This is a genomic window from Streptomyces sp. NPDC007205 (assembly GCF_040634095.1).
In the GTDB taxonomy this organism is placed as follows: domain Bacteria; phylum Actinomycetota; class Actinomycetes; order Streptomycetales; family Streptomycetaceae; genus Streptomyces.
This window is the reverse complement of record NZ_JBEYEW010000007.1, coordinates 282,631-326,480: the sequence shown is the minus strand read 5'-3', so window position 1 is coordinate 326,480 and position 43,850 is coordinate 282,631. Positions and strand designations below refer to the sequence as shown.

Sequence of the window (43,850 nt, the reverse complement as noted above, 5' to 3'; positions counted from 1 at the left end):
GTGCGGTGAAGATTCGACACCTCCACCACACACGGGGGCCTTCGCCACGATCAAGACCGGCCCACGTTAACAACGCTCGTGATCAATACACCTAGCCGCCGTACGAAATCCCACCCGGCACACCATCGGCGACCCCTTCGCCGGCCCCGTCCCCATCGCCGTCCCCGTCGCTGTCCCCGTCACCGCCGCCACCCCGATGACCTCCGCCTCCTCCGCGCCCGTCTCCCCCGCTCCCGCGCTCGAGGAGCTGCTTGACGAGCCGTACGAGTTCGGCGGGCTCGAAGGGCTTGGCGAGGAAGGCGTCCACGCCGACGTCGAGACCGGTGTCGACCTCGTACTGCGTGCACGCGCTGATGATGGCGAGGGGCAGATGGTGGGTACGGGGATCGGCACGGAGCCGGGCGGCGGTGCGCAGTCCGTCCAGCCGGGGCATGACGACGTCGAGCGTCACGACATCGGGCCGCACCTGATGCACCACGTCCAGACACTCGGCACCATCGGCCGCGGTCACGACCTCGAGCCCTTCCAGTTCGAGGTTGACCCTGATCAGCTGCCGGATGACCTTGTTGTCGTCCACAACAAGCACCCGACCCGAGGCGCCTGGCACAAGTCGAGAGTAGGTCCGGACCGGCCACCGCGTCCGGGTTTTCCCCACTTCCGCCCCCTACAGGTGACCCGCCCCACCCCACCCGGGAAACGGATTCCTGATCACCCCGCCGGACCTGCTAGTGTTCTACCCGTCGCCGCGAGCGAACAGCTCCGCAGCCGACACGCCCCCGTAGCTCAGGGGATAGAGCAACGGCCTCCGGAGCCGTGTGCGCAGGTTCGAATCCTGCCGGGGGCACCCTGTATGAGGTGCCCAAAGACCCCGTCACCAGCGGAAACGCTGAGGCCGGGGTCTTCGCGTTTGTGCAGCCGTATGCGGCCCGAAGCGGCCGTATGTCGGGGTCTGTGGACTATTCGTGGACAGGATCTTGGAGCGTCCACCCAGGTCAGCCCCCACTTTGGGTGAGGGGGCCGTCACCCGGCATCCGGCCACTGCTCAGGGAGCTCCAGCGGCTCCGGGGCCTCCTGCCGCTCTACTCGTCGCGCGTTCTCACCGCGGAGCGTCGTCAACCACGGCCAGAGATCCGGTAGCGCCTGTGCCGAGCAAGCCAATCGATGCTCGATACGGCACCGCTGGTGTGGGTCCGGCGGACCTACGCCATAGACGGCCACTCGCCCATCTGATAGCTCAATCCACCGATGCTCCGCCGGCACCGTATGGGCCAGCGGATACATGTCCGGCTCCAGCAACACCCAATCCTGCTCAAGCGTCGCCACCCGGTCCTGTGGTAGGCCGCAGTACGGACAGCGGGAGCGACCGCTGTGCAGTCGGCGCGGCTCCTCTTCTTTAGACCCCATACCGTGAGAGTCGACAGCCCGACGGCATATGCGTAGAAGCGAATTGGACGGAACATCTGAGGTGTCCGCTCATTCCTGAGACCAGAAACGACGCGGCAGGTACATCCTGCATCTACTGGCCGCCAGCATGCGGCTGATATACGCCAAAGCCCTCCGCTCGTACAAGCGGAGGGCTTTGGCGTGCCTGCGTGATCACTCGTACTCGCGCAAGAGGTCCTCAATCTTGCGGTTGGCGATTTCCTGCCGCCCGTCGATGCACTTGGCGTAACGGCCCAGCAAGACCTCGACGCTATTGCCCGCGCGCTCGGCGACCTCGGTCGGGTCCACCCCGGAGTTGAGCCAGGTCGACAGCGCCGAGTGCCGAAGGTCGTACGGTCGGGCGGCAAGCGGCGAGGCGACCGCGGCCGGCGGGAGCGCCAGCGCACGGGCCTCCTGCCAGACGCGGTAGTACGTGGACGAGCCGACCACTCCCCCGCGCTCGTTGGTGAACAGCCGCCCGTCCTCGGCGGTGCCGAAGGTGTCGAGGTGCTGCCGGAGGATGGCGACGAGCTGGGGCGGGACCGGTACGAGCCGGACCTCTTCCGCTGGCCGATTCTTCAGGCCACGGTCGTCATGGGTCTCGCCAGAGTCCGTCCACTGCTTGCCGACGCTGGGACGAGTCCGATTCAGCAGGACCGTCCCCCAGCCGACCTCGGGCAGCTTCACGTCCGCACTGGTGAGGCCGACTGCCTCAGCCGGACGCAGGGCGCCGTAATACATGCAGGCAAACAGGCCGACGAGGCGACGGCCACGCGCACGGCCGTACCCACCGACGTACGACACCGCCGTCAGCAGGGAACGAGCCTGCTCAGGATTGGCGACCACCCGGGGGTCCACCTCTCCAGCGACCTTCGGCTTCTTCCAGCGGATGCCCGTGATTGGGTTCTCCTTGAACTCCCCCAGGTCCACCGCGTAGTGGAGCGCGTTGACGAGTGTCCGACGCTTGCGCCGGATGGTCTCCGCGGCTGCCGCCGTCCCGTCGAGCTTCAGCCTGAGCGAGTCCAGGACGGCCCTGCAAATCGCGGCGTCCCCGAGGTCCGAGAGTGGGCGCGACGCCTTGGCCAGCCAGTGCAAAGCGTTCGCGACCTCGGTCGGCAATTCACGCTCGTCCGGACCGGGAAGGACGAAGGCCCAGTTGCGAAGCGTCTTCCTGAGTAGTTCGTCGGACGGCTGCCCCGGACGCTCGTCGAGAAGGGCCATCGTCACGGCGGTCAACGCTTCATTGATTCCGTTGCGCGTGTTCGGGGCCGCGTGCGGCCACTTCATGGCGAGATACTTCAGAGCGAAGGCGTACCAGGTCATCGAGGCCCCCTTCTCGACCATCGATTCCGGCAGCCCCGTCACGGTGTCGAACTCTTCGCCGGCATGAGTAGCGCGGAGCAGCTTGGACCGGTAGTGGTCCGCCAGGCCTTTGGTGCGAAACTGCTCGGAGAAGACCTTTCCGGCGACCATCCATCGGACGTCATAGGACGGATTCTTGGTGTTCCGTTTTCGGACGCCCCACACCTTCGCGTCGAGAGACTTCACGCCGCCGTCTCCAACTGCCGCAGCCAGGTGGTGAAGTCACTCCGCCACACCCGAAGTTCCCCGTTGGGCAACTTGAATGCTGCCGGCCCGTGGCCCAGCTCGCGCCACCGGTAGAATGTGCGCCGAGAAACCCCGCCCAGTTCAGCAAGGATCTGCGGAACGGTCATCAACTCGTCCTTCACATCAGGCTCCTTCTAGTGCGGCGAGTTCTTCACGGGCGATCTCACGGTTGTGCTGGATGTCGCGGCGGATGTTGGCGGCGAGCCAGGATTCGCCGGGGGTGTGGCCGTGACCGGCATAGACCCAGTGAGCGAGGGTCAGGGTGGTTGCCTCTTCCTCGTCGGGATCGGGCAGGCCTAGGGCGGCGCGTTGCTGGGCGGCGCGGTAGTCGGCGCGGACCTGGCGCAGCGCGCCGAGGGTGGTGGAGTAGCGGCGGGACTTGGTGGAGAAGTGGCCGCGGAAGCCGAGCATGTGAGCCCAGTCACGCAACTTCCGGTCGGGGTAGAGCGGGTGGAGGTCGAGGCAGGCGGCGATGAGCCGGGCTGGGTGGTCGGGCACGTCGAGGAGGACCAGGGCTTCTTTATTGCCGATGCGGCGGTCCACGGTGCCGGTGGTCTCGGCGGCCTTGGTGGCGTACTTGGCGACGTAGGAGGCGACCGCCTGTTCGGTGATCTCCTCGCCCTGGCCGAAGGCGCCGATCGGCTGGACGTCGAGCTGGGTGCCCCAGCGCAGGGTGCGTGCGGGTTCGGTACGTGCCGGTTGCTCGGGGTCCGGCTGATACCGGGCCGGAGGGACGTCGACAGCGACGCGGGCGGCGGCGGCGTGGATGGCGTCGGTGAGCAGGTCGAGGGTGGCCCAGGCCGGTGGGGGGCTGTCGGGTCCTTCGGGGCCGTCGAAGCGGATCACGGCGTGGAAGTGGATGGCGCCGCGCTTCTGGTACTCGGCGACCTTACCGAAGGAGACCCGAGACTCTTCGTTCGCGGCTTTCTGGGTGAGCCCGGCCCGCTTGGCGATCTCGCGGCGCAGGTAGATCGTGAAGTAGCGCCAGAGGTCGGAGGCGTGGTTGTTCCACAGCACGGCGCCGGTGTAGTCGTACGTCGCCGGGTCGAGCGGGGTGCCCAGTTCGGGGGCGTCCTCGGCGTGATGGGTGCCGCAGCGGCAGGGCCGGTGGCCAGGCCGGTTGTGAACGGGACCGAACGAGGGCGCGGTGAGGGTGGCGAAGACGCGCGGGTGGTCGCGGATGGTGTGCGGGGTGCCCTTGGCGAGATCGCCGACGAGGCCGGCGCGAATGAGGTGGTAGGTGTCGCCGGCGTAGGTCCAGGCGCAGGACGGGCAGCGGGAGGCCCGCCGATTGCCGCAGGCCACACGGAGGACGCCGCCGGGTTCGGTGTCGGTCGAGTAGGCATGCAGGACGTGGCCGGTGATCGCATCGCGGGTGACGGTGGTGCCCTGCAGGCGGATGGGGTCGGTGCAGCCGCCGGTGCGGCGGATCTGGTCTTGGATGCGGTCGAAGCCGTCGGACGCGGCCAGCCTCAGCACGTCGGCGAGGGTGGCCGGGTCCAGGCCCGCCATGGTGGCGGTATCGGTCACGCGGGAGCTCCCGTCTGTGAGGGGAGCCCGGCCAGGACGCGGGTGCGCCAGGCAAGGGCGTAGTCCAGGCAGTTGGCGCAGTTCTTGTGGGTGTGCCCGGGCAGAGGCGGGCGACGGCGGGCGTGGTAGCTCCATGCCGCGCTGTCGGAGGAGGCCAACAGGTGGCCGACCTTGCCCAGGCCGAGGGTCTTGAAGCCGAAACCGTGGAGGTTGCTGAGGCCGTGAGCAGCGAGGGCGGTGACGATCTCGGCGCCCTCGCGGGTGGACTGGCGGCGGCAGACGGAGCCGAGGCCGACGACCGGTTCCACGGCGAGGTTGACCCCGGCGCGGTCGTACAGGGTCAGGCAGTGCTCGTAATCCGCAACCGTCTTGCCCTGCAGGACGGGGGCGATACGCAGGTCAGGGGCGAGCGAACGCAGTTCGAGGAAGTTCGCGACCGTACGCCGCTGGTGTTCGCGCACGCTGAGGTGGGTGCCGGCAAAGGTGAGCGGGCCTGCCGTTCCGCCGTGGATGATGAGGTCCTCGCACATCCAGTCCTGTGGGGCGGCCCAGTCGTAGGGGCCGACGCACTCCCAGATGCGCCGCAGGTCCTGCACGTACTGGCGTGGGGTGCGGGTCCAGCGGCCGTACCGCTGGAGCTCCGTGAAGCCGCCGGAATCGATCGCGTACCGGCCGAGTGCGGGGTGCAGGTTCGCGGCGCTGGTGAAGTGCTCGGACTTCAGGAACAGCGGCACCTGCGTGAGCCGGACCCAGTGACGCTTGTGGGTGGTCAGGTAGAACCTCACTGTTCCTCCCCCTTCGCCGGGTGGCGGTCGAGCCACTGTTCCGCGCACACCTTGTGGACGGGCTTGCCGCGGTCGGAGCGGAGCGGGGTGGGCTTGGTGCAGATCACGCAGGGCTTGTCGCCGCTGTGGTCGAAGTGCTCGGGTGAGCGCCAGTCGAGGAGGGCCACGGCGGTCACCGCCGGGCCCGGGACAGCGCGGTGGCGGGGGTGGTATGGCCGGTGCCCTTGCAGGTCGGGCAGACCACGGTGAGAGTGGCGCGGGTGCCGTCGGTGTTACGGGCGCCGGTGGCGATCGCGGCGGTGGCGAAGCCGTCGCAGTCACGGCAGACGGACGTGTTCTGGGCGCGCTGAGGCATGATGGGGCTTCCCTTTCGGGTCCGTTGGATCTGGAAGTGGTTGCAGGCGCCGGGGCGGCGGTTCTTTGGCGAGAGAGCCGCCCCGGGGCCGTTCAGCGGCGGCGGTTGCGTGTCCGCGGGATGGGCGGGAGGGAGTCGTAGGACTCCTGGCCGGCGCGGAAGTCGCTGAGGTCGGTGACGTCCTTGTCGTTTCCGACCTGTCGCATGATCCGGTTCATGGCCTTGGTGTCGCGGTGGCGGCGGGCGATGGCGTAATCGCGGCCCAGCTCGACCATTTCGTCGTTGCGGGCGGGCTCCGGGGCGTTGCTCTTGCGGTTGAAGATGCCCATCTCAGTGGCCCTTCTGGTGGTTGACGAGGGAACGCAGGACGACGGCGGTCACGGCGACGGACATGCCGGTGATGGCGACCGCGAGGAGCAGGGAGACCAGGACCGCTCCGACGACGAGGACCACTGCGGTGCCGCCGCCGACGAGGGCGAGGGCGGTGCCCGGCGTGAGGTGGATCGTGGGCCGGTTCGAGACCGGAGCCGGGGCCGGGGCGGGCGCGAGTGGGGCCGGGGCGGGGCTGGCGGCCAGAACCGGGGCCGTCTGCGACGGGACTCCGGCCGGGGGCGGTGCGGTGTGCTGGGGCGGGTACTTAGGGGTGAGCACGATGGGTGTCCTTTCGAAATGGTTCACTGGATGAAGGAGCCGACGACGGGGCCGAGGAAGCTGTGCGCGATGAGGTAGCCGCCGAGGAGGAGCAGGGCCACGAGCCACCACGAGGGGCGGGCGAGCTTGATGCCGAGGTAGGCGACGACGGCCACGGCGAGCCAGAGCGGAACGTCCATGACGGGATCTCCTTGTCAGGCCTTGCAGCGGTGGGTGCGGGCGGCCAGTTCGGCGCCGGCGCGGGTGGAGTAGTCGGCGTCGAAGCCGCAGCCGGGGGCGGTGCAGGCGGCGGTGTGCGTTTCGCGGCCACGGCCGTCGTATGAGGTGGCGACCTGGACGGGGCCGATACGGATCACGTTGCGGAAGCGGCGGTGAGCAGACACGGGCGAACCTCCTTCCCAATCAGGCAAGTTGCAGTTGAGCGGTGATGGCGCGGGTCATGTCGTCGGGCAGGCCGAGGCGGGCCGAGAGCGTGTCCGCGGGCATCGGGGAGCCGGTTGAGGCCTGATGGGCCTCGGTGAGCTTGCGGGCGTGATCCAGCAACGCGGCCGGAACAACCGGGCCGGGAGCCGCGGGTGGCGGGGCAGTCAGTTCGGGAGCAGCAGTGGCGGGTTCGTCGTCGCGCTGCACCTCGACCTGCGGCACCTCCGTCTGCCTGGTGACTGGTTCGGCGGGGGCCGGTTCCGGGCTGGTGGGTGAGTGGACGAGCAGGGTGCCGCCGAGGAAGGCCAGCGCGGGCCAGCCGGCGACGAGGATCCGCAGCCAGGCTGGGACTTGGCCCAGGTCGAGGAGTCCGGCGGTGGCGATGTTCGCGCCGAGGGATGCGCCCAGGGCGATGACGAACCAGGTCCAGGCCGAGTGGTCCCGCCGGGCGGTCCGCAGTCGGCGCCAGGCGGCGACGAGCAGCAGATCGACGGAGACCGGGTAGGCCCAGGCCTTCCACCCGGATTGGCCGGCTGCTTCGGCAAGGTCGTGCAGGTGCGCGAAGGACAACGCCCCGGCGATCACGGCCTGAATCAAGATGGCGTCCGGACGGATCGAGGAACGAGGCATCTACGGGACCTCCCTTCAAGGTGGTCAGTCGGGGGCGTGGCCGGTGCCCAGGCAGGTCACGCACAGGGCCTCCTGTCGGTCGTCACTCAGCCGCTTGCGACGGCCGCCGACCTGGAAGGACTCCGAGGTTTGACCTGCCTGGCAGTCGGGGCAGGGCTTCTTCGCCGGTTGGCGGGTGCTGGTCTTTCGTCGTGCGGCCATGGCGTCCTCCCTCGGGCATGGCTCGGGTAGGGACCTGGCGCGAGGAGCGGTCGCGCCGACCGTGGAACATGGGGGTGTTACTCGGTGACCGGTCGCGGCTTGACCAGCGACGGGACGTCCGCGGGCGCCGCAGCGGGCACGTAGGGGCGGAACGGTTCGAGGAAGGGAAGAGCCGGGATCTGGTGGGCGAAGTCGCGGCAGCTGGCGGCCACTTCGTCACGGGTAATGGCGGGAGTGCGGATCTTCGACCAGCCACCGGAGGCGTCCGCTGCTACAGCGGTTCCAGGGCGTTCCATCGGGATCAGGCTCGCGGCCGGCACGGCGTCCGGGGCGACGTCTCCGAGTCCCATTTCGGCGGTCTGCTTGTCGTTGACGCGGTGCACGACCCGGCCAGTGAGCTGGGCACGCAACATGGTGGCGCCCTTGCCTAGATCGGAGCCGAAGCGCTGCCCGCAGATCTCCAGGTAGATCCCGACCGCACGGGCCATCTGTCCCAGCCGGATCAGCGCGGTCACGATCCGCTCGCGACGCTCCTCATCCTTGCGAGAGGAGATCAGGAACAGTTCGGCGACCTCGTCTACCAAGACCACCACGGGCACCGGCCGCCTGGCGGCAGGCAGGTCCCAGATGTCCGAGGCCCCGAGCCTGCTGAGCAGGTCGAAGCGATCTTCCATCTCAGCGACCAGTACGCCGAGCAGCGAGGCAGCATCATCAGCGTTGGTCACCAGCGCTGACAGGCGCGGCGCGTAGGCGGACTGCTCGACCCCGCGCTTACAGTCGATGCCGACCAGGCCGACCGGCAGTTGAGCCAGGCCCTTGATCAGGTTCCGCTGGTACATCGACTTGCCGGAGCCGTTCGCGCCCAGCGTGAGCGCCATCGGTGCCTTGCGGTAGTCCCGCTCGAACGCGGTCCCGTCCTCACACAGGGCGACCGGCACGACCATGCCGTGGGGTGCGGCCTTGCGCGGCATGCGTACTCGGCGCAGCACGTCATAGCCGGTCATCCGTAGCTCGATGAAGCCCGGTTTTGTCTCAACCACGGTCACCGCGTGAGCGCCCCAGGCGTGACGGAGCCGCTCCGAGGATGCGGCCACATCGGCAGGTTCCAAGCCTGCCGGGAGACGTAAGGTCACCCGCAGCCCGGTCGACGTAACCCGCACCCGGCGGACCTTCGGCGGGACCGGCTGCACCTCACGCCGGGCGACATTGCGCGTCATGAACGCCCGCAGACCCGACGGCTGCACCGTCAGCCCGCACACATCCATCGTGGACCGGTAGGAGAACCCGAACCGGGCCAGCGAGGCCGGCAGACCGACCAGTGCCCAGTACGCACGAGGCGCCCGCACCTTCGCATAGCCGACACCGCCTACCGCGGATAAGCCGGCCGTGGCCTCCAGCCACATCGTCGCGTCGGCCATGGTCAGGCCATCGCGGTGATCGCGACCGCGCGGAACGAGATGCCGTGGCGCTTCTGACCGTTGAACTCGTTCTCCCAGTCACGGGCCTTGAGGCCGACGACTCGCACCGGCATGCCCGGCGCCAGACCCTCCGGGTAACCCGTCTCCGGGATGGTGACCTGGTAGAGGTTTCCCTCCCCGTCATCGGAGACCAGCAGGCCCACCGTCGACAGGGCCGCGCCGGTCTCCCGGTCCAGGGCCCGCTCACCGGTCTTCGCGTTGGCCAGCTTCGGTGTCGGCGCAGTCGCCACGAACACCACGGCGGTCTGAAGGTCGATCTTGAACGACGGCATGGATGTACTCCTCGCTGAGGCGGCAGGGAGTGGATTCGTCCTCCCTAGGGAGATTGAAGCAAAGCTCCCTAGGGAGGTCAAGCGTGTTTGATGAAGCGGTCTGCACCGTGGGGACGCAGAGGCAGCAAAAAGGCCCACCGAGGTGGGCCTTTGCGTGTAAACGTTTTTTGCGACTCGTCAGCTACCGAAGCTGTACCGCAGTGCATAAGCGCCGGCATCCAGTAGCATCCTGTTGATCTCAACGGCCTTGCCTTCTGCGGTGTACGCAGTCCGGCAGATCTCCATCACGGGCGTGCCGGGAAGGACGGCCAAGGCTGAGGATTCGTCGGAGCTGGGCATCCGGGCGCGCAGGTCCTCAGTGAAGTGCACCGGTTCCGCCCCTAGCTCGGCAAGACGGGCGTAGGTCCCACCCGGCCCCGAGTCTGGTTCGGCGATGAGTGAGTCGCGCACCAGCTCGGCCGGCAGGTACGAGACCGCCATTTGTACGGGCTCACCGTCCACCAGGAACCGACGGCTACGCACAATGATCCGGCCTTCGTCTCCGAGGTCGAGGGCGCGCGCCACCCATCGAGGGGCATCGTCCTCGTAGACCTCCAGGTCGGCGACAGTCATGGGTCGCTCACCAACATCGGCCGCCCAGATCGACTTACCCGCCGCCCACTGCTTCCGCGAGAGGCGCTTCGTAGCATCCCGCAAGATCGGCTTGAACTCTCGGACGTACGTTCCAGAGCCGGGGCGCGAGACCGCGACACCCTCTGCCACCAGCAGTTTTAGCGCACCACTCGCTGTCATCTTGGCTACGCCGTAGTCCCTGACGAGCGCGGGTTCCCCAGGCAGTCGAGCACCAGGCCCGAACTCGCCGTCATCGATCCGTGCCCGCAGGTCGTCGGCGATCTGCCGCGCCGTTTCGGGCATCGATCAGCCTCCAGGTCCCTAGGGTGGTTTCACGGTAGCGTGCACAGCTCCCGTGCGCTAACTCTGTGTCTCCCGCGAGGCGATCATCAGGCCCGGATGGATCGAACTGTTACAGGTTTCTCTACCTCATCAAGGCACCCGGCTGCGCTCGCGCTCCGCCGGGCGCGCTTCCCGGCTCCGCTGCGGGCGCCGCTCCTGCCTCCGGCCCGCTCCGCCCGCGCTGCGCCGACGCGCGCCCACGTGTGGACAGGGCCGACGGCCATGAGTCGATCACCGCATATCGCGGCCCCGGTCAGAACAATGCCTCCGGCGGGGGATCGGCCGGCACCGGGATGGAGGGGGCGCCGTCGCCGACTGCGGGTCCGATGGGGCGTGCGCGGGGAGCTCCCATCCCGTCCACCGTCGACCCAGGCAAAGCCGAGCAGACGCGGCCCATGGCGTCCAGGTCGTTCGTACAGTGGCGCGCTCCACCTGGACGCCATGGACCACGCCCGCTCCACGGTGTGTGGGTCGACGGCGGACGGGATGGGAGCTGAGGGGTAAAGGTGGGAGGCCAGTGACACCCGAGGAGCCACAGATGTGCGGTACCGCCGCGCTAGGGTGTATGCACCACTGTAAGGAGGGTGGCGGACCAACATGACGAACGATCCAAGTCCTCAGTCGCCCAACTGGCATGCAAACGAGCATCGACATTTCACTCCAAGGATTTCTGCGGCCCAGGAGTCGCAAGAAGAAGCTATGCAGGAGGTGTCGGAAACACTGTTGAACATTGAGCAGGCCATTAGGCGGGCAGAACGTGGGGTACGCCAGGCCACAAAGCTCCGGGAACTTGAAGCAGCTGACGCCCTAAAGCGCGCCCAGAGTGAACTGCAAGCGGTGAGGCAGGCACTATTTCAGCGCGCCTATTTCTCAGACGATCAGGCAAAGCTCTTTTAGCCCGTTAAGTCGCCGTCACTGACAAAGGATTAGCCAACCTTGACGACAGAAACTGCCAACAACAGGAAGATTCTAAGCGGCGCAGAGATCCAGGAAAATCTGCGCAAGTTCGTTAAACGTTGGCGCGACTTTGACGGCACCGAAAGGGCTGAAGCTCAGACGTTTATTAATGAGCTGTTCCTTTGCTACGGCAGTGACCGCCGGGATACCGGCGCCCTGTTTGAAGACTCGCGAACCGCCGATGGCATCATGGACCTGCACTGGCCCGGTAAGCTAATCATTGAGATGAAGCGGCCAGATCAGGCGGATCGCCTGGAGAATCACCGCGAGCAGGCGCTTAATTATTGGCAAACGTCAGCCGACGTCTTGACAGAGCGACCGGCACCTCAGTACGTAATTCTCTGCGCTTTCCAGAAATTTGAAGTTTGGGAGCCTGGTAAATACCCAAACGCTCCTCGCGCCACGTTCTCTCTAGCGGAACTGCCGGATAAGTACGAATCACTTCTCTATCTGACAGACTCGGGCGACGAAGCACTCTTTATACTCGGCGACCGCGAGCTGACCGGCAAGGCGGCTGACACGCTAGGAGCACTATACAAGCACCTGCTAAGGCGAAACGCGGCCCCTCCCGAAACAGCGCAGAGATTCGTCCTTCAACTCCTTTGGTGCCTCTTTGCAGAGGATCTGGGCCTTCTGGATGGAAAGCCGGTACAAAAGATAGTTAATGAGCTTTCGAGGAATCCCGAGCGTTCTTCGTTGGAGCTCTTTGGAACCCTATTCGAGGTCCTGAACGATCCGGAGGACTACAACCGTAAAGGTATCTATAGCGGAACAAGATACGTCAACGGGCAACTTTTTGCGAAACCGGCAAAGCTGCACATTGAACCAGAAGAACTCAGCCTGGTGCGCGAAGCTTCCTCATATCACTGGCGCAGCGTTGACCCAACGATCTTTGGTTCCCTCATGGAGAGCTGCTTTAGCGACTCTCAACGACACGACCTCGGCGCGCACTATACTCACGAGGTCGACATTATGAAAATTGTTCGGCCTACAATCATTGACCCCTGGAGGGACAGGATTGCGGCGGCCCGAACTCCTGCCGATGCGTTCCAGGTCCTGATTGACCTGTGCGGGTTCAAGGTACTAGATCCCGCATGCGGTTGCGGAAACTTCCTCTACGTGGCCTATCGAGAACTTCGAGCGCTTGAGGCCGATGCTAAAGAAAAAGTACGCCAACTCGCCAAGAGCACCGGACTGCCGCTGCCGGAGGCACCGTGGCCATACTTCCCATTGCGTAACCTCCACGGCCTCGAGCTTGAGCCTGTTTCTGTTCTCATCACTAGGGTCACCCTGTGGATGGGCCATAAGCAGATGACGGATAAGTACGGTCCAGCTGAGCCAGTTTTGCCACTGGAAGACCTTTCAACGATTCGACAGGGCGACGCTCTGTCTCTCCCGTGGCCCGACACAGACTGCATCATCGGCAACCCGCCGTTTCTTGGTTCTCAGTACATCCGTAGAGCTAAGGGAGACGCATACGCCGAGTGGCTCAAGAAGGCATTCGGCATCGGCGTTAAAGACTACTGCGTTTATTGGTTCCGTAAGACCCATGACCGTCTGCGCCCAGGGCAACGAGCAGGCCTCGTCGGAACAAACTCCATCTCGCAGAATCGCGGCAGAAAAGAGAGCCTCGATTACATCGCCGCTTCTAGTGGTGTAATCACCGATGCCGTGTCCACTCAGAAGTGGCCAGGCGAGGCAAAGGTGCATGTCTCCATCGTGAACTGGGTGAAGCGCCCTTCAGCACAACCCACAAATTACTCTCTGGACGGAGTGAGCGTAGCTGCAATCACAAGCGAGCTTAAGACTCCCGAAGCCTCGAGTCTTGGCGCTAAACCCTTGGCAGCGAACAAGCGACATTGCTTCCAAGGTGTGATTCCGGTCGGCGAGGGGTTTATCCTTACCGAAGAAGAGGCGCAGTCTCTACTTCGCCGCCGGGACGCGGACTATACACAGGTTGTGCGTCCGTATCTGATCGGTGATGACATTGCAGATGACATCTCACATGGACCACGTCGTTGGATTATTGACTTCAACACGATGCCACTCGAGCAGGCCATGAAGTACTCTGCCTGCATCAACATCGTGCGCGATCGAGTGAAAGCCAGCCGGGACTCGAATCCGCGGAAAGCGCGACGAGAGCAATGGTGGCTTTTCGGGGAAAAGGCCGTTGGCATGCGAGCCAGCCTTCAAGGATTGTCCCGTTACGTAGCTTGCGCTCACCTTGGTAAACGGCTCCTACTTGCATGGCAGAATCCTGAAACTTGCCCCAGCAATTTGGTCTTCGTCTTCCCGTTTGAAGATGACTACGCGATGGGCATTCTCATGTCCAGAGCCCATGGTGCATGGGCTTTCGGTAAGTCATCTTTTAAGGGAGACCTTCGATATACTCCGACCTCCACTTTTGATCCATTCCCGTGGCCGGCCGCCGTAACCGCCGAGAATCGCGCGCAAGTAGCTGAAGCAAGTAAGCAATTGGTGGAACGTCGCAGCCTCGTGTGCCGCGAAGAAGGTATCGGTCTCACCGACCTGTACAATCGCGTGGAAGACGGGGCCCATAGCGATATTCGCGCCCTGCACGAGGTGCTAGATAGAGCGGTCTTCACGGCATACGGATGGAAAGATGCCAAGCTGAGTGACTCCGAGATCGTCCAGCGATTGCTTCAGATGAATATGGACATCACTGCGGGCAGAATCCCATATGATCCGTTCGAATCCGCGTCTGGGAGCACGGTTCGTCTCTTCTGACTAGTTGGCAGCCAACAGCGCCAGCACTAGACATCAAGCCTTGGCTTCGTGGACTATCCGTGGACTTACCCCAGCCGACCGGGCGTCTACGAAGCCTTGACCAGGAGTGATGCCCTAACGGCAATGGGCCTCCGGAGCCGTGTGCGCAGGTTCGAATCCTGCCGGGGGCACTCGCCGGTCAGAGACCCAAAACCACGGTCTGACCAGGGCGGATGCCGACAGAAAAGGGCGGGAGTCAGTCTCACTGACTCCCGCCCTTTCTCACTGTCGATCACGGTTCGTGTGTGAGGAGCGTGTGAGAGGGCCGACGGCACTCACGTGCCGTGCCCACGACTCGGCACCGCTGAAGTACCCAGGAAGCACCGAACGGCATATTCGGAGGCGCCGCGTACCACCCGGTTGCCAGAATGGCCGCCATGGCACGACGGCAAGCCCCCGCATACGCCTGGCCCGATCACTTGGTTCGTCCGCAAACGGGACAGCGGCTCGTCTATCTAGATCTCAATCACTGGATCAGCCTGGCCAAGGCGGCCACCGGCCACCCCACCGGAGCTCAGTACGCCCCGGCCCTCGCTGCGGTACGAGGGGCAGTCGCCTCCGGCGGGTACGTCTTTCCACTGTCCCTGACCCACTACATGGAGATGGTAGGGATCCAAGATCCCCGCCAGCGCGGTGACATCGCCGATGTGATGGAAGAGGTCTCCGGGTTTTCGACACTTCTCAGCCGCACTGCCATCATGCGCCTGGAGATTGAGGCGGCACTGGACCGTGTCTTCGCTACCACATCGCCGCACGTAGCGGACGTCAACCTGCTGGGACATGGCATCGGTCACGCGATGGGCCAACGCGGCGGCCTGTACATCCGGTCAGAATCTGGTGACGTCACGCAAGAGGCGCGCGCTAAATGGCCGGGTGGCCCGGCAGCCTTCGACGCATTCCTTGCGAGTGCACGTCGGCAGCTTGAACGCGGCGTGTTGCGGGGCCCTACCGACGCCGAGGTGCCAGACCTGCAAGCAAGAGGGTGGGATCCGACTGCCGCACGGGCTATCGCTGAACAGCGCGCGGAATCAGAGCGCCAGCAGGCCAAGCGACTGGATCAGAACCCGGAATGGCGCAACCGCCTGCGCGACATAGTGCAGGCACGGTACTTGACGCTCGAAGTCATCAACTTCCTCAACCAGGCACTTATCGGTCGGGCCAGAGACATCAACGACGTCTTTACCGACAAAGAGTCAGGCAGAGCGTTCACGGAGTGCATGCCGAGCGCAGATGTCCATGTCGCCCTCGTGGAGGCGGCTCACCGTAACCGCGACAAGTCTTGGGAGCCGAACGACATATTCGATGTTGACGCATTGAGCATCGCAGTGCCGTACTGCGACCTGGTCGTCACTGAACGCCACGCCTGTCATGTCATTCGTACAGCGCGCCTTCCGCAGGGGATGCAAACCGAGGTAGTACCTAGGCTGAGCGATCTGACAGAGTGGCTGGATAGGCAGTGAGTGTGCGATCCGTTGACCGCACACTCAGACGAGTTTTCACTCCCCGTCCCAGCCCATAGTCTTTTCGATCTTCTTGTTGTTCTCCTCCTCGCTGTCGTCGATGACGCCCGCGTACCGGCGGTGGATGACCTCTGGGGAGTTGCCGGCGCGCCGGGCCACCTCGGCTACCGGGAGGCCTGCGCGGAGCCAGTTCGTGATGCACGTGGCCCGGAGGTGGTACGGCTTCCGGGCCAAGGGCGAGTTCACCTTGTCCGGCGGGAGCGCTAGCGGCCTGGCTTCCTGCCACACCCGCCAGTAGCTGGACGTGCCGAGCAGGTCCCCCCGTTCGTTGGGGAAGAGCCGCCCGTCTTTGGCGGTGCCGAACTCCCTCAGATGTGCTCGGAGCATCGCCACAAGCACGGGCGGAATCGGTACCGGCCGGTCTGTGCCAGGCTCCCGTGACTTCAGTCCCCGCTTGTCGTGCCGCTCACCCGAGTCGGTCCATTTCTTGCCTGAGATCGGGCGCGTCTCCCAGAGGGTGAGGGTCCCCCATCCTTTCTCAGGGAGATGACAGTCAGGCAATCGGAGTCCGACCACTTCGGCCGGGCGCATCGCCGCGTAGAGGATGCACGCGAAGAAGGCGACCAGGCGCCGCCCCCGATTGCGGTGCACCGAGCCGACGTACGAGACGGCCGTAAGGAGCTGCCTTCCCTGCAACTCATTGACCAGGACCCGCGGATCCACGACATCGCCCCCATTAGAGGTGGGCCGCTTCACCCCGGCCAGCGGGTTCCTTTCTAGGTATCCCTCCTGAATCGCGTAGTCCATGGCCGTGTTGAATCCGCGACGGCGACGCTTGTACGTATCCGCTGCCGCTGCTTTGCCGTCCAGCTTGAAGGACAGTCGGTAGTGGACGTCCCGCACCACCTTGGAGTCTTGGAGAGCGGACAGGGGAAGAGAGTGGCTCGCCAACCACGCACAGACCTTCTCCAGGTCCGGCGGAGGTTCTTCATCCTTGTGAGCCGGCACGACGGCCCACCGTACGGCGCGCCGTACGTCCTCAAGCTCCGGCGCCCCGGGGCTTTCCCCCATCATGCCGAGAGCTGCGGTGGCGAGACTGTCCGCCAGCCCCTCACGCGTCTTCGCCGCGGCAGTGCGCCAACGCATTGCCATGTACTCGCGAGAGAAGTCCCACCATGAGGGGTCCGGCTTGGTACTCGCCTTTTCTGCTGCTGCCCGAAGCTCCGATTCGGGCAGCCCGGTTTCTACGTCGAAGGCTTCTCCCTTGCGCATGACTCGCCAGAGCTCCGAACGGCGACTCTCGGCGAGCGCCGACGTCGTGAAACTCGCGTGACGGACTTTCCCAGCGACTACCCAACGGAGCTGGTAAGGCGCCGTCTTGCTGGAAATCTTGCTGACTTTCCAGATACGGACGTCGGTGGAAAGCGTGGGCTCTTCAGGCCCGGCCGGGCGCTCGCCTTCACGAGCGCCCGGTGTTGCGCCACTCTTGCGATTGGTCACGCGGCTTCCTCCAGAGCTGCAATCCAGCGCTCCAATTCCGAGCGGCGGATTCGTACGGCGCCGTTCGGGAGCTTGATTGCTTTCGGGCCTTTCCTCTGCTGTCGCCAGCGGTAGAAGGTCGACAGCGGTACGCCGATTTCCTCAATCACCTGAGGGATCGTGAGCATCTCGTCACGCGCCACGGTCAGTTCCCTCCGGGTTCTCGCCAGCGGGACGGGAGTCGGACAGCTGGGACAGTCCCGATTCCGGCTGTCCCACCTGTTCGTGCAGGTCAGAAGGGGTATTGGGACAGTCGGACAGCTGGGACACCCCGGGCGTGCCCTGTGTCCGGGTCTCGGTGTCCGGGTAGTACCGGCCCCCGGCGTCCTTGGTCAGCTGCCCGTCCGCGGCCATGCGCGAGCAGGTACGGCGGACGTTCTCGGCATCAAGCTGCGGCAGCGCGGCGACGATGTCCCGCGGTCGCGCGCCGGGGTACTCCCGGACGTAGCGGAGGATAGCCGCGCGGGTGTCGCCGATGGTGTGGTCCGTGACCGGTCCGTCGAGCATCTGCCAGGCCCCGGAGGCGGCTTGGAAGCTGAGCGCGTACTCGGCTTCGTCGACGTCGCGTCCGGTGACGTGCAGGATCCCGTCTGCCTGCCCGCGGGCGCGCTTCAGTACGAGCGTGGCGTCGGCGGCTCCGGCGATGCCGTTCGTGCCGGACACCTCGGTCAGGAAGTCGTCCGAACCTGCCTTGCGGACGTGGTGGACGAGGACGACGGCGATGCCGTAGTGGTCGGCGATCCGCTTGGCGTAGCCGACGGCGACATAGTCCGCGTCGTAGGCGGACACGCCCTGTGGGGCGGGGCCGCGCATCTTGGCGAACACGTCGATGACGACCATGCGGGCGTCCGGGTTGCGGTCCAGCCATCCGGCGATGGCGTCGCAGCCGCCCTGGGGAAAGGGTGGGCATTCGGTGACCAGGGTCAGCCCGGCCGGGGCCGCCTGCCCGCCCAGGATCTTGCCCATGCGGGTCTGGAGACGGCGCGGGGTGTCCTCCAGGGCGAGGTAGAGCACCGGGCCGCCCTGGACGGGGACGGAGTCGAAGGCGTGGCCGCCGGCCGCTACCGCGAGAGCCAGGCCGAGGGACAGCCACGACTTGCCCACCTTGGGTGGTCCGGCGAGCAGTGTGACGCCCTCGGCGAGGATGCCGGGCACTGCCCACTTCGGCTCCGGGAAGTCTGCGGCCATGAGCTGATCCGCGGTCCACGCCGTGCGGGGCCGCTCCCGCTTCGGCGGTGTCTCGGCGGCCGCCTGCGGGTCGGTGGGCACGGAGTACAGGTGCAGCGGGGGGATGGCCTTGCCGGTCATGCCGCGACCTGCCGGGGGCGGTTGGCTCCGGCGCGCATGCCGGAAGCGATGGTGCGGCGTGCCTCGCGCTCGCCCTGGCCGACGCTGAGCGCGGCCTCGGTGAGCTTCTCGGTCACCTCGTTGGCGTCCAGCTCTCCCCCGGCGACCAGCTGTCCGAGGGCCACGGAGGCGTGGTACAGCGCGTTGTTGTGCTCGTGCGGGCCGGAGCCGGTCACACGGGCCAACTCGCCGTTGAGCGCGGCGGTCAGGAACTTGCCGCGCCGGTCGCGGGTGGTCAGCGGGACCTTGACCGGTCGCTGCGGCGGCAGGGGCGCCGGGCGCAGCAGGGTGGCGAGCCAGCCGGGCAGGGGCGCCACTGAGGCGTCGTGCGCAGTGGTGTAGGGGCGTCCGGCGGCGGTGCTGCCCGCCGCGACGACGTAGCCGCCGGCTGCGCGGGTGTCGACCTTCCAGCCGAGCCCGTTGCCTTTGTCGCCCGCGGTGTTGCGCAGCGGTTCGCCGTCGGTGGGGGCGGTGAAGTACAGGTGCAGACCGCCGCGGCCGGTGCGCACGGTGTGGGTGTCGCAGGGGAAGGGCTGGCCGTGGCGCTCGCACAGCACAGCGAGCACGGACGCGCCGTCACTCACGCCGGGCAGGTTCCATGCGGCCGGCGGGGTGTCGTCCGGGGTCTTGGGGGTGTCGAGGTCGATGACGACCAGCCGTGAGGGGCCGGTGGCGATGCCGACGTTGTATGCGCCGTGCGCCCAGCACCGGGTGATGCGGTCCGGGTCGGTGGTGGCGCGGTTCTCCCAGTCGCGGACGGCGGGGCGCTTGTCGCCGGGGATGAGGGGGAAGACGTGCCAGCCCCGCGACGCGGCGTCGAGCGCTGAGGTGAGTTGGTCGTGGGGTCGCGGTTGGGTCATGCTGGTGGTTCTCCTTGTTCCTTGGAGGGACGAGGGAAACCGGGGTGGGTGCAAACTTTGGCGAGACGGCACCCACCCCGGGCGCATCTAGAACGGCGGCTCGTCACCGGTGGGCGGCGTGCCCCATCCGGACGTGGCCGGGGCACCGGGGCTGGTGGACCAGCCGCCGTTGGACGGGGCCGGGGCGGTGCCGTTGCCATTCGTGCGCTGGACGCGGGACACGGTGGCGGTGGCGAAGCGCAGGGACGGGCCGATGTCGTCCACCTCCAGCGCGAGCATGGAACGGTTCTCGCCCTCCGGGGTCTGCCAGTTGTGCTGGCGCAGGCGGCCGGTGACGACCACGCGCGCGCCCTTGGTGAGGCTGTCGGCGATGTGCTGGGCGAGGTCGCGCCAGGCGGTGCAGCGCAGGAACATCGCGGTGCCGTCCTGCCACTGGCCGGAGGTCTTGTCGTAGCTGCGCGGGGTGGAGGCGACGGAGAACTTCGCCATGGCCGCGCCGCTGGGGGTGAAGCGGAGCTCGGGGTCGTCGGTGAGGTTGCCGACGATGGTCAGCGGGGTCTCTCCCATGGACATGTGGATCACTCGCTTTCGGTGTGGGTGGGGTTGCTGCTGGAGTCGTGGTGGTCGGCGGTGACGTACAGGCGCAGCCGCTTGCCGTCGCGGGTCGGGTACCGGCGCGGGGCGCCGGTCTCGAACGCGGCGCCCAGCGCCTGGCGGATGCGGTCGACGTCGTCGGGCTGACAGATGACGCGGATCTCGAACGTCACCGCTCGTCCCGTGCGACGGGGAGTTCGGGCAGCCCGGCGGACTCCAGGGCGGTGAGGTCGAAGCCGGGCAGCGTGGCTCGGGTGACGAGCGCTTGGGCGAGCTGTTCGACGTAGGCGGCGCCGGCGCGGGCCACCTCGATCTGCGTGGTGGCGCGGAGGGTCTCGACGCGCTCGATGTGGGCGCGCTCCTCGCGCCGCTCGCTCACGTGCCGCTCGTGGTCGAGGGCGTCGCGCCGGGCCTGGCGCCAGTGGCGGGCGGCGAAGCAGTAGGCGAGCACGGTCGCCAGTGCCCACAGCAGCAGCGGCAGGGACAGGCCGTCGGAGTATCCGGCGACGCCCGCGAGGGCGAGGCTGCCGGACACGGCGTAGCCGGTGGCGGCGAGCACGGGCTCTCCGGCGCGGGCCAGGGAAGCACCGCCCGCTGCGGCTCCGGCGGCAAGGACCGCCATGAGGGCGGCGTTGCCGACGGAGTGTTCGGCACCGTTGGCGTTCCAGATCCGGGCGAGGGCGAGCACCGTGGTGGTGGCGAGGGCGGGCGCGGCCTTGGGGGCGGCGGTGGTGAGCCAGTGCCGCACGACGATGGGTTCGTTCACGGGATGCCTCCGGTCAGTGGCCGAGCTGGGACAGGAACCGGGCGAAGGACGCCACCAGGTCGTGAATCGGGCCGTAGGCGCCGGTCCCGGCGGTGAAGAACCCGAACAGGAACAGCAGCACCGCCGCGCCGGCGCCGGTAGCCCTGGTCTTGATGGCGAAGAACGAGGCGATGCCGAACAGCAGCACGGCCGAAACGGTGAGGGTCATGCAGGAATCTCGCTTTCAGGCGAGGGGTCGGATGGGTAGGCTCTGCGGGCCCCGGGTGCTGGCAAGTTCGGGGCGCTGACCGGCGACCGCGCCCGCCTAGCTCCAGCTAGGAGCGGGGTCCGTCTTATGGCGGGCGGTCGCCGGTCGCCTGTTCAGTCGGTGCCTGCGCGGTAGATGCGAGCCCAGCGGTTGTAGAGCCAGCAGCCGGCTCGGAGGCGCTTGCCGGTGGCGTGGCAGCGGCGGCAGTCCTTGCCGCGCTTGAGCCGTCCCTTGCGGTCGGTCTTGAGCTGGTGGCCCATGCCGCGGCACTTGCGGCAGTTGCCGAACGGCGAGGCCGCACACAGCCCGCCGTAACCGAGAGTGATGGCGAACAGGCAGGTGATAGCGAGGAGGATGGGGGGCACGAGGGGCCCTTCCAGGCGGTTTTCGGGGGTTTCCGCAGGTGGGCCGCTAGCTACTAGCGACCTGATCAGGGCATGGATGGGGCGATAGGTGCGGTGCTAGGTCTAGCGGTGCGCCCCGCTAGACCTAGCACCGTGTGACGGTCAGCCCGCGTCCTGGTTTCCGTCACGCTCCGCAATCGCGGTGGTGATGCGGGCCCGCTCGATGCCGCGCCGGTTGGCGCCCTTGCCGGACTCCGTCTTGCCCCACACCTGCAAGGTGGGCACGCCGTGCGGCTTGAGCATGTAGGCGAGCTGTTCGGGCTCCCACCCGGCGTAGACGTCGGGCCGCAGCTCGGCGAGCCGCGCGACGACGGTCTCGGACCACACCTTGGGTTCGTCGGACGGGACGACGGCGATGATGTCGGCGAGCAGGTCGTATCCGGCCGACTCGGCGGCCTCCGGCTCCTGTCCCAGGGCGTATCCGGCGAGCGTTCCGGCCGCCTCGCGGGCGGCGCGGGCCCGCAGGGCGATGTTCTCGGCGGCCACTGCGTCGACGAAGACGGAGCGGACGATGCGGGCGTCCGCGCCCTCGCCGACGAAGTAGCAGATGCCCTTGTCGGCCCAAGAGAACATGGTGGCTCGCACGCCGCGCTTGTAGCTGGACGTGCCGAGCACCATGTCGTTCTCCAGCTGACCCATGACCTTCAAGCACCACCGGGCCGACGCATTCGCGCTGATCCCAGTCGGCAGCGACTTGGCGTCAGGGCGCTGCGTGGCCAGCAGCAGCACGATCCCGGTCGCTGGTCCGCGCTTGACCAGGTCGGTGCAGATCTCCTCGAACTCCGCCCCGTACTTGGGGTGTTCGAACCACTTCTGGCACTCGTCCACCCCGATCACGATCGGGTGCAGCCCGAGCGAGGGCTTGTTGGCCAGGTCCGAGGTGACCTTGGACTCCGGGCACACGTCCCGGGGCAGGGCGCGGATCACCTTCGCGCGGCGGCGCAGCTCGCCGCGGATCTCGCGCATGTCGGCGAGCGCGTACTCGAAGTCCTCCTCGTCCTCGCCGGCGCGGTGCCGGTAGGAGACGGCGTCGCCGACCGGGTCCAGGTCGCCGGTGCCCTTGAGGTCGTAGGTGTGCAGCTCGGCGCGCGGGTCCAGTGCGGCGATCAGCATGAGCAGGCGCAGCAGGAACGTCTTGCCCATGCGCGGGATGGCGCCGATCACGCCCGCGATGTACATGAGCGTGACCTCGACCCAGCGTCCGCGCTGGTCGGTGGCGAACGCGGCGGGCTTGAACAGGTCCACCGCCCCCGCCTTGGCCAGCGGCCACACCGGCGCCGGAGTCTTGGGCATGTCCTGATCACCGACCCACAGCACCAGGCGCCCGGTGTGCTCATCCGGTACCGCCTCCGGCCACACGCAGCCCAGCGGGCGGCGCAGACCTGATGCGAGCCGCTCGCGGCGGTCCATCACGTCCGTGACGGTCACGCCGTAGGGGAGGTCGCCCTCGGCGCGCCAGCCGGGCCCGTCCCGGGTGATGGGGGCGGTGAAGGCGAAGCCGTCCCGGCCCTTGGCCTGTGCCTGGTTGATCGCCGGGATGCCCAGCGCTCCCAGTGCCCGCAGCACGATGTCGCTGGTGAGCTTGGGCGCGTTGGGCAGTTCCACGGCCTTGTGGATGACCGGGGCGTCCGCCTTGCGGCCGGCGTAGCCGAGCGCCATCACCACCGCGCTCACCGACAGGGCCTGAAGCCAGTCGGGGGCGAGCACGTAGATGGCGAGCGCCGACCCGAGCCCGATGAACATCGCGAGCACGGCGACCAGGGTCCGCAGCCGGACCCGGCCGTCGCGCTGCCGCGACAGCTTCAGGTACTCCGCCGCGTCCTCGCGGCGGACCGCAGCGAGGCGGACCGGCTCGCCCTCGCGGTCAGCGACCCACCGCATGGTGCCGCCGATGAACCGGGCGGTACCGGTCGGGGCTTGCAGGGCGAGCCGGGCGGCGTAGACCGGGGCGCGCAGCGCGTGGTACCCGGCAGCGTGCGCGTAGTGGCGGACCACCCACGCCGCGGCGGTCCGCAGCTCGGTCATCGATCGCAGCCACACCGGGACGACCGCCCGGCGCCGGGCACCCGCGAGCCGACCGAGGTAGCCCGGCCCGGTGGCGGTGGGGGTCGACTGGTCGACCATCACACGGGCGGTCGGGTCGGCCGACTCGCCCCCCGACCGCCCCTCGCCGGAGTCGGGCGATCGGTCGGCGTCGGGTCGGGCGGTCGGGTCGGGCGACTCGGAGCGGGCCGACCGCGCCTTGTCGAGGTCGACCACCTCACCACCGGAGTCGGCCGCCATCTCGGCTTCCAGCCGGTTGAAGAGTTCGTTGTCGTCGTCGGGATGCTTCACTGAGAGTTCCTTCTCTCTGGGAGGGATACCGGGCCCGGCCGCGTGCTGTGGAAGGTGGGCGGCCGGGCCCGTGTACTGATGGTCAGCCAGGTTCTGCGGCGGAAGGGATACAGTTCGTATCCCTTCGTGGCCGATCAAGCGGCGTGTGCGGCGGTGCGGGCGAGCGCGGTAGAGACGCGTTCGCCGATCCACTGAGCGACGTTGCAGGAGACGGCGTTTCCGGCCTGCATGGTCTGCTCACCCTTGTTGCCGTGGACGATGTAGTCGGCCGGGAAGCGCTGGGCGAGCAGCTGCTCGCGCGGCTGGATCATCCGGTAGTGGCAGTCGTCCAACTCTGGTGCCGGACCGAGCAGTGCGGGGGAGTCCTTCGTGCCGAGCGTGTGCAGCGGCTGCCCGGCCGACTTCACGGTGGCGTTGCGGTAGGGGATGACCAGCCAGTGATGGCGGCCCTGCCCAGTGACCGTGTCGACCGGCCGGGAGACCGGGCGGGCGGTGGCGTTGCGGCGCAGGGTGACGATGAACGAGTCATCGGCCTGGGGTGGGACGGCGAGCGCGTGGCTGTCCCGGGCGGTGACGGTCCCGAGGGGTTCGGCGATGCTGCGCACCATGTCACCCGGGCGGGCGTTGCCGCCGTAGTTCTTGACGTAGAACGCCCCAGACGGGACGAGGACCGCGTCACCGATCTTCACCGTTCGGACGGCGAGCGGGGCGGCGTCGGCGGGGACGGCCCGGCCGTCGTGGCCTCCGTGGTTGACCGTGAGCACCATGCGCTGTTTGCCGAGCAGGTCCAGTCCGGCGCGGATGCGTTTGACGGTGTTCGCGGCCAGCGGGCGCAACCCGTGGGCGGGCCGGTCGCCGATGCGGACCCCGAGGTTGGTCCAGTCGATGATGCTGGCGGCGGGGCGCACGTACGGCTCCACGACGGCGTGACGGCACCGAGCGTTGGGGCAGCGGTAGTCGTACTGCTGTTTGTACTTGCCCACCCGGCGGCCGTTGCGCCACGTCTGGACCGCGTGCACGTCCTCGCCGCAGTCCGGGCACCAGGCCAGTGGCGTGGGCCTCAGGTCCGGTACGGGGACGTCTCGGCGGGTGAAGACCACGTAGATCCGGTCCCGCCACTGCGGGGCGGGCGGGTTGTCCGGGTCGCCGACGTGGGCGGAGGAGACGGAGACGATCTGGGAGTGGTAGCCGAGGGTCTCCATGCCCTTACGCCACCAGTCGAACAGCTCCCAGTCGACGGCGAACTCCAGCACGTTCTCACACAGCACGGCGGCGTAGCGGTGCACCTCGGTCGCCCGGATCACGTCGTAGGCGGTGGCCCGGGTGCGCTCCCACCCGGCCTCCTCCACGCGGCCGTACTCCTCCAGGTCGAAGGAGAGCTGTCCGTGAGTGCGGCGCCTGCCGCCGGCCGGGGAGATCTCCGTGCAGATCGGCGAGGCCCACAGGACGTCCGTCTTGGGTAGGCGCCGCATGTCGTACTTGTCGATGTCGGCGCACAGGTGGTCCGCGTCCCGGTGGTTCGCGGCGTGCGTCTCCACGGCGCGCTGCCAGTGGTTCGCGGCCAGGCGCAGTTCCAGCCCGGCCGCGACCAGGCCGGTGGACGAGCCGCCCGCGCCGCAGAACAGATCGGTGAACGTCAGGCTCACGCCTGAACTCCCTTCAGATCAGAGGTCGAACAGGCCCGGCTCGTCGTCCACCGGCGCGCTGGCGCGTGCCTGGCGGGCGGCGGCGGTGTGGCACTCGGGGCACCAGGCCCGCAGCTCGCCGGGCGGCAGCGTGACCGCCTTCACCGGCGAGACGCACAGGTCGGCGGGCGCTGCCATCAGGCGGATGCGGTGGCCGTGCTTGCTGGTGTAGCCGTCGTGCTCGCCCGGGCAGCGGCCGTCGGTCTTGGCGTGCGGGTTGCCGCACTCCCCCGCGCACTGACAGCGGTAGCCGGCCGCCACCATCACGGGCTGCCAGACGTCGACGGCGGCCAGGGGCGTGGACTTCATGCCGCTACCTCCTCGCGGGCAGCACCGGACACGCCGGGGTCCTCGGTGTCGACGGGGTGCAGGGCGCGGCTGTCGGCCCGCTCAGCGAGCAGGGCGTCACGCACCTGCCGGGCCGGGACGGAGCCGCAGTGCAGCACCTTGCGCAGCGCTTCAGCGTTGATCTCGGCGTCCGGCCAGCCGGCCGCGACCAAGCGCGCCTCGGCGAGCAGATCGGCCGCCGTGCGCGGCGCCATCTTGGTCTTGCGCCGACTCTGCCGCTTGACCGGCGGCTTGGGCGCCTCGGGCTCGGGTGCCTCCGGGGCCTGTTCCGGCTCCGGAGCCGCGGGGGTCATGTCGACGGCCGCCGGGGCCAGTTCCCCCAGGCGCAGAAGGACGCGTTCGCGGCGCGGCGTGTGGCGGCGCCAGGCCCGGCCGTAGCGCTCGCGCAGGTCCGCGCGGGCCAGCAGCCGTTCCTTCTCCAGTGCGAGTGCGTCGGTGTAGGAGGTGACCTCCCACAGCGTCATGCGCCGCCACAGCAGGAAGGTGGACGCCGGGGCGAGCAGCCAGCGGGAGACGCGGATCTTCTCCATGCGGCGGCCGGTGACGGCTCCGATGCGGACGGCGTAGACGTGCGCGCCGATCTCGGAGAAGACCACCCACAGCAGCGGCATCGTGCCGTGTGCCACCTTCGCCGACAGTGAGTGGCCGGCCGCGATGTTCAGCCAGCACGTCACCAGCGTGAGCACCCAGGGCACGAACCGCACCCACGCCAGCCCCATGTCCAGCCGGATCAGCAGCAGGTTGGCCAGGGTGAACACCGGGATGGCGATATCGATCGCGATCGGCAGGGTGTGCGGGTTGCTGAACCCCCAGCGGGCGGCGGCCAGGGACACCGCGTCGAAGGAGGAGTACAGCCCCAGCGCCCCGACCGCGGCGGCGGCCAGCGCCCCCACCCCGGCCAGTCCCATCTCGGGGCGGGTCAGCGGCGGCACCGAGTTCCGGGGTGGGGTGGTCGTGCTGCCGTCCTGAGGCAGCGCCTCGGCGGTGTGGCTCATGCTCACCACCACCCCGAGGACTTCTTGCCCGCCTTGTCCTTGGCGGCATCGGCGATGATCCGGTCCCGCTCCTTCTCCAGAGCGGAGACCTCCGCGCTGAGCCGCCTCTCGGCGCCGCTCCACGCCCTTTCGAGGTTCCGCTCGGCGCGAGTCGGGGCCTTGCCTCGGACGATCTTGATGGCGCCACCGGTAGCGGCCGAGAGGACCGCCCGCTTCTCGGCGCCGGTCAGGGGCCACAGCTCACGCTCGCGGGCCGCTTCGAGCTTGCGGGTGGCCTGCTGGATCTCACGGTCCAGACGGCGGGTGTTCGGCTTGCTCATCGCTGACCACCGCCCGGGCCCTGCTCGGAGCGTTCGTTGGCGTCCTTGGCCTTCTGCGACAAGGTCTTGCGCTCGTCATCGGTCAACTGCGTGATCACGCCGCACCCCCGTCCGTAGCGGGCACGTCGGTGTAGCCGTGCAGGTGCACCTCAGCGCCCGCGTAGTCGGTCGTGGCCTTCAGCACGCGCGTCGTGCCGTCGCCCTGCACCCGGTGTGTCACCTTCTCCGGCGGCACGGCCAGGGCTTCCCGCCATGCCTCGAATGCGTGCAGACCCTCGTGGAACCGCAGGGTCAGTCGCTCGGGGTAGATGCGGGTCAGGTCGACGTCCGGGGCGGGCAGGTGCCCGAAGTCGGCGGCCAGCAGCCGCAGCACCCGCAGGGGCGCGGCCAGCCCGTCCAGCGTCTGCGGCTCGTTCATGCCGCCGCTCCCTTCCGGGGCGGCCGGCGGCGCCCGGTCGGGAGAGGCAGCGGGATGACGTCGAACAGCTCCGGGTGCTCCTGGACGATCCCGGCCGCCAGGCGGATGAGGTCGTCGGTCATCTCCGGGTTGTCGGCGAGGATGTCGCGCGCGGCGTCCTCGCGGGCCGCGCGCTCTTCGTCCGTCTCGCCCTCCACCCCGAGCCACAGCTCGGGCGGGGTGCCGAGGGCGAGTTCGGCGAAGTCGAGATCGGTTACCGCCAGGTGGCGGCCGACGTAGGAACGCATGATGGCTCCTGACTTGGAGGGACAAAGAGCCGGAGAGGCCGCAGGCCTTTGGCGAGACGACGGCCACTCCGGGTAACCACGAGCCGCGACTGCGGCACGGGGAGTGCCCCGGGGCAGATTCGATCTGCCGCCTCACGGCTTGTCGGGGCCCGCAGCGCCCGAGCGCTGCAAGAGGGGGTTGCGCTGTACCTCACGCGGGACGGAACCCACGTGGCCGCCTACTTGGCCGAGGAGAGGCGGCGTGATCCCCATTCAGTTGTCAAAGGCCAGCGGCTTCCTTCAAGCCCGCTTCGCGGGCTCTCCGGGCCATCCAAGAGGAACATGTATTACGTGTTCCTCATCTTGCAGAGAGGAGTTCCGCCCGTCAAGCCCTTCGGCTGTTTGGGTTCCGCGAGCCCCTCGCGCTCGATGTACCTACAGACTGGCGGCGGAAGCGGCGACGCTCGACTTCGCAGCTGTACGGCTCGGGTCGTCCTTCGCTAGCGTGAAGTCGAACCAAGTCGTCCCAATTGCACGGAGGTTGGTGTGGCGAACGAGCGACTGCGCGGGGCCATAGTGGACTTGGGCCTGACACTCGACGAGGTCGCCCAGCGGCTAGGAGTCGCGGCCAAGACGGTCGAACGTTGGATCAACGAACCCGATCGCAAGCCGTACCGACGCTTCCAGTACGCGACAGCCTCGTTGTTGAAGTGCGAGGTGTCGTACCTGTGGCCCGACGAACGAACGTCAGCCGAGGTCACGGCCTCCGGCAACGCGGAGTTGGTCAGGCTCTACCCCCACCGCTCCGTGGTGATGCAGACCCTTTGGACAGACCTCTACTCCAAGGCGAGGCGCCAGTTCGACGTGCTGGTGTACTCCGGCTTCTGGCTGACCGAAGACGCAACGTTCCACCGCATCGTGAAGGAGAAGTCAGCCGAGGGGGTGTCCATCCGCTTCCTCATGGGCGAGCCGACATCGCAGGCCGTGGCTGTACGCGGGGACGACGAGGGAATCGGCCCGGCGATGGCAGCGAAGATCCGCAACGGCCTTGTCAACTACGGCCCGCTCTTCGGCCTTCCTGGTGTTGAGTTCCGGCTGCACAACACCACGCTCTACAACTCGATCTACCGAGCTGATGACGAGATGCTGGCCAACGGCCACATCTACGGCGTCGGCGCCTACATGGCCCCCGTGCTGCACCTTCGACGCGTTCCCGGTGGCGAACTCTTCGACGCCTACGCTGAGAGCGTGGAACGGGTCTGGGAATCGGCCCGGCCCATCTCCTCGCCGGCCGACTGGGAAGGCACGAACTGATGAGCCGTATCGACTACTTCCGCGACCCCAACGCCCCGAAGGCCAACTCAGTGGTGCCCTCGGTCACGGCTATCGTTCGGGACGATGCGGGACGACTTCTGCTCATACACAAGACCGACAACGACCTATGGGCACTGCCGGGCGGCGGCCACGACATCGGCGAACACATCGCCGACACAGTCGTCCGTGAGGTCTTGGAGGAAACCGGCATTCAGGTCGAGGTAGACAACATCGTCGGGCTCTACACGGACCCTGAGCACGTGCTCGCGTACGACGACGGAGAGGTCCGGCAACAGTTCTCAATCTGCTTCCGAGCCCACCCTGTCGGCGGTTCCCTGCGCACTAGCAGCGAATCGAAGGAGGTCCGTTGGGTCATCCCAACGGACCTCGATGGACTGGACATCCACCCGTCGATGATGCTGCGCATCCGGCACGGCCTCGACGAGTCGCGGCGTGAGCCCTACATCGGCTGATCGCCGACCGAAGCTTGCGTCAAGCGCTCTCCAACACGATCCGCAGCCGCGTGGATCTCAGGGGCCGCGCGCTGAATGAACCGCCCGACGATCGTATCCGGGCCGTATCGCCGCACGATCTCGTCCAGCCGTTCGGTTGGCGTGGTCTGCGATCCGTCCGGTGTCGTCGTCATGTCGCAGAAGAGCAGAGCGTCAACGAGATCCGGACGCTCTAGCTCGAACTCGCTCTCTAGGTCCCGCCTCAGTCCGCGTTCCTCGGCTTCCAGAAGCGCGCATGAGTGGTGGGCTACCAGACGAACGACCCGCTCGTCAGCCCCCTCCTGGTCCCGTAGGAACCGCGCGCCGTCCAGCGGGTGAAAGCCCGTGACGGCGATGGCCGGCGAGTACCCAATGTCGTGCAGCACGGCAGCGGCTTCCAAGAGTTCGGCGTCGTCGCCCAAGATCGGGCTCAGGGAGCGGGCCCGCTTGGCGACCCCGAGGGAGTGCGCCCACCGACGCGGGAGCGGATCGGACAGCAGCGATTCGGAGAGCGAGTACGCCCACTCAGTGAGTCCCATGGCGGTCAAGACTACGGCCGGGCAGTGGGAGCCGGGAGAGCGCGGACCGTGCGCCCCTTACCGTGGACAGTAGCCAACAGGCCGTTCCCCTCCATCTGCGCCAGAACGCGGCGTACGGCCGTACGGGAGGCGCCGAAGCGGTCGCAGAGCTGCGACTCAGACGGGTACGGATCACCCACCGACAGCGATTCCTCGGCAATCAGGTCCGCCATCCGTTCCGCGAGAGACCGGCGATCGCTACCCCGCACGATGCGCCACCCGATCCCGGGAGCGGACTCCAGGACGCCCTCAGCTTCGAGAACCTTGAGAGCCCGCCGGACCGTGTTCCGACCGACACCATGCTCACGCATCAGGTCAGCCTCCGACGGCAGTACCTCAGCGTTCTCGTCTGCCCCGATCCGCTCTCGTAGCTTCTCTGAGATGACCAGGTAGGTTCCGCGCGGACTGGCCTCCGACACTCCGGCTCCTCTCGCTGCCTCCACTGCCCGCTGCCAAGAGTGCCACGAGGTGCGCATAGCAGCGCCGGACAGATTGTGTCCCAGCTGTCCGACTGTCCGGTTAGAGCACTGACCTGCACAAATAGGCGGGACAGCGGGAGTCGCCAGTGTCCCAGCTGTCCGACTTGGTACAGCGCTGCAATACCTGGAGGGTTGCAGCTCGAAACGGACGAAATGTCCGGTTTTCGGATTTCTCTACGCCATTAAGGCGGCCCTCTCCGCTCGCCGTGCGCGAGCTCGCCCTCCGCCCCTGACCCGGCAGACCAGCGGCCAGAACCGTTCCACCAGGGTGATCGCATGTCCTGACGAACACCAATTTTTCCGAACGCCATGAGCCCCTCGCAGCGTTACAGTACCATCAAAAAAATAAGCCTTGGAGGTCACTCTTGAACAATGAAATCGAGTTCCGCAGCGCCGGTAATTCTAATTACCTCTTGATCGCAAAAATCGACGCAGTGGAATCTCCGGCAGAGTTTGACCATGATTACGATTCCGCCGTAGACGACATGGAAGGTAATTTACTAACTGCCGCTGCCGAGGCAATGTTTCAACTCAATATAGATGCAGTGCTGGAGAATCTGACCGAAGCCAAGCGAGTGCGACGGAACTATCTGGACCTACTGGACCGTTGCGCTGCCGATCCGCTGCATCCCATGGCGTCCGAAATGAGCGACCTTCGCGATTACGCAATCCGCATGGATAATTTGCGCGAACACATGCAAGCCGTATGGGAGGCACTTAAAGACTACGCACACGGCAGAGGCGTCGATGCATTACGACGGCTCGACCAGGCAAGCACCGTTGCGGCGATTGAAGAGCATTCTTCCTCAGTCCTTCATTTTCAACTCAGGGTGACCATAGAGAACATTTCTGGCATGATCCGGCGCGGAGCGATGGACTACGCCGGCGCAAGGGCCGCCTTCGATAGGGCAGCCGCCACTGCCCAAGATTTCTCGGAAACTATTCTGGTCAGCCGGAAGAGAGTGAGGCTGACGTCGATCTGATGGCTCTATCCGTCTATTTGCGGCACGTGAACGAGGCTCATAGCTATCAGATGCAGCACGAACAGCAAATTAGCGTAGGAGATTACGTCAGCGCTGTCGAGACTGCGCGTGCGGCCAGCACTTCATATCTTCAGGCCGCAGATCACGCCCAGAAGACAATGCCTGTTATTGCCAACTTCCTTCGCGCATCATCGTTCGAAGCTCTCGCACAGGAAGGGATCGCAAACGCCAACATCCAGCTAGAGCAAGGAAATGGGATTCCGCGTCAGAGCTAATTAAGTCAATTCAGGGCCACTATCAAGCCGCCAGCAGAGTGTGCCTTCGGAGCAGGCATCCATCTGCGAGCGTAATGCAGGAGCGGTTCCTCAACTCTGGCTCCGCGTGGGTCACAAGGCTTCGCCGACAGATGGCTCGTGAGCAAAAACACCTTGCGCGAATCGAAGAACTACAACTTGAGTTGCGAAATCTTTATGGAAGCGTCTGCAATGCCTTGGGGCCGGCGGGCGTGGTCGTGAACAACGCCACAGAAATGGTGACTTCAGTCAAACAGCAGGTAGACGTTGTAAGTCGAGTCGAGACGAACATTCGATCACTACTGCGTGAGATTCCGGATGCCCTGGCTGACGCCGATATGCCCCCCGGCGAAAGAGAGGAGCTCTCGTCCGAAGCCGTTCGGCTGGCCGAGGAGGAGGCCGATCAAGCCACTTTCTTTTCTCGTGTGCGAAAATTCGCCGAAGGGCTTGCTACCGCCTTGGGGAAAGGTGTGGAACTAGCTACACCTGTCGTCGCACTTCTGAAATCCTTGTCTATTGTGAAATGAGGACCAAAGCGGCGGAAACCCGTCTTCAGTCGAGGCCCGATGCAGGCGCCACACAACGACTTCTTCCGCCAAAACCGCACCGGAACTCGCCGCACTGCTCAATATCGCCCTAATGCGGGCGTCAATCAGAAACGGAAGCAAACCCCCAGAACAGGTCGAACCCATACGCTACCTGCAAGGAGGCAACCCGCTTGGCAGCGGCTCACTGCTTCCAACTTCCCTCGGCGATCCTTGGCCGACGTAGGGCGCCGTAAGGAGCGTCCCACGTGTCCGACTGCCCAGTTAGAGATCTGCCCTGCACTAATAGGTGGGACAACAAGCTTGGCCACTGTCCCACCTGTCCGGCCTGAGTGCAGGCCTGCGACACCCCAGGGTGGCCGGCCACAACGCCGAGCACGGGGAGCGGCGCGGGTGACACCCCTCGACGATGCATCCTGCCCCGAAGCGGGAGTTCTATAGCGCTACGTCCAGCGCTGGGTGCGGCTTTGAATAGCGCTCTTGCGCATCGATTGTAAACTGGTTCAAGAGCTGCCTATAATTCGCCACTTTTGCCTGAGCGTCTCTGTTCCGGTCCTGCTCGTTCTCGGCATTGATTGCGCGCGCAGCGCTCCACCGATACACGCCGTCCGTGGCCGTCGTTAGGGCATGGCCGACGCCTCTTGCACTGACAGCCATAGCCGATGGCATTCGGAGACGCAGTGCGACCTCTCTCAAGGCACACTCGTCTTGAATGCCCCGCAGTTCCCTCAAAAGCTCGTCACGTGATCCGATACCGAAGACAGACAGTTGTTCTGCTTGATCAGCTTCGAGCACGCTGACAGCGACAACCTGACCCAATTTGTACAGCGCCCGATTGCAGGCATCCACAAACAGAGCACAGGCGTCCAGCTCCGCCTGCCATAGAGCATCCGCCCGCTGCCCGGACAGTTGTAGCTGTACGCCCTGAACGGTGCTTCGAGCCTGCGCCCTTCCGCTGACGTATCCACCCACCGCGCCCAAGGCGGCGCCCACCAACCCGATCGCCGCAGCGACGACTGCCGCCCACCCATCGTTCACGCCCAGGATTGTGCCAGGGCGTGACGTGAAAGGGGGCCGGGGCGGTAGCACTCACAGAGGCCCATCAGACCACCCGCCTCCCCCCTGAGCGCGCCGACAGCTGCTGTAACACCCCGGGGTGTTACAGCAGTGCATGCAGCCGCCCTCGGTCGGCACCACCAGAAGCGGCCCTGCGTGTGAGGGACGTGTGAGCGGCACAAGATCACGTCATTCGCGCTGCATTCTTGCAGGTCAGAGCCATGATCAAGCACGTCGTGAGCGTGCTCTCCGGAGCCGTGTGCGCAGGTTCGAATCCTGCCGGGGGCACTCGCCGGTCAGAAACTTGAAAGTGCGATCTGACCAGGGCGGATGCCGACAGATGAGGGCGGGAGTCAGTCTCACTGACTCCCGCCCTCTCTCGTTGTCTCTCAGTGTTCGCGCACTATCTGCGATACACGCGACACACCTCCGACACACCCATGTGTGGACGCCGCGCGACGGCGGAAGGATGCGGACATGCCCACGCCGAAGAGCTTCACTGCCTGGTTGAAGACCCACGCCGATCAAGACAACGCCATTGGTGATCTCGCCCGGGACGTCTCGCGCGATCCCGACTGGCCCTCACGCAAGGGCCTGCCGGGTCAGCGCACCTACCTCGAAGAGCGCGGCGCCATTTCGGCCGCCGTAGAGACACTCGAACGTGCCTGGACTCAGTACGAGCAGTACAAAGCCGCTGAAGACAAATGACGGCGGCCCGCCCCTTCACGGCTAGGCGCCTGGTCGCGCCGTAGCGTGCTTTTGCGGGTCACCGGGGTCGGTCTCCCGTGCCCCGGCGTGCAGGTACGCAATGGCTCTTGCCAGGGTTGACGGGTTGTCCTGAGCCATCCCGATCATGACGTTGCAATTCTGGCAGAGCAGGCCGCGCACGACGCCCGTGCCGTGATCGTGGTCAACGACCAGCCGCTTGCCCGGCGCTGGCTCCTGCCGACATATGGCGCACCGGCCGTCCGCCGCGTCCACGAGGCGGTCGTACTCCTGCAAGGTCAAGCCGTACTTACGGCCGAGGTCAGACGTACGCCACTGTTCAGCGTTGTTCTCGTAGTAGCCACGGTGGTATTTCACGATCCGTGCCTTCTGACATTCATCGGAGCACGTGGTGGCCCGCTTGCTACGGGTTCGGGGGATCTGCTCGTTGCAGATACAGCAGGGTCGCGGCCTCCAGGGGGCGTTCTTCACGCGATCCTTGACGTTCTCAAGCCGCTCAGCGTGGTACCAGTCGTGGCACTCCTGGCACCGCTTCGGGTGGGGACCGCGCTGCCCGACCCTCGGTCTGGCGGGCTTCTCGCAGTCGACGCACTGTCTCATGACCGGAATAGTAGGGATGTCCGGCCAACTAGGCCGTGTCGCCGTCTTCTTGCAGCGCCTTTGTGATCTTTACGTTGGCCGCTTCCTCGTGGCCGTCGATGCAGCCGTGGTAGCGGCGGTGGATCACCTCGGGTGAGTTGCCGACTCGCCGAGCTACCTCGGCGATCGGTACTCCCGCGTTCAGCCATCGCGTGATGCAGGCGTGGCGCAGGTCGTACGGGCGGCCGGCCAAAGGCGAGTCGACGCGCTCAGGGGGGAGCGCATACACCCGCGCTTCCTCCCACACCCGCCAATAGGTGGATGAGCCGACCACGCCCCCACGCTCGTTGCCGAACACGCGGCCTTCCTTGGCCGTGCCGAACGCGTCCAGGTGAGCCCGCAGAATCGCCACCAGGACGGGCGGGATGGGGACTGGTCGGTCACTCTTGGCCTCCCTCGCTTTCAGCCCGCGACGGTCGTGACGCTCCCCGGAATCGGTCCACTGCTTCCCTGAGACGGGACGCGTCTCCCGGAGCGTCAGCGTGCCCCATCCTGTATCCGGGAGGTGGCAGTCAGACCGCCTCAGTCCGACCGCCTCTGCCGGACGGAGGCCCGCGTAGTACAGGACCGCGTAGAAGGCCACCAGACGCCTCCCACGGCACCGATCCCACGATCCGACGTAGGACACTGCTGCGAGCAACTGACGGGCCTGTAGGGCGTTCACGAGGACGCGCCGGTCCACCACGTCATTGGAGCCGACGTGCTTACGTCGGGCGCGCTGAAGCGGGTTCTCCGAGAGGTCGCCCGCGACCACCGCGTGTTCAAGGGCGGTGTTCAGGGCTCGCCGGCGGCGCCTGTATGTGTCGCCCGCGGCCGGGGTGCCGTCCAGCTTGTACCCGAGGCGATAGAGCACGTCCTCGAATACCGCAGCGTCTGCCACATCGGCCACCGGACGATTCGTCGTCGTGAGCCAGTCGTACGCGGCTTTGAGGTCGGCCGGCGGATCCTCGCCTGCATTCGCCGGCACGATCCCCCATCGGAAGGCCAACCGCAATTGTTCATCCGAGGGAGCGCCATCCCCGCGATTGACCATGGCGAGCGTCACGGCTGCAAGACTGTCCGCCATGCCCTCTCGGGTCTTGGCTGCGCTCGTACGCCACCGCCTGGCGACGTATTTGCGGCAGAACTCGAACCACCGTACCGGCGGTTCTTCTTCTGAGGATTTCGCCGCTTCCGCTGCCGCGCGGACTTCGGACTCAGGCTGTCCGCTTGCAATCTCGAAAGCCTCGCCCCGGCGCATTGCTTGCCGCAATTCCGAGCTTCGGTTTTCGGCGAGTGCCGACGTGGCGAACGTCGCACTGCTCACCTTCCCGCCTACGACCCATCGCAGTTGGTACGGGCGTGCTTTCCGATTGACCTTCGTGACTTTCCACAGTCGGATATCGAGGGAGTACCCCGGCTTGGCCTCCCCGTGCGGTCGTAGAACAGGAGCGTTGTCATCCGTGCTCACGCAGCGTCCTCCCGCTCTGTAAGCCAACGTTCGTACTCCGACCGCCGGATCCGTACGTCGCCGTTGGGGAGTTTGATTGCGCGGGGTCCTTTGCCGAGTTGGCGCCACCGGTAGAAGGTCGACGGAGCGACCTTCAGATCGGCGATGACCTCTTGGACGGTCAACTTTTCGTCCCGCGTACGGGCGCTCATTCCCTCTCCCCCTCGGCTTCGTCCGCACCGGACAGGCCGGACAGCTCCAATTCCGGCTGTCCGGGGTGTTCGTGCTGGTCAGACGGTGTAACCGGACAGCCGGACAGTGCGGACACCTCTTGCGTGCCCTCTGTCCGGGTCTCGGTGTCCGGGTAGTACCGGCCGCCAGGGTCCTTGGTGAGCTGTCCGGCATCGGCCATGCGGTTGCAGGTGCGCCGGATCGTGTCCAGGTCGACATTCGGCAGCTCGCCCGCCATGTCCTTCGGCTTGACGCCGGGGTGAGCGCGGACGTAGCGCAGGATCGTGGCACGGGTGTCTCCGACGGTGTGGTCGGACACCGGTCCGTCCAACAAGTGCCAGGCACCGGAGGCGGGTTGGAAGCTGAGGGCGTACTCGGCTTCGTCCACGTCGCGGCCGGTGACGTGCAGGATGCCGTCTGCCTGTCCACGTGCCCGCTTCAGTACGAGGGTGGCGTCTGCGGCTCCGGCGATGCCGTTGGTGCCGGAGACCTCGGTGAGGAAGTCCTCGGAGCCTGCCTTGCGAACGTGGTGGACCAGGATCACGGCCACGCCGTAGTGGTCGGCGAGCCGCTTGGCGTAACCGACGGCGACATAGTCCGCGTCATACGCGGACACGCCGGCCGGGGCCTGACCGCGCATCTTGGCGAACACGTCGATGACGACCATGCGCGCGTCGGGGTTACGCTCCAGCCACTGGGCGATGGCCTCGGTGCCGCCCTGGGGGAAGGGCGGGCATTCGGTGACCAGGGTCAGCCCGGCGGGCGCTGGCTGGCCTCCGAGTAGCTTGCCCATGCGGGTCTGGAGACGGCGCGGGGTGTCTTCCAGGGCGAGGTAGAGCACGGGCCCGCCCTGGACGGGCACGGAGTCGAACGCCTTGCCTCCGGACCCGACGGACAGACCGAGTCCGAGGGAGAGCCAGGACTTGCCCACCTTGGGTGGTCCGGCGAGCAGGGTGACGCCCTCGGCGAGGATGCCGGGCACGGCCCACTTCGGCTCCGGGAAGTCCGCGGCCATGAGCTGATCCGCGGTCCACGCCGTGCGGGGCCGTTCCCGCTTCGGCGGTGTCTCGGGGGCTGTCTGCGGGTCGGTGGGCACGGAGTACAGGTGCAGCGGGGGGATGGCGTTGCTGGTCATGCCGCGACCTGCCGGGGGCGGTTGGCTCCGGCGCGCAGGCCGGAAGCGATGGTGCGGCGTGCCTCACGCTCACCCTGGCCGACGCTGAGCGCTGCCTCGGTGAGCTTCTCGATCACCTCGTGCGCGTCCAGCTCTCCCCCGGCGACCAGCTGTCCGAGGGCCACGGAGGCGTGGTAGAGCGCGTTGTTGTGCTCGTGCTCGCCGGAGCCGGTGACGCGGGTCAACTCGCCGTTGAGTGCGGCGTTGAGGAACTTGCCGCGTCGGTCGCGGGTGGTCAGCGGGACCGTGACGGGTCGCTGCGGCGGCAGGGGCGCCGGACGCAGCAGTGTGACGAGCCAGCCGGGCAGCGGTGCCACGGGGGCGTCGTGAAGGGTGGTGTAGGGGCGTCCGGCCGCGGTGCTGCCCGCGGCGACGACGTAGCCGCCTGCGGCGCGGGTGTCGACCTTCCAGCCGAGCCCGTTGCCTTTGTCGCCTGCGGTGTTGCGCAGGGGCTCGCCGTCGGTGGGGGCGGTGAAGTACAGGTGCAGACCGCCGCGGCCGGTGCGCACGGTGTGGGTGTCGCAGGGGAAGGGCTGGCCGTGGCGCTCGCACAGTGCCGCAAGCACGTCCGCACCATCGGTCACGCCGGGCAGTGCCCATGCGGCCGGCGGGGTGTCGTCGGGGGTTTTGGGGGTGTCGAGGTCCACGACAACCAGCCGTGAGGGGCCGGTGGCGATGCCGACGTTGTAGGGGGCGTGGGTCCAGCATCGGGTGATGCGCTCGCGGTCGGTGGTGGCGCGGTTCTCCCAGTCGCGGACGGCGGGGCGCTTGTCGTCGGGGATGAGGGGGAAGACGTGCCAGCCGCGCGACGCGGCGTCAAGCGCTGAGGCGAGCTGGGCAGGGCCGTCCAGTTCAGGCATGCTGGAGGTTCTCCTGTTCTGTCGAAGGGCAAGAGAGCCGGGGCGGGCGTGGTCTTGTGGTGAGAGGCGCCCGCCCCGGGCGTATCTAGAAGGGCGGTTCGTCGCCGGTGGAAGGCGTGCCCCATCCGCCCGTGGTCGGCGCGGATCCGGCGGGGGCGGGGGTGTTCCACGCGTCGGCGGCCGGGCGCGGCGCGGTGCCGTTGCGCTGGACGCGGTTGACCTTGGCCGTGGCGAAGCGCAGCGACGGGCCGATGTCGTCCACCTCCAGGGCGAGCATGGAGCGGTTCTCGCCCTCCGGGGTCTGCCAGTTGTGCTGACGCAGACGGCCGGTGACGACCACTCGCGTGCCCTTGGTCAGGCTTTCGGCGACGTGGTTGGCCAACTCGCGCCATACGGTGCAGCGCAGGAACATCGCGGTGCCGTCCTGCCACTGGCTGGAGGTCTTGTCGTAGCTGCGCGGGGTGGAGGCGACGGAGAACTTGACCATGGCCACGCCGCTGGGGGTGTAGCGGAGTTCGGGGTCGTCGGTGAGGTTGCCGACAACGGTGAGCGGGGTCTCTCCCACGGACATGTGGATCACTCGCTTTCAGTGTGGGTGGGGTACTGGCGAGCGGCGCCGGTCTCGAACGCAGTCGCCAGAGCGCTGCTGATGCGATCGGCGTCGTCTGGGGTGCAGATGACGCGGATCTCGAACGTCACCGGTTCTCCCGTGAGGTGGGGAGTTCGGGCAGTCCGGCGGACTCCAGGGCGGTGAGGTCGAAGCCGGGCAGCGCGGCGCGGTGGACCAGGGCGGCGGCGAGCTGTTCGGCGTAGGCGCCGCCGGCGCGGGCCACCTCGATCTGAGCGGTGGTGCGGATCGTCTCGACGCGCTCGATGTGGGCGCGTTCCTCGCGCCGCTCGCTCACGTGCCGCTCGTGGTTGAGGGCGTCGCGGCGGTCCTGGCGCCAGTGGCGGGCGGTAAGGCAGTAGGCGAGCACGGTGGCCAGCGCCCACAGCAGCAGCGGCAGGGACAGACCGTCGGAGTAACCGGCGACGCCCGCCAGGGCGAGGCTTCCGGAGACGGCGTAGCCGGTGGCGGCGAGCACGGGCTCACCGGCGCGCGCCAGGGAGGCGCCTCCGGCCGCGGCTCCGGCGGCGAGGGCCGCTATGAGGGCGGCGTTGCCGACGGAGTGTTCGGCGCCGTTGGCGTTCCAGATCCGGGCGAGCGCGAGCACGGTCGTGGTGGCGACGGCGGGCGCTGCCTTGGGCGCGGCGGTGGTGAGCCAGTGCCGCATGACGATGGGTTCGTTCACGGGATGCCTCCGGTCAGTGGCCGAGCTGGGACAGGAACCGGGCGAAGGACGCCACCAGGTCGTGAATCGGGCCGTAGGCGCCGGTCCCGGCGGTGAAAAACCCGAACAGGAACAGCAGCACCGCAGCTCCCGCGCCGGTCGACCTGGTCTTGATGGCGAAGAACGAGGCGAGGCCGAACAGCAGCACGGCCGAGATGGTGAGGGTCACCGCGACACCTCCGGGCGGGTGTCGGTGCCCGCGCGGTAGATGCGGGCCCACCGGTTGTAGAGCCAGCGGCCGACGCGTATTCGCTTGCCGGTGGCGTGGCAGCGGCGGCAGTCCTTGCCGCGCTTGAGCCGTCCCTTGCGGTCGGTCTTGAGCTGGTGGCCCATGCCGCGGCACTTGCGGCAGTTGCCGAACGGCGAGGCCGCACACAGCCCGCCATAACAGAGCGTGACTATGAGCAGGCAGGTGATAGCAAGGAGGATGGGGGTCATCAGGGGCCCTTCCAGGCGGTTTTCAGGGGTTTCCGCAGGTCGGCCGCTAGCTACTAGTGACCTGATCAGAGTGCGGATGGGGCGATAGGTGCGGTGCTAGGTCTAGCGGTGCACCCCGCTAGACCTAGCACTGCGGAACGGTCAGCCCGCGTCCCGGTTATCGTCACGCTCCGCAATCACGGCGGTGATGCGGGCCCGCTCGATGCCGCGCCGGTTGGCGCCCTTGCCGGACTCCGTCTTGCCCCACACCTGCAAGGTGGGCACGCCGTGCGGCTTGAGCATGTAGGCGAGCTGTTCGGGCTCCCACCCGGCGTAGACGTCGGGCCGCAGCTCGCCGAGCCGGGCCACGACGGTCTCGGACCACACTTTGGGCTCCTCGGACGGGACGACGGCGAGGATGTCGGCGAGCAGGTCGTATCCGGCCGACTCGCTGGCCTCCGGCTCATGTCCGAGGGCGTATCCGGCGAGCGTGCCCGCCGTCTCACGCGCGCTGCGGGCTCGCAGGGCGATGGTTTCCGCGGCCACCGCGTCCACGAACACGGAGCGGACGATGCGGGCGTCCGCGCCCTCGCCGACGAAGTAGCAGATGCCCTTGTCGGCCCAGCTGAACATGGTGGCCCGCACGCCGCGCTTGTAGCTGGACGTGCCGAGCACCATGTCGTTCTCCAGCTGGCCCATGACCTTCAGGCACCAGCGGGCCGACGCGTTCGCGGAGATGCCGGTGGGCAGCGACTTGGCGTCCGGGCGCTGCGTGGCCAGCAGCAGCACGATCCCGGTGGCCGGGCCGCGTTTGACCAGGTCGGTGCAGATCTCCTCGAACTCCGCCCCGTACTTGGGGTGTTCGAACCACTTCTGGCACTCATCCACTCCGATCACGATCGGGTGCAGCCCGAGTGAGGGCATGTTCGCCAGGTCGCTGGTGACCTTCGATTCGGGGCAGATGTCCCGGGGCAGGGAGCGGATCACCTTGGCGCGGCGGCGCAGCTCGCCGCGGACCTCGCGCATGTCGGCGAGGGCGTATTCGAAGTCTTCCTCGTCCTCGCCGGCGCGGTGGCGGTAGGAGACGGCGTCGCCGACCGGGTCCAGGTCGCCGGTGCCCTTCATGTCGTAGGTGTGCAGCTCGGCGCGCGGGTCCAAGGCGGCGATCAGCATGAGCAGGCGCAGCAGGAACGTCTTGCCCATGCGCGGGATCGCGCCGATCACGCCCGCGATGTACATGAGCGTGGCCTCGACCCAGCGTCCGCGCTGGTCGGTGGCGAACGCGGCGGGCTTGAACAGGTCCACCGCACCCGACTTGGCCAACGGCCACACCGGCGCTGCGGTCTTGGACATGTCCTGATCACCGACCCACAGCACCAGGCGCCCGGTGTGCTCGTCGGGGACTGCCTCCGGCCACACGCAGCCCAGCGGGCGGCGCAGACCCGAAGCGAGCCGTTCACGGCGGTCCATGACGTCGGTGACGGTCACGCCGTACGGGAGGTCGCCCTCCGCGCGCCAGCCAGGGCCGTCCCGGGTGATGGGGGCGGTGAAGGCGAAGCCGTCCCGGCCCTTGACCTGCGCCTGGTTGATGGCCGGGATGCCCAGAGCCCCGAGCGCCCGCAGCACGATGTCACTGGTGAGCTTGGGCGCGTCCGGCAGTTCCACAGCCTTGTGGATGACCGGGGCGTCCGCCTTGCGGCCGGCGTAGCCGAGCGCCATCACGACCGCGCTCACCGACAGGGCTTGAAGCCAGTCGGGGGCGAGTACGTAGATGGCGAGCGCCGACCCGAGCCCGATGAACATTGCGAGCACGGCGACCAGGGTCCGCAGCCGGACCCGTCCGTCGCGCTGCCGCGACAGCTTCAGGTACTCGGCGGCGTCCTCGCGGCGGACCGCGGCAAGTCGGACCGGCTCGCCCTCGCGGTCGGCAACCCACCGCATCGTGCCGCCGATGAACCGCGCGGTGCCGGTCGGCGCCTGGAGAGTGAGGCGGGCGGCGTAGACAGGGGCCCGCAGCGCGTGGTATCCGGCAGCGTGCGCGTAGTGGCGAGCCACCCACGCCGTAGCGGTCCGCAGCTCCGCCACCGAGCGCATCCACACCGGGACGACCGACCGGCGCCGGGCACCCGCGAGCCGACCGAGGTAGCCCGGACCGGTGGCGGTCAGGGTCGACTGGTCGACCATCACACGGACGGTCGGGTCGACCGACTCGGCACCCGACCGACCGGCCTCCGGGTCGGGCGACCGGTCGGCGTCGGGTCGGGTGGTCGGGTCGGTCGACTCGGTGCGGGCCGAACGTGCCTTGTCGAGGTCGACTACCTCACCGCCGGAGTCGGCGGTCATCTCGGCTTCCAACCGGTTGAAGAGTTCGTTGTCGTCGTCGGGGTGCTTCACTGAGAGTTCCTTCTCTCTGGGAGGGGTGACGGGGCCCGGCCGCTGTCTTGGTCGGTCGTGACCGGGCCCTGTCTGCTACAGGTCGAACAGGCCGCACTGGTCTTCAGGCGCCACGGGCAGCCGCTTCTTGGCGAGCCGGGCGGCGGTGTGGCAGTCGGGGCACCAGGCGCGCAGTTCGCTCGCCGGGAGGCGGGCGGCGGTGACGTCGGTGGCGAGCGGGTCGACAGGTGCGGCCGTCAGCCGCACCCGGCGCCCGTGCTTGCTGGTGTAGTGGTCGTGCTCGTGCTGGCGCCGGCCGTCGCCTTTGGCGTGGGGGTTGCCACACTCGCCGCTGCACTGGCAGCGGTAGCCGGCCGCCTCCATCACCGTGCGGAAGAGCGCGGCGCCGACGATGGGGCGTGACCTCACGCCGCTCATACCGTCACCCCCACGACCGGGGCGTCCGTGCGGGCGCCGGTCCGGCTGGCGCGTCGTCCGGTGACGGTGGCGAGCAGCCGGCCGAGCCCGGCGCGGCGGGTACCGGTACGAGCCTGCTTGGCCACGTACATCGCCTCATCCGCCCGCCGCAGCAGCCCGGACAGGTCGTCGCCGGGGAAGTCCGCGCCCCGCACCCAGCCGAGTGAGACCGTGGTGCGGACAGCCGAGCCCTCGCCGTCGACCGGCCGGGCGAGCACACCATGCAGCACGCCGAGCAGATCAGCGGCGGTGCCGTGGTGATCGAGCAGGACGGCGGCGAACTCATCGCCCCCGAGCCGCCCCGCGACCCCAGTACGGCCGACGTGGCGGGCGAGCCGGTCAGCGGTCGCCTTCAACAGGGCGTCTCCGGCCGCGTGCCCGTAGGTGTCGTTGATGTGCTTGAACTTGTCGACGTCCGCCAGCACCACGACCGCACGCGGGTCCTTGACCAGGACCCCGGCGCGGCGGGTGAAGCCGTCGCGGGTGACTAACCCGGTGAGCGGGTCACGCCGGGCGGTATTCAGGCAGCCGCGCAGCCACCACACGTGGACCGCCCACCCGACGGCGATGGGCAGGGCGGACAGCAGGACCGTGGCCAGGGTGTTCACGCGGCCACCTCCTCAGCGCGCTCGGGCGCGTCCACGGGGTGCAGGGCGCGGTCGTCGGCCCGCTCGACGAGCAGGGCGTCACGCACCTGCCGGGCCGGGACGGAGCCGCAGTGCAGGGCCTTGCGCAGTGCTTCAGCGTTGATCTCGGTGTCCGGCCAGTCGGCCGTGACCGTGCGCGCCTCGGCGAACAGATCGGCCGGCGTGCGCGGC

The 43,850-nt window shown here is 67.4% G+C and carries 59 protein-coding genes and 1 tRNA gene (1 of these 60 running past the window's edge); 10 read left to right on the top strand and 50 right to left on the bottom strand.

What is annotated here, in order from left to right:
• Positions 1–91 precede the first annotated feature (91 nt).
• Complete coding sequence (locus ABZ624_RS15690; protein WP_360087795.1) at positions 92–607, bottom strand: response regulator; 516 nt, start codon at positions 605–607, stop codon at positions 92–94.
• Between the two features lie 165 nt (positions 608–772).
• Here ABZ624_RS15690 and ABZ624_RS15685 point away from each other — a divergent pair.
• Positions 773–844: transfer RNA gene (locus tag ABZ624_RS15685), tRNA-Arg, on the top strand.
• Positions 845–1,020: 176 nt separating this feature from the next.
• Here the strand turns inward: ABZ624_RS15685 and ABZ624_RS15680 are convergent.
• The 16 genes from ABZ624_RS15680 to ABZ624_RS15605 form a co-directional block, all read right to left on the bottom strand.
• Positions 1,021–1,404 carry a DUF6083 domain-containing protein gene (locus tag ABZ624_RS15680; protein WP_360087792.1) on the bottom strand — a complete coding sequence of 128 codons (384 nt, stop codon included), beginning with the start codon at positions 1,402–1,404 and terminating at the stop codon, positions 1,021–1,023.
• 192 nt (positions 1,405–1,596) lie between these two features.
• On the bottom strand, positions 1,597–2,970 hold the full coding sequence (locus ABZ624_RS15675; RefSeq protein ID WP_360087789.1) for a tyrosine-type recombinase/integrase: 1,374 nt from the start codon (positions 2,968–2,970) through the stop codon (positions 1,597–1,599).
• The gene (locus ABZ624_RS15670) at positions 2,967–3,137 is read right to left on the bottom strand and encodes a helix-turn-helix domain-containing protein (RefSeq protein ID WP_360087848.1); all 171 of its coding nucleotides are present in this window, start codon (positions 3,135–3,137) and stop codon (positions 2,967–2,969) included. The genes ABZ624_RS15675 and ABZ624_RS15670 overlap by 4 nt, the downstream gene beginning before the upstream one ends.
• 16 nt (positions 3,138–3,153) lie before the next feature.
• Positions 3,154–4,560 carry a replication initiator protein RepSA gene (gene repSA, locus ABZ624_RS15665; protein WP_360087786.1) on the bottom strand — a complete coding sequence of 469 codons (1,407 nt, stop codon included), beginning with the start codon at positions 4,558–4,560 and terminating at the stop codon, positions 3,154–3,156.
• A complete protein-coding gene (locus tag ABZ624_RS15660; RefSeq protein ID WP_360087783.1) occupies positions 4,557–5,345 on the bottom strand; it encodes a hypothetical protein in 789 nt (262 codons plus the stop codon). Before ABZ624_RS15660 ends, repSA begins: the two co-directional genes overlap by 4 nt.
• Positions 5,342–5,512, bottom strand: coding sequence for a hypothetical protein (locus ABZ624_RS15655; RefSeq protein ID WP_360087780.1), 171 nt, complete (start codon positions 5,510–5,512; stop codon positions 5,342–5,344). The genes ABZ624_RS15660 and ABZ624_RS15655 overlap by 4 nt, the downstream gene beginning before the upstream one ends.
• 5 nt (positions 5,513–5,517) lie before the next feature.
• Entirely contained in the window at positions 5,518–5,700 is a 183-nt protein-coding gene (locus ABZ624_RS15650) for a hypothetical protein (protein WP_360087777.1), read from the bottom strand.
• A 92-nt stretch (positions 5,701–5,792) separates the two neighbouring features.
• On the bottom strand, positions 5,793–6,029 hold the full coding sequence (locus tag ABZ624_RS15645) for a hypothetical protein (RefSeq protein WP_360087774.1): 237 nt from the start codon (positions 6,027–6,029) through the stop codon (positions 5,793–5,795).
• Position 6,030: 1 nt separating this feature from the next.
• Positions 6,031–6,276, bottom strand: a complete 246-nt coding sequence (locus ABZ624_RS15640) for a SpdD protein (RefSeq protein WP_360087845.1) — start codon at positions 6,274–6,276, stop codon at positions 6,031–6,033.
• A 98-nt stretch (positions 6,277–6,374) separates the two neighbouring features.
• Positions 6,375–6,530, bottom strand: a complete 156-nt coding sequence (locus ABZ624_RS15635; RefSeq protein ID WP_360087771.1) for a hypothetical protein — start codon at positions 6,528–6,530, stop codon at positions 6,375–6,377.
• Between the two features lie 15 nt (positions 6,531–6,545).
• Positions 6,546–6,734: a mobile element transfer protein gene (locus ABZ624_RS15630; protein ID WP_360087768.1), complete on the bottom strand. Its 189-nt coding sequence runs from the start codon at positions 6,732–6,734 to the stop codon at positions 6,546–6,548.
• Positions 6,735–6,753: 19 nt separating this feature from the next.
• The gene (locus ABZ624_RS15625; RefSeq protein ID WP_360087765.1) at positions 6,754–7,404 is read right to left on the bottom strand and encodes a DUF2637 domain-containing protein; all 651 of its coding nucleotides are present in this window, start codon (positions 7,402–7,404) and stop codon (positions 6,754–6,756) included.
• Positions 7,405–7,428: 24 nt separating this feature from the next.
• Positions 7,429–7,605: a hypothetical protein gene (locus tag ABZ624_RS15620; RefSeq protein WP_360087762.1), complete on the bottom strand. Its 177-nt coding sequence runs from the start codon at positions 7,603–7,605 to the stop codon at positions 7,429–7,431.
• Between the two features lie 77 nt (positions 7,606–7,682).
• Complete coding sequence (locus ABZ624_RS15615; protein WP_360087759.1) at positions 7,683–9,023, bottom strand: FtsK/SpoIIIE domain-containing protein; 1,341 nt, start codon at positions 9,021–9,023, stop codon at positions 7,683–7,685.
• Positions 9,024–9,025: 2 nt separating this feature from the next.
• Positions 9,026–9,355, bottom strand: coding sequence for a hypothetical protein (locus ABZ624_RS15610; RefSeq protein ID WP_360087756.1), 330 nt, complete (start codon positions 9,353–9,355; stop codon positions 9,026–9,028).
• A 177-nt stretch (positions 9,356–9,532) separates the two neighbouring features.
• Positions 9,533–10,270, bottom strand: a complete 738-nt coding sequence (locus tag ABZ624_RS15605) for a GntR family transcriptional regulator (RefSeq protein ID WP_360087753.1) — start codon at positions 10,268–10,270, stop codon at positions 9,533–9,535.
• A gap of 636 nt (positions 10,271–10,906) precedes the next feature.
• Here ABZ624_RS15605 and ABZ624_RS15600 point away from each other — a divergent pair.
• From ABZ624_RS15600 to ABZ624_RS15590, 3 genes are all read left to right on the top strand, one after another.
• Complete coding sequence (locus ABZ624_RS15600) at positions 10,907–11,206, top strand: hypothetical protein (protein WP_360087750.1); 300 nt, start codon at positions 10,907–10,909, stop codon at positions 11,204–11,206.
• A gap of 39 nt (positions 11,207–11,245) precedes the next feature.
• Positions 11,246–14,014: a DNA methyltransferase gene (locus tag ABZ624_RS15595; RefSeq protein ID WP_360087747.1), complete on the top strand. Its 2,769-nt coding sequence runs from the start codon at positions 11,246–11,248 to the stop codon at positions 14,012–14,014.
• A 416-nt stretch (positions 14,015–14,430) separates the two neighbouring features.
• Positions 14,431–15,513 (top strand): hypothetical protein, encoded by a 1,083-nt coding sequence (locus ABZ624_RS15590; protein WP_360087744.1) that lies wholly within the window; start codon positions 14,431–14,433, stop codon positions 15,511–15,513.
• Between the two features lie 36 nt (positions 15,514–15,549).
• On the opposite strand, the gene ABZ624_RS15585 is transcribed toward ABZ624_RS15590, so the two are convergent.
• The 16 genes from ABZ624_RS15585 to ABZ624_RS15510 all read right to left on the bottom strand — a co-directional run bounded on the left by ABZ624_RS15585 (position 15,550) and on the right by ABZ624_RS15510 (position 27,657).
• A complete protein-coding gene (locus ABZ624_RS15585; RefSeq protein ID WP_360087741.1) occupies positions 15,550–17,013 on the bottom strand; it encodes a site-specific integrase in 1,464 nt (487 codons plus the stop codon).
• The gene (locus ABZ624_RS15580; RefSeq protein ID WP_100109146.1) at positions 17,010–17,201 is read right to left on the bottom strand and encodes a helix-turn-helix domain-containing protein; all 192 of its coding nucleotides are present in this window, start codon (positions 17,199–17,201) and stop codon (positions 17,010–17,012) included. Before ABZ624_RS15580 ends, ABZ624_RS15585 begins: the two co-directional genes overlap by 4 nt.
• Positions 17,185–18,360, bottom strand: coding sequence for an AAA family ATPase (locus ABZ624_RS15575; RefSeq protein WP_360087738.1), 1,176 nt, complete (start codon positions 18,358–18,360; stop codon positions 17,185–17,187). The genes ABZ624_RS15580 and ABZ624_RS15575 overlap by 17 nt, the downstream gene beginning before the upstream one ends.
• Positions 18,357–19,259, bottom strand: a complete 903-nt coding sequence (locus ABZ624_RS15570; protein WP_360087735.1) for a bifunctional DNA primase/polymerase — start codon at positions 19,257–19,259, stop codon at positions 18,357–18,359. Before ABZ624_RS15570 ends, ABZ624_RS15575 begins: the two co-directional genes overlap by 4 nt.
• Positions 19,260–19,346: 87 nt before the next feature.
• Positions 19,347–19,832 carry a single-stranded DNA-binding protein gene (locus tag ABZ624_RS15565; protein ID WP_360087732.1) on the bottom strand — a complete coding sequence of 162 codons (486 nt, stop codon included), beginning with the start codon at positions 19,830–19,832 and terminating at the stop codon, positions 19,347–19,349.
• A 5-nt stretch (positions 19,833–19,837) separates the two neighbouring features.
• Complete coding sequence (locus tag ABZ624_RS15560; protein ID WP_360087729.1) at positions 19,838–20,026, bottom strand: hypothetical protein; 189 nt, start codon at positions 20,024–20,026, stop codon at positions 19,838–19,840.
• Positions 20,023–20,619 carry a hypothetical protein gene (locus tag ABZ624_RS15555; RefSeq protein WP_360087726.1) on the bottom strand — a complete coding sequence of 199 codons (597 nt, stop codon included), beginning with the start codon at positions 20,617–20,619 and terminating at the stop codon, positions 20,023–20,025. Before ABZ624_RS15555 ends, ABZ624_RS15560 begins: the two co-directional genes overlap by 4 nt.
• 13 nt (positions 20,620–20,632) lie before the next feature.
• The gene (locus tag ABZ624_RS15550) at positions 20,633–20,827 is read right to left on the bottom strand and encodes a hypothetical protein (protein WP_360087723.1); all 195 of its coding nucleotides are present in this window, start codon (positions 20,825–20,827) and stop codon (positions 20,633–20,635) included.
• A gap of 152 nt (positions 20,828–20,979) precedes the next feature.
• Positions 20,980–21,231, bottom strand: coding sequence for a hypothetical protein (locus ABZ624_RS15545; RefSeq protein ID WP_360087720.1), 252 nt, complete (start codon positions 21,229–21,231; stop codon positions 20,980–20,982).
• 141 nt (positions 21,232–21,372) lie between these two features.
• Positions 21,373–23,604 (bottom strand): cell division protein FtsK, encoded by a 2,232-nt coding sequence (locus ABZ624_RS15540; RefSeq protein ID WP_360087717.1) that lies wholly within the window; start codon positions 23,602–23,604, stop codon positions 21,373–21,375.
• Positions 23,605–23,738: 134 nt separating this feature from the next.
• The gene (locus ABZ624_RS15535) at positions 23,739–25,250 is read right to left on the bottom strand and encodes a DNA cytosine methyltransferase (RefSeq protein ID WP_360087714.1); all 1,512 of its coding nucleotides are present in this window, start codon (positions 25,248–25,250) and stop codon (positions 23,739–23,741) included.
• Between the two features lie 18 nt (positions 25,251–25,268).
• Positions 25,269–25,598 (bottom strand): hypothetical protein, encoded by a 330-nt coding sequence (locus ABZ624_RS15530; protein ID WP_360087711.1) that lies wholly within the window; start codon positions 25,596–25,598, stop codon positions 25,269–25,271.
• Positions 25,595–26,632 (bottom strand): DUF2637 domain-containing protein, encoded by a 1,038-nt coding sequence (locus ABZ624_RS15525; protein WP_360087708.1) that lies wholly within the window; start codon positions 26,630–26,632, stop codon positions 25,595–25,597. The genes ABZ624_RS15530 and ABZ624_RS15525 overlap by 4 nt, the downstream gene beginning before the upstream one ends.
• Positions 26,633–26,634: 2 nt before the next feature.
• On the bottom strand, positions 26,635–26,952 hold the full coding sequence (locus tag ABZ624_RS15520) for a hypothetical protein (RefSeq protein ID WP_360087705.1): 318 nt from the start codon (positions 26,950–26,952) through the stop codon (positions 26,635–26,637).
• Between the two features lie 94 nt (positions 26,953–27,046).
• Positions 27,047–27,370, bottom strand: coding sequence for a hypothetical protein (locus tag ABZ624_RS15515; protein ID WP_360087702.1), 324 nt, complete (start codon positions 27,368–27,370; stop codon positions 27,047–27,049).
• Positions 27,367–27,657: a hypothetical protein gene (locus ABZ624_RS15510; protein WP_360087699.1), complete on the bottom strand. Its 291-nt coding sequence runs from the start codon at positions 27,655–27,657 to the stop codon at positions 27,367–27,369. Before ABZ624_RS15510 ends, ABZ624_RS15515 begins: the two co-directional genes overlap by 4 nt.
• Before the next feature lie 525 nt (positions 27,658–28,182).
• Between ABZ624_RS15510 and ABZ624_RS15505 the strand changes: the two genes are divergently transcribed.
• The gene (locus tag ABZ624_RS15505) at positions 28,183–28,950 is read left to right on the top strand and encodes a helix-turn-helix transcriptional regulator (protein WP_360087696.1); all 768 of its coding nucleotides are present in this window, start codon (positions 28,183–28,185) and stop codon (positions 28,948–28,950) included.
• Positions 28,950–29,423, top strand: coding sequence for an NUDIX domain-containing protein (locus tag ABZ624_RS15500; RefSeq protein WP_360087693.1), 474 nt, complete (start codon positions 28,950–28,952; stop codon positions 29,421–29,423). The genes ABZ624_RS15505 and ABZ624_RS15500 overlap by 1 nt, the downstream gene beginning before the upstream one ends.
• On the opposite strand, the gene ABZ624_RS15495 is transcribed toward ABZ624_RS15500, so the two are convergent.
• Entirely contained in the window at positions 29,411–29,980 is a 570-nt protein-coding gene (locus ABZ624_RS15495) for an HD domain-containing protein (RefSeq protein ID WP_360087690.1), read from the bottom strand. The genes ABZ624_RS15500 and ABZ624_RS15495 overlap by 13 nt on opposite strands.
• 11 nt (positions 29,981–29,991) lie before the next feature.
• On the bottom strand, positions 29,992–30,438 hold the full coding sequence (locus ABZ624_RS15490; protein ID WP_360087687.1) for a winged helix-turn-helix domain-containing protein: 447 nt from the start codon (positions 30,436–30,438) through the stop codon (positions 29,992–29,994).
• Positions 30,439–30,863: 425 nt separating this feature from the next.
• Between ABZ624_RS15490 and ABZ624_RS15485 the strand changes: the two genes are divergently transcribed.
• The 3 genes from ABZ624_RS15485 to ABZ624_RS15475 all read left to right on the top strand — a co-directional run bounded on the left by ABZ624_RS15485 (position 30,864) and on the right by ABZ624_RS15475 (position 32,301).
• Complete coding sequence (locus tag ABZ624_RS15485; RefSeq protein WP_360087684.1) at positions 30,864–31,481, top strand: hypothetical protein; 618 nt, start codon at positions 30,864–30,866, stop codon at positions 31,479–31,481.
• Positions 31,481–31,756 carry a hypothetical protein gene (locus ABZ624_RS15480; RefSeq protein WP_360087681.1) on the top strand — a complete coding sequence of 92 codons (276 nt, stop codon included), beginning with the start codon at positions 31,481–31,483 and terminating at the stop codon, positions 31,754–31,756. The genes ABZ624_RS15485 and ABZ624_RS15480 overlap by 1 nt, the downstream gene beginning before the upstream one ends.
• Positions 31,757–31,887: 131 nt before the next feature.
• A complete protein-coding gene (locus ABZ624_RS15475) occupies positions 31,888–32,301 on the top strand; it encodes a hypothetical protein (RefSeq protein ID WP_360087678.1) in 414 nt (137 codons plus the stop codon).
• 453 nt (positions 32,302–32,754) lie between these two features.
• On the opposite strand, the gene ABZ624_RS15470 is transcribed toward ABZ624_RS15475, so the two are convergent.
• Entirely contained in the window at positions 32,755–33,357 is a 603-nt protein-coding gene (locus ABZ624_RS15470) for a hypothetical protein (protein ID WP_360087675.1), read from the bottom strand.
• A gap of 495 nt (positions 33,358–33,852) precedes the next feature.
• Between ABZ624_RS15470 and ABZ624_RS15465 the strand changes: the two genes are divergently transcribed.
• On the top strand, positions 33,853–34,083 hold the full coding sequence (locus ABZ624_RS15465) for a YozE family protein (RefSeq protein ID WP_360087672.1): 231 nt from the start codon (positions 33,853–33,855) through the stop codon (positions 34,081–34,083).
• 21 nt (positions 34,084–34,104) lie between these two features.
• Here the strand turns inward: ABZ624_RS15465 and ABZ624_RS15460 are convergent, their stop codons facing one another.
• The 14 genes from ABZ624_RS15460 to ABZ624_RS15395 all read right to left on the bottom strand — a co-directional run.
• Positions 34,105–34,458, bottom strand: coding sequence for an endonuclease VII domain-containing protein (locus ABZ624_RS15460; RefSeq protein WP_360087669.1), 354 nt, complete (start codon positions 34,456–34,458; stop codon positions 34,105–34,107).
• 271 nt (positions 34,459–34,729) lie between these two features.
• Positions 34,730–36,190, bottom strand: a complete 1,461-nt coding sequence (locus ABZ624_RS15455) for a tyrosine-type recombinase/integrase (RefSeq protein ID WP_360087666.1) — start codon at positions 36,188–36,190, stop codon at positions 34,730–34,732.
• A complete protein-coding gene (locus tag ABZ624_RS15450; RefSeq protein WP_360087663.1) occupies positions 36,187–36,381 on the bottom strand; it encodes a helix-turn-helix domain-containing protein in 195 nt (64 codons plus the stop codon). The genes ABZ624_RS15455 and ABZ624_RS15450 overlap by 4 nt, the downstream gene beginning before the upstream one ends.
• Positions 36,378–37,535, bottom strand: coding sequence for an AAA family ATPase (locus ABZ624_RS15445; RefSeq protein ID WP_360087660.1), 1,158 nt, complete (start codon positions 37,533–37,535; stop codon positions 36,378–36,380). The genes ABZ624_RS15450 and ABZ624_RS15445 overlap by 4 nt, the downstream gene beginning before the upstream one ends.
• Positions 37,532–38,434 carry a bifunctional DNA primase/polymerase gene (locus tag ABZ624_RS15440; protein ID WP_360087657.1) on the bottom strand — a complete coding sequence of 301 codons (903 nt, stop codon included), beginning with the start codon at positions 38,432–38,434 and terminating at the stop codon, positions 37,532–37,534. Before ABZ624_RS15440 ends, ABZ624_RS15445 begins: the two co-directional genes overlap by 4 nt.
• An 85-nt stretch (positions 38,435–38,519) precedes the next feature.
• Complete coding sequence (locus ABZ624_RS15435; protein ID WP_360087654.1) at positions 38,520–39,005, bottom strand: single-stranded DNA-binding protein; 486 nt, start codon at positions 39,003–39,005, stop codon at positions 38,520–38,522.
• Between the two features lie 5 nt (positions 39,006–39,010).
• On the bottom strand, positions 39,011–39,133 hold the full coding sequence (locus ABZ624_RS15430; protein ID WP_360087651.1) for a hypothetical protein: 123 nt from the start codon (positions 39,131–39,133) through the stop codon (positions 39,011–39,013).
• Complete coding sequence (locus ABZ624_RS15425) at positions 39,130–39,726, bottom strand: hypothetical protein (protein WP_360087648.1); 597 nt, start codon at positions 39,724–39,726, stop codon at positions 39,130–39,132. Before ABZ624_RS15425 ends, ABZ624_RS15430 begins: the two co-directional genes overlap by 4 nt.
• A 13-nt stretch (positions 39,727–39,739) precedes the next feature.
• The gene (locus tag ABZ624_RS15420; protein WP_360087645.1) at positions 39,740–39,934 is read right to left on the bottom strand and encodes a hypothetical protein; all 195 of its coding nucleotides are present in this window, start codon (positions 39,932–39,934) and stop codon (positions 39,740–39,742) included.
• Positions 39,931–40,203: a hypothetical protein gene (locus ABZ624_RS15415; RefSeq protein WP_360087642.1), complete on the bottom strand. Its 273-nt coding sequence runs from the start codon at positions 40,201–40,203 to the stop codon at positions 39,931–39,933. The genes ABZ624_RS15420 and ABZ624_RS15415 overlap by 4 nt, the downstream gene beginning before the upstream one ends.
• A gap of 141 nt (positions 40,204–40,344) precedes the next feature.
• Positions 40,345–42,576, bottom strand: a complete 2,232-nt coding sequence (locus ABZ624_RS15410; protein WP_360087639.1) for a cell division protein FtsK — start codon at positions 42,574–42,576, stop codon at positions 40,345–40,347.
• Positions 42,577–42,651: 75 nt separating this feature from the next.
• Positions 42,652–42,993: a hypothetical protein gene (locus tag ABZ624_RS15405; protein ID WP_360087636.1), complete on the bottom strand. Its 342-nt coding sequence runs from the start codon at positions 42,991–42,993 to the stop codon at positions 42,652–42,654.
• Positions 42,990–43,640, bottom strand: a complete 651-nt coding sequence (locus ABZ624_RS15400) for a GGDEF domain-containing protein (protein WP_360087633.1) — start codon at positions 43,638–43,640, stop codon at positions 42,990–42,992. The genes ABZ624_RS15405 and ABZ624_RS15400 overlap by 4 nt, the downstream gene beginning before the upstream one ends.
• Positions 43,637–43,850, bottom strand: the end of a protein-coding gene (locus tag ABZ624_RS15395; protein WP_360087842.1) for a DUF2637 domain-containing protein. Its footprint extends 722 nt past the window's final position; 214 of the gene's 936 nt are visible here — the last part of the coding sequence; its start codon lies beyond the right edge, outside the window — the gene reads right to left on this strand; it ends in the stop codon at positions 43,637–43,639. Before ABZ624_RS15395 ends, ABZ624_RS15400 begins: the two co-directional genes overlap by 4 nt.

Coding starts and splice junctions, on each gene's coding strand:
- ABZ624_RS15680 (WP_360087792.1), bottom strand. CDS start 1,404: ATGGGGTCTAAAGAAGAGGAGCCGCGCCGACTGCACAGCGGTCGCTCC.
- ABZ624_RS15670 (WP_360087848.1), bottom strand. CDS start 3,137: ATGACCGTTCCGCAGATCCTTGCTGAACTGGGCGGGGTTTCTCGGCGC.
- ABZ624_RS15650 (WP_360087777.1), bottom strand. CDS start 5,700: ATGCCTCAGCGCGCCCAGAACACGTCCGTCTGCCGTGACTGCGACGGC.
- ABZ624_RS15645 (WP_360087774.1), bottom strand. CDS start 6,029: ATGGGCATCTTCAACCGCAAGAGCAACGCCCCGGAGCCCGCCCGCAAC.
- ABZ624_RS15635 (WP_360087771.1), bottom strand. CDS start 6,530: ATGGACGTTCCGCTCTGGCTCGCCGTGGCCGTCGTCGCCTACCTCGGC.
- ABZ624_RS15625 (WP_360087765.1), bottom strand. CDS start 7,404: ATGCCTCGTTCCTCGATCCGTCCGGACGCCATCTTGATTCAGGCCGTG.
- ABZ624_RS15620 (WP_360087762.1), bottom strand. CDS start 7,605: ATGGCCGCACGACGAAAGACCAGCACCCGCCAACCGGCGAAGAAGCCC.
- ABZ624_RS15615 (WP_360087759.1), bottom strand. CDS start 9,023: ATGGCCGACGCGACGATGTGGCTGGAGGCCACGGCCGGCTTATCCGCG.
- ABZ624_RS15610 (WP_360087756.1), bottom strand. CDS start 9,355: ATGCCGTCGTTCAAGATCGACCTTCAGACCGCCGTGGTGTTCGTGGCG.
- ABZ624_RS15605 (WP_360087753.1), bottom strand. CDS start 10,270: ATGCCCGAAACGGCGCGGCAGATCGCCGACGACCTGCGGGCACGGATC.
- ABZ624_RS15600 (WP_360087750.1), top strand. CDS start 10,907: ATGACGAACGATCCAAGTCCTCAGTCGCCCAACTGGCATGCAAACGAG.
- ABZ624_RS15590 (WP_360087744.1), top strand. CDS start 14,431: ATGGCACGACGGCAAGCCCCCGCATACGCCTGGCCCGATCACTTGGTT.
- ABZ624_RS15575 (WP_360087738.1), bottom strand. CDS start 18,360: ATGACCGGCAAGGCCATCCCCCCGCTGCACCTGTACTCCGTGCCCACC.
- ABZ624_RS15570 (WP_360087735.1), bottom strand. CDS start 19,259: ATGACCCAACCGCGACCCCACGACCAACTCACCTCAGCGCTCGACGCC.
- ABZ624_RS15565 (WP_360087732.1), bottom strand. CDS start 19,832: ATGTCCATGGGAGAGACCCCGCTGACCATCGTCGGCAACCTCACCGAC.
- ABZ624_RS15550 (WP_360087723.1), bottom strand. CDS start 20,827: ATGACCCTCACCGTTTCGGCCGTGCTGCTGTTCGGCATCGCCTCGTTC.
- ABZ624_RS15530 (WP_360087711.1), bottom strand. CDS start 25,598: ATGAAGTCCACGCCCCTGGCCGCCGTCGACGTCTGGCAGCCCGTGATG.
- ABZ624_RS15525 (WP_360087708.1), bottom strand. CDS start 26,632: ATGAGCCACACCGCCGAGGCGCTGCCTCAGGACGGCAGCACGACCACC.
- ABZ624_RS15520 (WP_360087705.1), bottom strand. CDS start 26,952: ATGAGCAAGCCGAACACCCGCCGTCTGGACCGTGAGATCCAGCAGGCC.
- ABZ624_RS15515 (WP_360087702.1), bottom strand. CDS start 27,370: ATGAACGAGCCGCAGACGCTGGACGGGCTGGCCGCGCCCCTGCGGGTG.
- ABZ624_RS15510 (WP_360087699.1), bottom strand. CDS start 27,657: ATGCGTTCCTACGTCGGCCGCCACCTGGCGGTAACCGATCTCGACTTC.
- ABZ624_RS15500 (WP_360087693.1), top strand. CDS start 28,950: ATGAGCCGTATCGACTACTTCCGCGACCCCAACGCCCCGAAGGCCAAC.
- ABZ624_RS15495 (WP_360087690.1), bottom strand. CDS start 29,980: ATGGGACTCACTGAGTGGGCGTACTCGCTCTCCGAATCGCTGCTGTCC.
- ABZ624_RS15480 (WP_360087681.1), top strand. CDS start 31,481: ATGGCTCTATCCGTCTATTTGCGGCACGTGAACGAGGCTCATAGCTAT.
- ABZ624_RS15475 (WP_360087678.1), top strand. CDS start 31,888: ATGGCTCGTGAGCAAAAACACCTTGCGCGAATCGAAGAACTACAACTT.
- ABZ624_RS15465 (WP_360087672.1), top strand. CDS start 33,853: ATGCCCACGCCGAAGAGCTTCACTGCCTGGTTGAAGACCCACGCCGAT.
- ABZ624_RS15450 (WP_360087663.1), bottom strand. CDS start 36,381: ATGAGCGCCCGTACGCGGGACGAAAAGTTGACCGTCCAAGAGGTCATC.
- ABZ624_RS15445 (WP_360087660.1), bottom strand. CDS start 37,535: ATGACCAGCAACGCCATCCCCCCGCTGCACCTGTACTCCGTGCCCACC.
- ABZ624_RS15440 (WP_360087657.1), bottom strand. CDS start 38,434: ATGCCTGAACTGGACGGCCCTGCCCAGCTCGCCTCAGCGCTTGACGCC.
- ABZ624_RS15435 (WP_360087654.1), bottom strand. CDS start 39,005: ATGTCCGTGGGAGAGACCCCGCTCACCGTTGTCGGCAACCTCACCGAC.
- ABZ624_RS15415 (WP_360087642.1), bottom strand. CDS start 40,203: ATGACCCCCATCCTCCTTGCTATCACCTGCCTGCTCATAGTCACGCTC.
- ABZ624_RS15405 (WP_360087636.1), bottom strand. CDS start 42,993: ATGAGCGGCGTGAGGTCACGCCCCATCGTCGGCGCCGCGCTCTTCCGC.